This window comes from Aedoeadaptatus ivorii (assembly GCF_030815095.1).
GTDB classification, from domain to species: Bacteria; Bacillota; Clostridia; order Tissierellales; family Peptoniphilaceae; genus Aedoeadaptatus; species Aedoeadaptatus ivorii.
Window position 1 is genome coordinate 1 of record NZ_JAUSWF010000003.1, and the last position, 57,671, is coordinate 57,671.

The window sequence follows — 57,671 nt, forward strand, 5'->3', positions numbered from 1 at the left end:
TTTGCCTAACTCGGATTCACTGACTGTGTTTCCGCTTTAAGCTTAGATGTGTTATGGTTTATTCTCTTATACCATTTAATTAACTTGGTTCAATGTGCCGCTTCGGTGAAGCAGCTTATTTAGTATATCTTCTCGAAAAGACTTTGTCAAGCGCTTTTTAAAACTTTGTTAAGTTTTGTTTACGCTCGCTTTCTCTCACGAGACGACTTATATAGTTTACATCGGATGTAAACTCTTGTCAATGGAAAATTGAAATCTTCTCGATTTCTTTTTTCCTGCCGAAGGCGGATTTGCCCGCCGTTCAGATGACTTTATTATTATACTAACGGTCTTTTACAAAGTCAAGATGGTTTTTACATTTTCCATACAATCACCGCAAATCCGGGTGTCGTTCGTTTTTCTCGGTTTCTTGAATCAGCTCCCAAAGCGCCGCGTCTGCCTCTAATCGATACGCCGCTTCAAAGTCGATTCGCGCCGCCGCATAGTCTTTCTTCCTATAATAGAGGATGCCGCGGTTCATAAGTGCGGTTCGGTTCTCCGGCTCTCGTTCCAATAGCGCACTGAGGCGCATTACGGCATCTTCTTCGCGGCCGCTTGCGGCGAGTGCGATGGCGAGGTCGTTTTCTACGGCGGAATCCTCCCCGTAATGCAGGGCCTCTTCGAGATGCAATATGGCGTTTTCGTACGCGCCCATGCCGTAATAGGCCATCCCCGCGATTTTTTCCTGCCGCGCGGGATCGGTATCGCGAGAACGCACTTTTTCTACGGCGGCGAGGGCATCGGAAAACTTTCCGTAATGCAGATAGGTCTCTGCCGCCTCCAAGGCGGCGGGGTCCTCGAGCCGGAGAACCTCTTTTCGAATGCCATCCTTCCACTCTTCTGCCGCTTCGCCCCCGAGGGCCTTCTCAAAAAGCAATTTCGCTTTCAAATACTGTCCCCTCGCCTCGGAAATGCGCGCGAGTCCGGCGTTGGCAGCGGCGTCATCGGTTTTTTCGGCGAGCATGGCTTCGTATCGATCGGAGATTTCTTTGACGAGATCGGCGGCAAATTCCGCTTCCCCGTTTTCCCAATAGGCATTGTAAAGGGCCTCCATGGCATAGGTGGTCTCGAGCATATCGGCTCGATTTCCCCGCATAGCCTCTTTGGCGCGGGCGAGAAGGCATAGGAGTTCGGCATTTTCGCTTTCGAGTGCTGCGTTCATCCGCCGTTGTATGGCCGCCACGGCTTCGTCGGGATTTCTTTGCATAAATGCGAGATAGGTATCGCGATACGGGAATTTGGGGTCCAGGCCGATGACGATGCACATGGCGGTAAAAATTCGCTCGGCATCGAGTACGTCTTTTGCGTCCGGATGTAGGATTTCTCGGACGATGTCTTTTTCCAGCATCGGGATCGGCGCGCCGCTTAGGGCAGCCGCAAGGGGCGCCGTTTCGTCTTTCAGTTCTAAAAAACCGAGTTCGTCGTACCAGGAGCCGAAGTATTTTTTCGTGTCCATCGTTACCGCCTTTCGTCGAAATGTCTGATGTATTTGCCGTCTGTATAAAGATAGTAGCGCTTTGTATTCGCTAGGCGAACGCCACGCACCCGCTTCGCCGCTTTGTGTGGGTTGCGATCGGAAGCGAATTCGGGATTCCGTTTCAGAAATTCGATGACCTCATTTTTTGAAAGTTCCGGATCCTCGATGCCGAGCACATGTCCGATATAGCGGTCTTCATTGCGGTAGAAGTCTTTTTTAAGGGCATCGTAGAGTGGCGCATCTCTCCCGTATTTTTCGTTCAGATGCCTATGCAAAAATCGGTATTTGCCGTCGCGTCCCCGGAACAGACGTCGATGCGCATCGTCTTGTAATTTTTGCGCAATGCCCAAATAGAATTGAGAAGGAGGGGTTCCTTTTTTCTGTACGGCATGGTACACCTCCCGAAAACGGGCTTCGTCGAAATAATTTTCTACCGCTGTCGCAAAATTTCGGAGCAAAATTACTTCGCGCGCCGAAAAATCCGCCGTTGCTATGACTTCATAGGGCGGGGTCGATTCATATACGATGCCGAATTCTTCCGCCCGGCGCCTTAACTCCGTGCCGCGCAGGAGCTTTAAAAAACCGATCTGTATTTTTTGCGCGCCCAATTTGGCGACGCGATCAAATCCCGCGAGAAAGCTCTCCAAATCCTCATGGGGCAGGCCGACGATCAGATCCAGATGGATGTGGGTCTTTTCTGTATCGAGCATTTGTAGTGCCCGCCCCACGGCATCGATGTCCGTTTTCCGATGGATGGCGGCGTTGACGACGGGATTTACAGACTGTATTCCCGCTTCTATTTGAAATTTACCCGCAGGCGCCGCATTGATATGTTTTGCGACTTCGCGATCTAAGTGCTCCAGGTTCATTTCAAAATGAATACCCGTATCCGCCGGCGATTCCTCGGAAAAAAAGTCGATGATCTCGACGGAACGAGCGGGGTCAATGTGAAAGGAACGATCGACGAATTTGATCAGTTTGGTGCCCGTGGCAAATATTTCGCGCATATCTTCTTTTATCTTCTTTACATCCCGATACCGAATGCGACCGCCTTCGGAGGACAGGCAATAGCTGCAGTGATATGGACAGCCCCGCATGCTCTCATAGTAGAGGATGCGGTTTTTCATGGATTCCGTATAGCTTGCGGGAATGAGCGCGTTCAGATCGCTCGCGTATGCGGGGAGCGGGTTGACTCGGACTTCTTCCCCTTCCCGATAGGCGAGGCCGGCAACCTCGGATCGCCCCCGCCTCCCCTCGATACATTCTACCAGGGCGCCTATGGTGTTTTCCCCTTCCCCGCGAAGAATTCCGTCGATCCAATCTTCGTTTCTGAGCCGCTCTTCGACGTCGTAACTGACCTCGGGCCCGCCCACATATTGCGCGATATGCGGGTCTGCTTTTCGAATATATTCGCCGATTCTTTGAATGTCTGTCCAGTTCCAAATGTAGGCGGAGTAGAGGATATAGTCCGGCGCCGCGAGCAAAATTTTTCCGATTCTGCGGTGCAGGTCTTCGTTTACGGTCATCTCGAGTATCGATATGTCTTTGTGCAGCTGTTCTCGAAGCAGGCGCACGGCGAGATTGGTATGCACATAGCTCGCGTTTTGAGCGACGAGTAGTCCTTTCATGGTTCCTCCAATAAAAAAGAGGCCGCCGCCTCCTTTTTTCTACATCGCATCCGGTGCCTGTATGCCCAACAGGCCCAAGCCGATGCGGATCATGTTCTTTGTGCCATAGATCAACAGCAATCTGGTGTTGCGCAGCACCTCGTCCTCTACGAGGATCGGCGTGTTCGTATAGTACTTATTGAACGTCTTTGCACAATCGACGATATAGCGCGTAATCAAATAGGGTTCGCACTTCTCGTGGCTGTCGACGATGACTTGGCGGAATCCGTAAAGTTTCTGCAATAGCTCCCGCTCTTCCTCTTCTTTGAGCAAATCGGTGTCGACGGCGGCATCGATTTTGAAATCGCCCTTTTTCAGCAGAGAATTCATGCGGGCATGGGTGTATTGCACATAGGGCCCTGTCTCTCCCTCAAAGCTCAGGGTGCGATCCCAATCGAAGGTATAGTCTTTGATCCGTTGGTTAAACAGCTCTTGGAACTTGACGGCGCCGATCCCCACCTGCCGGGCGAGGGTTTCGCGGTTTTCCATGGGTGCACCGATCTTTTCTTCCCGCTCTTTGAGGATCTCGTCCACCTTCGAAACGGCGCGGTTCAACACGTCTTCCAAATAGACGACATTGCCCTTTCTCGTAGACAGCGTACCCTCTTTGAGCCCCACCATGCCGAAGGGAATGTGCACGCAATCTTTCGCCCAGTCTTTTCCCATCTTGTCAAGGATCGCCTTCATCTGTTGAAAGTGGAGGATCTGCTGCGAGCCGACCACATAGAGATTCTTGTAAAAGTCGTATTCTTGTTTTCGGAAAATAGCGGTGGTGATGTCGCGGGTGATATAGATCGTAGAGCCGTCGCTTTTTACGATGATTGCCGGCGGCAGACCGTACGATTCCAAATCGACGATCTTGGCGCCCTTATCTTCGACCAATACGCCGGTCTCTTCCATTTCCTTTACGGTGGCGGGCATCAGGTCGGTGTAGAAGCTTTCGCCGCGATAGGAATCGAAGTCGATGTCGAGCATTTCGTAGACGCGCTTAAATTCTTCGAGGCTGACTTCTCGGAACCACTCCCAGAGACTTACGGCTTCGGGATCGCCGTTTTCCAGCTTTCGGAACCATTCCCGAGAGCGATCCAACAGGTCCGGCTCGTCTTTTGCTTCGGCATTGATCCGCACATAGAGTTTTACCAATTCGGGGATGGGGTTTGCTTCGATGACATCTCGTTCGCCCCAGAGTTTATAGGCTTCGATCATCATGCCGAATTGTGTCCCATAATCGCCCAAGTGGTTGACCGCCTCTACGGTGTAGCCGAGATGGCGATAGATTCTCTTGATGGAATCGCCGATTACGGTCGTACGGATATGTCCGATGTGGAAGGGCTTTGCGATATTGGGCGAAGAATAGTCGATGACCACGGTCTTTCCCTTCCCAAGATCCGATTTGGAAAAGTCTTCGCCCTCTTCCCGCACCGCTTGTAGAGTGGTGGCGGCCAAGGCTTTTCCGTCGACGAAAAAGTTGAGATAGGGCCCCGCCACCTGAATCCGCTCTACGCCTTCTAAGCCTTCGAGCTTTTGTGCCAATTCCTCTGCGATCGCCTTGGGGTTTTTGCGCATCACTTTTGCCAAACTGAAGGCGGGGAAGGCGTAGTCTCCCATAGACCGATCCGGCGGGATTTCGATTTTTTGCGCCACTTCCGCCGCTCCGAGGCCGGTATTTTCGGCCAATGCGTCCACTATATTTTTCTTAAAGTCAATCATATGCTCTCCTATCTGAAATGTGCGACGGTTACACCGCTTCCGCCTTCGGCGGGATCGGCATCCTCCTCTTTGCCGATAGAGGGGTGCCTTCTAAGATATTCTTTTACTTTTTTACGGAGTTGGCCGGTGCCCTTTCCGTGGATGATGCGAATCGACGACAAAGAGGCGAGATACCCGTCGTCGATCGCCTTTTCGAGCACGGGTTTCGCTTCTTCGAAGGTCTTTCCGCGTATGTCGAATTCCGTCTTAACGTGTTTGGACTTGTTTTGAGAAAATTTTTCTCGCTTGCCGCCTATATTGGGCGTCTGTGGCTCCTCTTCCCGAAGAACCAGCGCGGCACGGGGGAGCGTCATTTTCATCAGCCCCGCCTGAATGCTCACATTGCCCTTGTCGTCGGGCCCCTCCAAGACAGTGGCGGTCACACCCAACGATTCCGCATAGACGGTGTCGCCGGGTTTTAGCTTTTTGGCAGGATTTTTCGCTTTTTTCAGTACGATGCCGCGGTCCTTGGATCGCAAACGGCGATCGCTTTCTCTAAGGATATCCTGTGCTTCCTGCACGGTCTGGGCTTCTTCGCGCTCCAGATCCCGCTTCAGCGTGCGGATTTCCGATACGGCGAGGTCCGCATCTTCTCGCGCCGATTTCACAATGCGATGCGCTTTGTCCCGCGCTTTCGAGAGGATGGCATCTCTCTCGCGTTCCAAGTTCTTTCGCATTCGCGCCGCTTTATCGGCCTCTTCCCGATACTGCGCCCTTAATTGTACCAGTTCCGCCTGTTGCTTTTCCAGTCGGGTGCGCTGCTCGTCGAGCGTGGTAAGCACGTCCTCGAAGGCGATGTCTTCTTTTTCCAGAAAATCCTTCGCCCCGGCGAGCACCTCGTCGGAAAGCCCCAAGCGCGCCGAGATTTCGAAGGCATTACTCTTTCCCGGCACGCCGACCATCAGCCTATAGGTCGGCGACAAGGTGTCGACGTCGAATTCCATCGACGCATTTTGTACGCCTTCTCGGGTCAAGGCATAGAGCTTGAGTTGGGTATAGTGGGTCGTCGCCATAAAAACCGCGCCCTTTTTCAGTACGTATTCGATAATGCTCAACGCGAGCGCCGCCCCTTCGGTGGGGTCGGTCCCCGCGCCCAACTCGTCGAAGAGGACGAGGCTTTTGTCGTTTATGGTACCCAATATATCGACGATATGGACCATATGGCTGCTAAAGGTAGAAAGGGACTGCTCGATGCTCTGCTCGTCGCCGATGTCCGCATATACGCCTTCGTAGATCCCCATCACCGTACCCGGCTCGGCGGGAATATGCAGACCGTATTGGGTCATAAGCACCATAACCCCCAACGTCTTCAAACTGACCGTCTTCCCGCCGGTGTTCGGTCCCGTAATGATCAGACCCTGATGTTGCCCGCCCACTTCCAAGCTGAGCGGAACGACGTCTTTGGGATCGATCAACGGATGGCGCGCGCCGACGAGTTTGGTATAGCGGCTTTTGGAAAGGGACGGAAATATCGCATTTTGTTCCGAGGCCAGCTTTGCCTTGGCAAAGACGAAATCCAGATCGCCGAAGATCTGCTCGTTCTGTGCAAATTCCTCGGGATACGCGCCGATTTCTGCCGATAGCTCTTCGAGAATGCGGCGAATCTCTTCGCGTTCCTTGAGTTCCAAAGCGCGGATTTCGTTATTGGCTTCGACCACCGCCATGGGTTCCACATATACCGTCTGCCCGGAGGCGCTCATATCGTGCACTAGGCCTTTGACCTTATTGCGGGCGTCGTGGCGCACGGGGACGACGTATCGACCCTCGCGCACGGTGACAATGGAGTCCTGCAGGGATTGCTGCAGATCTTGGGAATTGAGGATGTTTTGGAGTTTTTCCCGCACGGAATCTCGCTTGGCGGCGAGATTTCTGCGAATTTGTTTGAGCTGCGGCGTCGCGTAGTCGTAAATTTTATCTTCCGATTCAATGGTCGATTCGATCGCTTCGCGGAGTTCTCCCCGACTCCAAAGCGCCGAAACCATGCCGCCGATAATGGGAAAGGGCAACTCTTCCTCTTCCCCTTTGGACCCGTCCATATACTTTCGAATGCGCGATACGCCGCGCAGGGAATCGCCGATATTTAAGATTTCATCGATCCCGAGCACCCCGCCGCGAGAGGCGTAGTGGGCGGCCTTTGCCACCGAACGGGCGCCGGATAAGGGCGGCGCCGCACGCGTGATCAGAAGCGAAAGCGCCTCTTGCGTCTCTTTCTGCATATATTCGATCTCGTCGGCGTCTTGCAAGAAGCGCATCTTCAAAATGCGCGCTTTTCCGATATCGGAACTCGCGAGATCCAACAAACGCTTTACGATTTCGTGAAATTCAAGGATGGCTTCTATACTTCTCGCCATATCTCCTCCTCTAAACCTCCAATATACCTCTGTTCCAATGGCCGCGGGTAAATTCTTGCACCGCGAGATCCTTCGGGCGCTCGCCTTCGATCACGCGGCGCGCCTCTTCGATGATCGGGCGCACATCTTCTCCCAGTCGGCTGCGAATCTTTAGTGCCGAGGGTGAAAGCGTCATCAGCTGCGCGCTGCGGTCCCCGAGATAGATGGGCAGACTGTTGTAGATCTCGGTCATATCGCCCACTCTTCTAAAGGGAAAGCGGACGCGCTTTTCGTCGAGGAGCGCATAGCCCTTTCGATAGCCGCAGATCGAGCAGTTTCTGTTCGCTCCGCAGCCTTTTTTTAGGCTCATGGGGCAGTGCACGGCATTCATCGCCCGAGGATACCCGTAATACAAAATCTCGCCCGCATGGCCGAATCGCATCGTAAAGTCTTCCAGTTGCCGCCGCGTACATTCCAAAGACGGCATCAGTGCGCCGCGGGCCGCAAAATAGTCGAAGCTGTATCGATTGAAGATATTTAACCCCTCTCCCGCCACTTCTTCGCCGCGGATTCGACCGAGTTGTCCGAGATTTTGAACGACCGCACCGGAAAACAATCCGTCCCAGTCGAAAAACCCTTTCGGCGTCTCGTAGGGAAAGCTGAAATACACCGGCAACGCTATTTGCCGCAAAAAATCTGCGGCCTCTTTCGAAGGCGTAAAGTATAACTCCAGTCGATCGATTTGATCATAGGGTAGGTGATAGATCTGCGGTTCTTCGGCGATTTCTACGGTCAAAAGCGTCTTTTTCGGCCGCGGCTTGACGCGAATCTCGGGCAGCGGCGCTGTTTTTAGACCCGCAGGAAGCTCTTTTTCTTCGTAGCGCATCAGCGCCTCGCGCCGCAGGCCATTGACCAAAGAAATCGGCACAAACGCTTTTTCGTCGAGCTGCAAATCGACCGCGTCCAAATAGTAAATGGAATCGCCGAACTTCGACAGATTCTCTCGAATCCGATCCGGATCTACTGCCGCTTTTTTGGCCACTTCGATCCTATCGTCTCCGATTGCCTCGACGACTTTTTGGCCCACAAGCCGAAACACGGGCCGCTTTCCGACGGCGATATACAATTCTCCGCGAAGGGGAATCCGTCCGCTCTCTTTCTGCGTGCTCTTTGCCGCTTCTGTAAGAAGCCGCGCACTTTGTAGCCGAAGTATCTTTGTGTTCGGATCGGGGGAAAAAGAAGGCGTGACTGCACCCGATGCCGGCACCGTATAGGTCTTTTTTTCTCCATGCACCGAAAACTCCAGGAGATCGTCCGCATCGGGCTGCACCTTCCAGCGCACGGTTTTTTTGTCCGCCGAAACTTTTCCGATCTCCACGCCCCGGTGATTGGGCCGTTCTGTGCTGATCAGATCGTGACCGAATGCGCCAAACCCGATCCCTTTCGTATAGGTCCGGTTGAACATCTGCGCCATTTCTTCGGCCGCGTAATCTTCTCCGTCGAGGGCATGGCGGTAGTTTCTGCTCACCATGGCGACGTATTCGGCACTTTTCATGCGCCCTTCCAGCTTAAAGGAATAGACCCCCGCCTCTCGCAATTCGTCGACGCGATCGATGGTATTGAGATCGCGCGGGCTCAGTAAATACCCGCGATCATAGACGACCGCCCCGCTTTCGTCGACGATCTCGTAGGTCCTTCGGCAGGGCTGGGCACAACTGCCCCGATTGCCGCTCCTTCCGCCGATCAAAGAGCTCATAAGGCATTGGCCGCTTACGCTCACGCATAGGGCGCCGTGACAAAATGCTTCGATTTCGATATCGGTGTGCTTTCGAATTTTCGAGATCTCTGCGGGATCGATCTCTCTTCCCACCACGACGCGGGAAAATCCCATGGATTCGAGGAAACGGGCGCCTTCTTCCGTCATCACACTCATTTGCGTAGAGGCATGCAACTCCAGCTCCGGCACCATTTCGAACAGGGCGCGGGCAAAGCCGATATCCTGCACGATCAGCCCGTCTACGCCCATTCGATGGAGTTCCTCTGCGTAGCGCACGGCGCCTTCGAATTCTTCGTCGGCGATCAGGATATTGGCCGTGACATAGACCTTTTTTCCCCGTACATGGGCATAGGAGACGGCCTCGGCCATCTCCTCTTCTGAAAAATTCTTTGCACTTGCCCGGGCGGAAAACCGCTTGCCGCCCAAATATACCGCATCGGCGCCATTGTGGATCGCGGCGTAAAACGCGGCGAGATCGCCGGCCGGCGCCAACAATTCGGTCTTATTTTTGTTCATCTTCACCACGGAGTACGTATATCTCCTTGTTCAAATCCACGATGCGCATTTGGCTCTCGTAGTTTTTCTCTTCCAATTCTTTGATCTTTCGGTCTTTTTCCGACAAGGCGCCATCGAGATTTTCGTTCTTCCTGCGGAATTCGTCGAGCGCTTTTTTCAGCTCTTTTTCTTCGGTCTCCAGTTCCGCCACTTGTGCGACAAAGGAATCGATCTTCGCCTTCTCTGTCGCGGCATCTTCGCGAGACGTTTCGAGATCGCGCTTTAAGGCTTCGATTTCCGCCAACTTGTCCTTTAATGCACCGGCATTTTGCGACAGAGCGTCCGCTTCTTTTTGCGATTTTTCCATTTTGTGCATCGCATCCAATGCATTTAACAAGGTCAGAATATAGACCTGTACGTCGTTTAAACGATAATTGTTTCTTTCGATCTCGTCGATGCGACGATTGGCATCTTTTGCCAGACCCTTTACATAGTCGGCATCGTCGTCGCCCACTACCTGAAATGTCATTCCTGCGATTTCTACTTGTACGCGTTTGGAAACCATAATGCACTCCTTATTCCGATCGTAGCTTGGCGTCAAATGTACTTTCTATGCCCTCAATCAATGCGTCGATAATCTCCGTCACCTCGGACTCCTTGAGCGTCCGCTCTTGGTGGCGGAAGAACATCTTTAGGGCAATGCTCTTCTTTCCGTCTTCAATGCCCTTGCCGAAGTACACGTCGAAGACACGCACTTCCTCCAATAGATCCGTACCCTTTTCTTCGATATAGTCGATCAATTTTTGCGCGGGAAGCTTTTTTTCGACGACAAAGGCGAGGTCGCGTTCCACGGCGGGGAATCGGGCGATGGGCCGGTATGTGACGGCCTCTACGGCCGCATCGACGATGCGCGAAAAGTCGAGTTCCGCCATATAGATCTCTTGACGCAGCCCCATTTCGTCCGACAATTCGGGATGTACGGCGCCGAAAATGCCGATTTCCGCATCGCCGGAAAACACCCGCGCCTGTCTGCCGCGGTGGAACAAGGGAAAGTCCTCCGCCTGTACGAAGCGCAGATCTCCGATGCCCATGCGAAAAAGCAAGGTCTCTATGGTCTTTTTAAGGAAGTAGAAATCCTCTTTGCCGTAAAAGCCGATCGAAAGATTTACCGATTCCTTCGGCAGGCCTTCGCCGTCATCTTCTTTGGAGAAGACGTTGCCAAATTCAAAACCGTATGCCGCGGAATTCTTGTAGCTGATATTTTTCGCAAAAATATCGAGCATATTCGGCAGCAATGTGGTCCGCATAATCGAATACTCTTCTCCCAGCGGGTTCATAATCCGCACACTGTCGCGTAGAGGATGCCCTTCGGGAAGGCGTATCCGATCGTAGGCGGAGGGCCCCATAAACGAATAGGTCATAAATTCGTCGTAGCCGGCGGCGAGCAAAATGTCCCGCGCCTTTTTCTCCGCGCGGCGGTAGGGACTCTTTCCGCCTCGGGTCAAAGTACCAGTAAGCGGCTTGGGCTCTATATTGCCGAAGCCGTAAATGCGGCCCACCTCTTCGGCGAGATCCTGCCAAATATTTAGATCGCCGCGGAAAGTGGGGATCGTCGCCCGCAAGGTGTCCTCATTTCGTTCTACGTCGATCAATAGAGATTCGAGGATCTTCTCCATCTCTTCGCCCGAAAGCGCGGTACCCAATAAACCGTTGATGCGAGATACGGACGCCTCGAGCGTCTTGGGAGAGACGGGATGGGGATAGTGATCCAAGGCGCCCTTTGCCACCTTGGCGGCGCCGATTTCCACCGCCAGTTGTGCCACGCGGTCCACGGCTCTTTTTGCGGTTTCCGGATCCAAGCCCTTTTCAAAGCGGGTGGAGGCTTCGGAACGCAGACCCAAGCGCTTCGAGATCTTTCGAATATGTTCGCCGGAGAAGTTCGCGCCTTCGAGGATGACGGTGTGCGTAGAGGAATTGACGCTGCTCATCGCACCGCCCATTACCCCGGCAAGGCCGATAACGCCCGATCCGTCGGCGATGACGATGTCGCTCGGGGTGAGGATGCGCTCCTCCTCATCCAACGTCGTCATGCGCTCCCCTTCTTCCGCCATGCGCACGACGATGCCGTCGCCGTCCAGCGCCGCCAGGTCGTAGGCGTGGAGGGGTTGGCCCAGCTCGAGCATTACGTAATTGGTCAAGTCGACGATATTGTTCACGGGCCGCACGCCGGAGGCCATCAAGTCGTTTTGCATCCATTGGGGGGAAGGCGCCACTTGGACGTCGGTGAGCATGCGCAGGTAAAACCGCGGCGCATTTTCCGTCTGCACATCGAGCTTTGAAAATCTGTCTTTCATCGCCACTTCTCCGTCTTCGACGACCGAGATCTCGGGCAGGTGCAGTTCGCTGTCACAGGACGCGGCGGTTTCGATCGCCATGCCCGCCACGCTCAGACAGTCGGGACGGTTGGGGGTGATCTCGAGTTCGATCACTTCTTTGTCCAGCTCCAAAATCTTCGTATAATCGTCCCCGGGCTTGCAGTCGGCGGTTAGGATGTGAATCCCGTCGCGCGATTCCTTGGGCACCACCGATGCGTCAAAGCCCACTTCTTCTAAGGAGCACATCATGCCGCAGCTCTTTACGCCGCGCATTTCGGTCTCGTGGATCTCCATACCGCCGGCGAGTTTTGCGCCGTCCAGCGCGACGGGCACCAGTGCGCCTTCAAAGACATTTTTTGCACCGGTGATGATCTGCCGCGTATCTGTGCCGACATCGACCTGGCAGACGACGAGTTTGTCCGCGTCGGGATGGGCTTCGATTTTTTCGATGCGGCCGATTACGACGCCCGATATATCTTTGCCTCGATTTTCGATGGATTCCACGTGGCTTCCAGTCTCAGTGATGCGGTCGGCGAGGGCGCGGGTGGAGCCTTCGATCTCTACGTATTTTTCCAGCCATGCTTTGGGTAATAACATACTTCCTCCTAGAATTGCGTCAAGAAACGGGCGTCGTTTTCAAACATCAGCCGGATATCGGTGATGCCGTATTTCACCATGGCGATCCGATCGACCCCCATGCCGAAGGCAAATCCGCTGTATACATCCGGATCGATGCCGCAGTTTTTGAGTACATTGGGATGCACCACGCCGGCGCCCAACAGTTCCATGCTCCAGCCCGTAAAATTACAAGCCGGGCACCCCTCGCCGTGGCAGGCGTGGCAGGTGACGTCGACTTCGGTAGAGGGCTCGGTAAACGGGAAGTTGTGCGGACGATAGCGAATCTGCATATCGTCGCCGAACATTTCATGCACGAAGACATTTAAGGTGTCGATCAGATTCGCAAGGCTTACGCCCTTGTCGACGACCAGCCCTTCAAACTGGTGAAACATGGGCGAATGGGTGTCGTCCACGTCGTCGAAACGGAATACGCGTCCGGAACTTACGATGCGCAAGGGCGCGCCGTATTTTTTCATGGCGCGAATCTGCATCGGCGATGTATGTGTTCTGAGGAGGGTATCGTCGTCGATATAAAAGGTGTCGCTCTTGTCGCGGGACGGGTGGTTTTTCGGCGAATTGAGTGCGTCGAAGTTATTCGCCACGCTTTCGATTTCCGGTCCGTCCACCACGGTAAATCCCATCTCTACAAAAAGGTCTTCGAGCTCTTCTTTCGTCGCAAGAAGCGGATGGCGATGGCCGATTCTAAGATCGCCCGCATCCAAGGTCACGTCGAGATATTCCTCTTCCATGCGCGTCTCGTAGGCGGCCTTTTTCAGCGTTTCGACCTTTTCGTCCCAGATGCCCTGTACGAATTCCCGAACTTCGTTGGCATATGCGCCGATGACGGGTCGTTCGTCTTTGGGGAGCTTGCCCAATCCCTTGAGAATTTGGGTCAGCTCTCCCTTTTTGCCGAAGTACTGCAGCCGGATCTTTTCCAGTTCCTCTTCGGATGCGGCGCCCTCGATGGCTTTTAGGGCATCCGCTCGCAATGTTTGCAACAACTCTTTCATGATAACCCCCTATTTTTACCAATTTATCTAATGGTTAATTATACCATACAATGCGCCTTTTCCGAGAATTCAGCACGGCATTTTGCCATTTCGAAAATTCTCTTGTTTTACTGTAAAGATTGTGTTATACTTGTAAAGTCAAGAGGCGGGGCGGCATAGCCAAGTGGTAAGGCGCGGGTCTGCAACACCCTTATCTCCAGTTCAAATCTGGATGTCGCCTCCAAATCGTCGTGGAAATCCACGACGATTTTTTTGTGCGCAAAAACGGGATACAAAAAAAGCCCGGGAAACCCGAGCTTTGCTGGAGCGGAAGACGAGATTCGAACTCGCGACCCTCGCCTTGGCAAGGCGATGCTCTACCACTGAGCCACTTCCGCAAATGGTGCCCAGAGCCGGAATCGAACCAGCGACACGTGGATTTTCAGTCCACTGCTCTACCGACTGAGCTATCTGGGCAGGTCAACGACCTTTTTCCATTTTACAGAACTATAACATGTCTGTCAAGAATTTTATAATCTACGAGAGAAAAGTTTTCAGTTCCTTCCCGTCGAAGTGGTATGAGCGGTTGCAGAAATGGCATCGCGCCTCGGCCCCGTCGTCCTCTTCGATCATTTCTCGGATGTCCGAATCGGGGAGCGCGGCCAAAGATTCCGCCACCTTTTCTCTGGAACATTCACATACATAGGCGATTTCCTTGCGCTCCAATTCCCGCAAGTTGTAGTTCGGGAGCAACGCATGCAGAATGCCCTCGGCGTCCAGCCCCTGTTCGATAAACTCCGTCACCGAACGCACGTCTTTAAGCGTGGTCTCGAGTTCTCGGATCTGCGATGCCGATGCGCCCGGCAGCACTTCGACGATAAACCCGCCCGCCGCACGCACGGACAAATCTTCGTTGACGGATACGCCCAGGCCCACCGCCGAGGGAATCTGTTCGGACTGGTACAAATACTGCGCCACATCTTCGCCGATCTCTCCGCTTACCAGAGCGACTTTTCCCGTGTAGGCTTCCCTCAGCCCCAAATCCATCGTCACCGTAAGGGTTCCCGCGGTGCCTACGATTCCGCGCACGTCGAGCTTGCCGTCGGATGCGCGGGTCGGAAGATCCGCCGAGGGATTGTCGATATATCCCTTCACATATCCGTTATTTCTGCCGGTGACGACGATCTTTCCACCCGGCCCATCGCCGTCAATGATCAGCGTAAGCGATTCGTCTTCGCCCTTGAGTTTGTTGCGCAACAAAACGCCCGCCAGCAAACTGCGGCCCAGCGCCGCCGTCGCCGTCGCAGAGGTCTGATGGGTTATCCGCGCCGTCTCCACCAGTTCGGTGCCCACGGCGACGTGCACTTTGAACAGGCCGCTCTCTTCGATGGCCCGAATACAAATATCGTTCATACTTACTCCTTTATCACCACATACGATACCCGCCCCGACGTCTCCGTGGCGGGCTTATGGGTATAACCGTCCAATGTCTCCATACGATGCAGGCCGTTTTCTCGCAGCAGGTTTTCGATCTCCTCGCGGGTATAGGCGTACTCCTTGTGCACCTCCCGGGCGCGTTCGTATAGGCCGTCTCGGGTCTCGAAAAAGATATTTACGTCGTAGCGATTTACGCGCCGCACTTCGTCGTATTCGTTCTCCCACGTCAGAAAATAGTCGTCCCCTTCCCGAATTTCTCGGTATGCGCCGTATTCTTCCGAAAAACGGTAGGCTGTGTTCATGTCGAATACAAAGAGCCCGCCCGGACGCAGATGGGCATACACGCGTTCGAAGGAATTCGAGAGATCTTTTTTCGTGGGAAGGTAATTATACCCGTCGCAAAGACAGACAATCAAATCAAAGTTACGGCGAAGATCGAAGTCCCGCAGATCCGCCCTACGCATCGTCACCATGGGATCGCCGTAGAGCGCGCCGTAGGCGATCGAAAGCATTTCAGGAGAACGGTCGAAGCCCGTCACTTCCCCCAAGGCCGTCAAGCGCTCAGTGAGCTTTCCCGTCCCCATTGCCATTTCCAAGATCGTCCGCACTTCGACTTTGTGGCGACGGAGCAAGTCCTCGAGCCAACGAAATACGAGGTCATAGTCGTAATTGTCCATGACCTCGTCGTAGATGCGGCTGAATACCTCGTAATCAGCCAAGGATCCTACGCTCCAATTCGACAAGCACATCGCTTGCCGCACCCTTAAACACGACATCCGCCTGATAGTCGTAGGGCGTGGTTCCCTTGTTGACCAAAATCAGATGCTCCGCCATGCGCGGCAAGTACGCCACCGGCATCACCTGCAGGGAACTTCCCACCACGATCATCACATCGGCGCGTTCCGCCGCCTGCATCGCCGCATCGAAGGCGGGCGGCATGGCGTCGCCAAACAGCACCACATTGGTCCGCATGGTGTGGCCGCAGTTCGGGCATTTGGGCGGAATGTCGCCTTGTTGTACCAGTTCGTCGAAGGCGGCAAAATCCATCTCCCTCCCGCAGACCGTGCAGCGGGCGCTGGACGCGTCGCCGTGCACCTGCAATACATTCTCGGCACCTGCCTGTTGGTGCAGATCGTCGATATTTTGGGTGACGATTTCGTGAATAATCCCCGCTTTTTGCAAATGTGCCAGAGCAATATGGGCGGGATTGGGCTTTTTGCCCTCGAGATCTTGAATGATCCGATAGCCTTCGGAATAGAAGCGCTCGGGATCGGATTCGAGTACGCCCACAGAGAGAGCCTCCTCGGGAATCATCGTATTGTAGTACCCCCTGTCGCTTCGAAAATCGGGAATGCCGGATTCGGTCGAAATGCCGGCGCCGGTCAGACAGATCGCATAGTTCGCGTTCTCTAAGAGCGCTTTGGCTTTGTCAAAATTGTCCATATACATAACCTCCTATAAAAAGATCGCAATCAAATACAGAATCGTCAGCAAGAGGACGGGAATCGGCTCTTTGTTTCGAAGGAGCTTTTCGCCCCCGCTCGGGGGCCGCTGGCGCGACCGGCGCAAAATCAGGATCAGGCTCAAAACGCAACACAGAATCAGGATCAGGGTAATGCCGTTTTCCGCCCCGCCCAGGCGTGCGGCACGGGTTAGCTCCGAAAACGCGGTGATCCACTCTTCGTTAAAGAGGCGGATCAAGAGCACGGACGCGACATTGTAGACAAAGTGAGATAGGATTGAGGGCAACAGACCACCGTGCAGATAGATATGACCCAGCACCAGGCCGAAGAGAAAGGGCGCCAGGCTGTTTTGCAAACTGAAGTGAAAGAGTGCAAATAGCGCCGCCGAAAATACCACCCCGCCCAGCGGGTTTCGCCGGGAAAACACCTCGCATACCACGCCGCGAAACAACAACTCCTCGAACACGGCGGGAAAAGCCGCCAGCGTCAATAGCTGCACCCATAAGGGCTCCTGTTCCCGCAAGATCTCTAGGTTTCGGTTTTGCAAAACCACATACTCCGAAAGAAAATCCAGAAAGAGGCCGTTGATCAGAAGTATGATCGGAAAGACCGCGAGCGTAAGAACCGCGACCTCGCCGTAGCCGATTCTCTTCGGCCGATATAAGGGCAGGCGCGTGCGTAGAACAAAGGCCGGAACGGCGATGGCGATGCATTCCGTCGCCACAATGCCCCAGAGGGGGTGGAGCCTGCCCAGCACCGGCCCGGTGGCGAGAAAAACGACGGCACAGGCTACGAGGACATACAGCAGGGGAAGATATTTAATCTTCTTCGTACGTATAGATGTAGGGTTTGTTTCTGTAATAGGGTCCATAATTCAGCCCATATCCTACGATAAATACATCGTCGATGGTAAATCCGGTCCAATCGGCGGAAAAATCCACTTCCCGACGGGAGGGTTTGTCCAACATGACGACGCTTTTTACCGATCGCGGTCCCATGGTTTCGATGGCGCGGGTCACCGTCATCAATGTCCTTCCCGTGTCGATAATATCGTCGACGATCAACACGTCGCGGTCTTTCACATCGGCCCGTAAACCGCCCAATATTTGAACGTCGCCCGAACTCACCTCGTCGTTTCCGTAGCTGGATGTGGACATAAAATCGACCTCGACTTTGCTCTGCATCTCCCGCACGAGATCCGCACAAAATACGAACGCGCCCCGCAGCAAGCCGACGACGAGGATCTCTCGCCCTTCGTAATGTGCGTCGAGTTGCGCGGCCAACTCCCGGATTCGCTCGGTAATCGTCTCTCTGTCATATAGTATCCGTTCACGTTTTTCCATTGGATCCTCCTTCATTGTATTGAACCTATTATATCAGATGGAAAGACGCTTGTTCACGATCAATGGTATAATCAGAGAAGGTGATGAAATGAATCGTGAAAATCTACGGAACTTGGCGTCCGACAAATTATATATTTTGGCCTATATCATGCGGCGACCGGCGCCGGTGGAAAGAGCGGCACTGACCGCCGATATCTTGCGAGAAGGCAGAATCAATTATTTTTTCCTTTGTCAATATATCGCGGAACTTTCGGAATCCGGCCTACTGGCAGAAAGCCAAGGCCTGCTCTATTTAACCGAAGAAGGCGAACGCATCCTCACCATGTTCTCTCAAGATCTGGACGCAGAAGATTTGGCGCAGATCGAAAAACCGCGCATTGCCTACGACCTGCGCGAAGAAAACGGCTATGTGACGGTATCCAAAACGGAAGATGGCGCGCTAAAAATCGCCCTTACGCTCCCGGAATCGGAATTTTATGCCCAAAGCGCGGGTGTATCGGAAGAAATTTTGATCGAGGCGGTACTTGCGGCCATCGAAAAAGCGGACAGCTGAGCTGTCCGCTTTTTCTTGCCTATCTTCCACTTACCAACGCGGGGTATTCGGTGCGTAGGTGGGGTATTCGGTCCTTACATTTTGCGGGGGATTGTTTGCAAATTGGTTGTTGATTTGATTGCCGATATTGTTCTTCTTCTTTTCTTCGAAGTCTTTGCGGGTCATCACGTCGACCACTTCGACATTGAGTTCGACCAAATTCAGGCCGGTCATCAATTCCAATTGCTTGGTAGCGTATTGCTTTAATTCTTCGAAGATGCGGGGCGCGGATTGGCCGAATTCGAGAATCATCTTTACATCGAGTACGGCGTCCTTGTCGTCAATGGTCGCATCGACGCCTTTGGTTTCGTCGTCTCCAAAGTTAAAGCTTTCTTGAATGCCGGAGATAAATCCGCCCTTCAGATCCAACACGCCTTTGATTTCACGGGCTGCCAGGGCAACGATCTTTTCTACGACGGCATCGTTGAATACCAACGAGTCCTTGTAATCTTGATCTCTGGCTTCTTCACCGCCGACGTTGGGGGCATTTTTTACCGCATTGTCGTTGACTTGATTGTTCATTTTTTCGTTGTTAGCCATTCTTTACACCCTTTCTGTTAACCCAAATTGTTGATAAATCGCATGACGACGGGATTTCTATCGAAGAAACCGCCGATGAGAAAGCCGATCGCCATCAGAATCGCCAGGAGCAGGGTTTGGAAAAACCCGATCGCCAAAAACAAGATTCCGATGATAAGGCCGATCAGCATTCCCCAAATCGTCTTTCCGTATCTTCTCAGGTAAAAGCGATTTCGTTCGTTGTCGAGCAGGCCGCGCTTTGCTGCCTGTCCGCCCCGGTTTGCATTCTGTCCGTTTCCGGAGGGCACGATGTCGTAGTCCCCCAGATAGCTGAATTGATTGTTCGGATCTCGTGTATACAGTCTCATAGTATCACCCCGCGACCGTTTCCGTCGAAGGCGCATCGGGATCCGCGAATGTCACTTCGACATCCCCTACGGAAAAACCTACATACTGTTCAAGATCTTCTCGTACCTGTTCCTGGATTTGTCTCGCCAGGAGTTTCAGATCGTGTTGACCTTTCACCTTGCACGCAATTTTCGAGCGTACCGTAGGATTGCTTCCGCCGCGGATATTGACCGCGACTCGGGGCACGGACACTTGATGAAATCTGCGTACAGATGCCTCGACCACGGATTCTACGGACGATTCGGTCAAATAGACCTCCCCGTCCTTTTGGCGAATGCGCACGCTATGCTCCCGGGTCGCCGTAAACAGTGCACGGAGCAGGAGAAACAGCGCATAGGCGCCGGTGATCGCGGCGAGGATCGCCAGTACATAGAATCCCCAATCCCGTCCTAAATAGGAAAGAAGATTCTGCTGTACCGCGTCGGCTCCAATCAAATTGCCGTAAATCGAAAAGAAGCAAACATAGGCGAAGACGAGAAGTATAAGGGCAATGACGATGTCCAATGCCTTTTTACCTTTTCTCATTTAAGCCTCCCCTCAGCACAGTGTGTTGAATCATTTATTTACACATGTCTTTTACCCGATATATCGGCCGCTTACACAAGGGATTCGTCAGAAAGGGCTTATATTTCTATAAAATTATAAACGTTCCTTTACAAAGTGCAGGCGCTCGTTCAGATTGGCGAGATTTTCGGTATAGGTGGCGAGCTTTTCCCGTTCCGCTTCTACCACCTCCGCCTTCGCCTTGTTGACGAAGTTTTCATTGGCGAGTTTCTTCTCTGCCCGCTCGATTTCCGATTGCGTCTTTTCCACTTCCCGCTCCAGGCGCTCCGCCTCTTTGGCGTAGTCCACCAAATCCTTCATGGGAAGGAAGAGTTCCGCTTTTTCCACGACGACAGAGATGACGTCTTCTTCCACTTCGTCGCGATTTTCGGCAAACGAGACGTCGGTGATGTTCGCGAGGTTGGCGAGATGTCCCCGGGATTCGTCGTAGAGCGCCCGGCGGTCGGCGTCCGAAGAGAGGACAAAGAGCTTGCTCTTTCGATGGGGTTCAATGTCCATTTCGGCCTTGGCGTTTCGAATGCCGCGAATGGCTTCTCGAAGGGCGGAGATCTTTTCGACATCCTCTTTGAAGGCGTATACGCCCGATTGCGGCCAGTCGCTTGCGACCAATTTCCCTTTTTCCCCGGGCAGGAAGGAATAGATTTCCTCGGTGATAAAGGGCATAAAGGGATGGAGCATCTTGAGGATCTTTTCCAATACATCGAGGAGTACGGCATAGACCGTTTCTCGATCGCGGACGTCCTCTCCGTAAAGGCGCGGCTTTACCATTTCGATATACCAGTCGCAGTATTCATCCCACACGAAGTCGTGGATCGCCTCGGCGGCAAGGCCGATGTCGTATTTTTCGATCTTTCGCGCCACATCGCTTACGGTCTTGTCGCCGCGGGTGAGAATCCACCGGTCCTCGGAGCGGAGCTTGGCGCTGTCGATCGAAGCGTTTTGGAAGTCTTCGGGCAGATTCATCAACACAAAGCGGGATGCGTTCCAGAGCTTATTGCAGAAGTTGCGGTTGTTCTCCACGCGCTTGTCGCTAAAACGGGTGTCGTTTCCGGGAGAAGTGCCCGTCACCAGGGTAAAGCGCAGGGCATCGGCGCCGTATTGGTCGATGACTTCCAAAGGATCGATGCCGTTTCCGAGACTCTTGGACATCTTTCTTCCCTGTTCGTCGCGCACGAGGCCGGTAAGATAGACGTCGGTAAAAGGCAGCTCGCCGGTGAGCTCCAGGGCGGAAAAAACCATACGAATCACCCAGAAAAAGATGATGTCGTAGCCCGTTACCAGTACGTCGGTGGGATAGTAATACTCGAGATCTTCGGTCTGATGCGGCCAACCCATGGTAGAGAAGGGCCAAAGTGCCGAGGAGAACCAAGTATCGAGGGTGTCTTCGTCTTGGCGCAATGCGGTGTTATTACATTTTTTGCACGCGGTCGGCTTCTCTTTGGAGACAATGATTTCGCCGCATTCGTCGCAGTAATAGACGGGTATGCGGTGTCCCCACCACAGTTGACGGGAGATACACCAATCGCGGATATTTTCCAGCCAGTGGGTGTAGATTTTTCCGAAGCGCTCGGGCACAAAGTGCAGTTCGCCCTTTTGATACGCTTCGAGGGCGGGTTTTGCCAAAGATTCCATGGCGACAAACCACTGTAGCGACAGCATGGGCTCGATGACGGTCTTACAGCGCTCGCAATGGCCGACGGCGTTGTGGTGGTCTTCGATTTTTACCAAATAGCCCGCCTCGTCGAAATCGGCGACGATTGCCTTGCGCGCTTCATAGCGATCCATGCCTTCGTATTTGCCCGCATTGGCGTTCAAATGCGCGGTCTCGTCCATAATCAAAAGTTGGCCCAAATCATGCCGTTCCCCGACCTGAAAGTCGTTGGGGTCGTGGGAAGGCGTAATCTTTACCGCACCGGTCCCGAATTCGGTCTCGACATAGGGATCGGCGATAATCGGAATTTTACGGCCCAAAATCGGCAACACGACCTGTTTTCCGATATATTCGGTGTATCGTTCGTCGTCGGGATTAACCGCCACCGCCAAGTCCCCGGGAATGGTCTCGGGTCGGGTGGTGGAAATTTCGATACAATCGTCCTCCCCGTCGATGGGATAGCGGAAGGTCCAAATCTTGCCGTCCTGCTCGTCATGTTCGACTTCCGCATCGGAAAGGGCAGTTTTGTCGTGGGGACACCAGTTGATGATGCGATTGCCCCGGTAAATCAGCCCCTTTTCGTACAAGCGGATAAAGACTTCCTGCACCGCCTCCGAAAGATTTTCGTCGAGGGTGAATCGATCTCTGGACCAGTCACAGGATACGCCGAGTTTTTTGAGCTGATTTTTGATATTGCCGCCGTATTCCTCGGTCCAGTCCCAGGCGGCGTCGAGAAATTTCTCGCGGCCCAGGCTCTCCTTCGACTTTCCTTCTTGGCGCAATTTTTCCACGACCTTGACTTCGGTGGAAATCGACGCGTGGTCGGTCCCCGGAATCCACAACGCGCTATAGCCTTGTAAGCGCTTAAAACGGGTCAGGATATCCTGTAAGGTGTTGTTCATGGCGTGTCCCATATGGAGATTGCCCGTTACATTCGGCGGCGGCATGACGATGGTAAAGGGCTGTTTGCCCGCCGCCCGATCGGCGTCCCGATCCGGCGTGAAATCTCCCGCCTCCATCCAATCCCGATAGATCCTCTCCTCGAAGTCCTTCGGATTGTAAACCTTTTGCATATTCTTCATCTCTTCCTCCTACTCAAAAAAAGATCTCGCCCTAAAAAGGACGAGATCTCGCGGTACCACCTTTGTTCCGTATCGCTACGGCACTCTTCTCGATAACGGCGAGGACCGTTTCGCTCTCGCGAAAAATTCGACGGGCGACCTTCGATCCTTTCCTCTGGCCGCTCGCACCGAACGCGGCTTCTCTGAATCGGCTCCAGATCTACTCCTCCCGTCACATCAACTATGGGTTTGCTTCGATTATAAAAAACTCCCGTGCCGTCGTCAAGGAAAAACCCCTACTTCTGCACAAATCCGACCTTGCGGTATACCTTTCGGAGCGTCTTTTGTGCAAGATACGAGGCGCGCTGTGCCCCCTCTTTGCAGACGGATTCGAGCAGCGCCTTGTCCTCGCGGATTTCCTTATAGCGCGTTTGCACCGGTTCGAGCCCTTCGACCACCGCTTCGGCGACGCCTTCTTTTAGCGCACCGTAGCCGCTCGATGCGAATTCGCGCTCCGCCGCCTCGGGGCTGATCCCCCGAAAAGAGGCGTAAATATCCAAGAGGTTTTTGACGCCGGGTTGCGAATCGCTGTATACGACCTTGCCTTCGGAATCCGTCACCGCCCGCTTGATCTTTCTGCGTATCGCATCGGGTTCGTCCAGGATCAAAATATACGCGTTCTCGTCGGCATCGGATTTGCTCATCTTCGCCTTGGGATTTTGCAGACTCATAATCCGCGCGCCCACTTTGGGCGCCATAATCTCGGGAATCTTGAATGTCGGCGAATAGCGCGTGTTAAAGCGCTCGGCGATGTCGCGCGTAAGCTCGATATGTTGTCTTTGGTCTTCGCCCACCGGCACAAGTTCGGTTTGGTACAAGAGGATGTCCGCCGCCATCAGGACGGGGTAGTTTAAGAGTCCCGCATAGATCTCTTTTTGTTTTTGCGACTTGTCCTTAAATTGGGTCATGCGATTCAGCTGCCCCACAGAGGTGATGGTATTCAATACCCACGCCAACTCTACGTGTTCCGGCACGTGGGATTGTACGTAGAGAATGGCGTTTTCGGGGTCGACGCCGCAAGCCATATAGAGGGCGATCAGATCCAAAGTCCGCTTTCTGAGCTGCGCCGGATGCTGGGCCACGGTAATGGCGTGCATATCCACCACGCAGTAGATACACTGATAGGCTTCCTGCAGCGCCGGAAAGTTTCGAAGGGCGCCGAGATAGTTTCCGATCGTCAGGGCGCCGGAGGGTTGAATGCCGGAGTATACGATTTTTCTGTCCATAAGCGATTCCTTCCTATCTTTATGATTCGCGTTCTTCCATGGCGGCGCGCATCTCTTCGTCCAGTTCCTTGCGCGCGAGGAGTGCCTCGAACTTATTTGCCACCGATTCTCGTACTTCTTCGATGTCGATCCGGGTGAGCACCCGGTCCTTCATAACGAAATTGCCGTCGATCAAGACGTGGCGGATATCGGCACTCTGGGCGGAATAGCAAAGCGCGCTGATCAGATTGTTTTTCGGCGTAAAGTTCACCGAATTCAGATCGAAACAGCTGATATCGGCGCGCTTGCCCGTCTCGATAGAGCCGATCTCCGATTCCCTGCCGAGGGCCTTTGCCCCGTTGATGGTCGCCATGCGAAGCACGTCGGCGGCGCTTACGGCCTCGGGATTTTTTTCTACGGCTTTGTTCACGATGGCCGCAAGATGGATCTCTTCCATCATATTCTGGTTGTTATTGGAACTGCTGCCGTCGGTACCCAGCGCCACGGTAAAGCCCTTTTCGAGCAGCTGCTGTACAGGCGTAAAGCCGCTGGCGAGCTTCAAATTGCTGGTGGGATTGTAGACGGGGAAAAATTTCTTCGGATTCACGAGATCCATTTCCGCCTCGGTCATATGCACGCAGTGAGCGGCGATGGTGTGCACATCGCCCAATCCCAAATCGTGCATATAGGCGATGGGGGTCTTGCCGTAAGATGCCAGCGAATCCTCCACTTCCTTTACGGTCTCCGAAGCGTGGGTGTGTAAAATCCCGTCCATTTCCTGTGCCAAGGCGATGGCCTGCTGAATATACAGACCGCTACAGGTGTAGATGGCGTGGGGCGCCGGCGCGACTTCGAGTCTTCCCTCACAGCGGCCGTGATAGCTTACATACAGCATACGGGTTTCTTCGAGTTTTTCGTCCCCGCCGCCGTCGATGTCGGTCAATCCCCGCGTCAAAAGGCCGCGCATGCCGATCTTCGCTGCGGCTTCGCCCACCATATCCAAATGGTAGTACATATCGCAAAAGGTCGTCGTGCCGCTCATAATCCCTTCTGCCATTGAAAGCAGCGACGCCAAATAGATGTCATCGCGCGTCAAATGCGCTTCCAGAGGCCAAATCGCCGTCGTAAGCCAGGTGTTTAAGTCCATATCGTCGGCATAGTTTCTGAAATAGCTCATGCCCAAATGCGTATGGGCGTTTACAAAGCCCGGCACCAAAAGCAGGTCCCTGCCGTCGATCACCTCGCCGCCGGAAAGGCTGCCCCCTTCGGCGATGGCATCGATCTTTCCGTCTGCAAGGCGGATGTCCTTATGCGTCTCTACCGCACCCCGCACGACGTCTATGTAGTTTGTATCTCGAAACAGGTAGTCCATCGATTCCTCCTTTATAATTCTATTTAAGTATAGCACAAGAACGGGTGCGAAAAATAATCGATATAACAGGGTTTTTACCTTTACAAAACAACCCGCTTACTGTATAATACCAGTCGGTTCTAAATTATCGCGGCAAAAATATAATTTAGGAGTGAAGAATATTGGCAAAAATGATGGGACCTAGATTCAAGGAATCGAGAAGATTAGGTCTAAATGTATGTGGACACCCGAAAGCCATGAACCGTGCCGGCAGAGGTACCGCCCGTTCGGACAAGAAACTCACCGAATACGGTAAACAGCTTTTGGAAAAACAAAGACTCAGAGCTTACTACGGCGTCATGGAAAAGCAATTCGTCCGTTTGGTCGAAGAAGCACAAAAATCCGAAGAAGAGACCGGTCCCGCATTGGTAAAGCTCTTAGAAGTACGCTTAGATAATTTGACATATCGTATGGGATTCGCAAGCTCCATTCGTCAAGCGAGACAAATGGTCACCCACGGTCACATGTTCGTAAACGGCAAGAAGGTCAACATCCCCTCTTACCGCGTACAGGTCGGCGATGTCGTATCCTTAAGCGACAGAGGTCGCAAAGTGGATCTGTTCAAGGAAAACTTCGAAACCAACTATGTGAACGCGTATCCTTATATCACGAAAGAAGAGAACAACCGAGCAACCTTAAGCTCCGTTCCCGCTCGTGAAGACATTCCCGTAGAAATCGAAGATCAACTGATCGTCGAATTCTATTCCGGAAAATAAGAAAATTGCGGACACGTCCGCAATTTTTTTGTTTTCGCGGACCTAATACCGAATCCGAGATCCGGTATCTACCCCGAACAGGAAGCGAGGCAATTATGTTTCAATTTACCTTTGGAGCAAACGGCTACCATCATATACACTTTATCGGCATCGGCGGCATCAGTATGTCCGGCCTGGCCGCGCTGATGCTCTCCAAGGGCTATCGCATCTCCGGCAGCGACACAAAACCTTCGGCCATTACCGAACACTTAAAGGCGCTGGGGATCACCGTATACGAAGGGCACCGACCCGAGCAGATCGAAAATGCGGATCTGGTGGTCTATACCGACGCCATTCAAATGGACAATCCGGAGTTTCGCGCCGCCATCGCCCGCAAGGTCGATGTGGTGGACCGCGCCTCTTTTTTGGGCGCTGTGATGCGAAACTTCGGCGTTTCCGTCGCCGTCTCCGGCACCCACGGCAAGACGACCACCACGTCGATGATCGCCACCGCCATTAAGGACGAGCCCTTCTCCCCCACGATTATGGTGGGCGGCAATCTCGGCGAACTCCACGGCAATGTGCGCATCGGCGAGGGCGACTTCTTCCTCACCGAGGCCTGCGAATACCGGGCCAATGTGTTAAAGTACTTCCCCTCTACGGCGATCATCTTGAACATCGACGAAGACCATTTGGACTTCTTCGACAATATCGACCATATTATGGACACCTTCCGCGGCTACGCAAAGAACTTGGGCGAAGGGGATATTTTGATCGTAAACAGCGACGATCCCCGCGCCGATTCCATGCGCCATGCTACGAAGGCGCGGGTGGTCTCGGTCTCCATCGATCGGGATGCCGACTACCGGGCGAAGAACGTCGAGATCGACAAAGACGGCCTGGCTTCCTACGATCTATACGTCGGCGGAGAGCGGATCGATCGCATTGCGCTCCAAGTGATGGGACTGCACAATATCACCAATTCCCTCGCCGCCATCGCCGCCTGCGCGGAAAACGGCATCGATCTTCGCCGTGCGGCGAAGGGCGTCGCCCGCTACCACGGCGTGGGCAGAAGGCTGGAATATAAGGGCGAGACAAACGGCGTGCGCGTGATCGACGATTACGCCCACCACCCGACCGAGATCGCCTCTACCCTGCAGGCGATCCGCCCGACGGTGAAAAACCGCCTGCTCTGCGTCTTCCAACCCCACACCTATACGCGGACAAAACTCTTGTTGGACAATTTCTCCAAGAGCTTTACTCCGGCGGATATTACGATTATCGCCGACATCTATGCCGCGCGGGAAAAAGATTACGGCGACATTCATTCCAAGACTTTGGTCGAGGCGATTCGCGCCAATAACGACCACGCCGTCTATATCGGCGAGCACGACGAGATCCTCGCGTATCTCTTGGAACGCGCCAAACCCGGCGATGTGGTACTCACCATGGGCGCCGGCGACATCTATCTCGTGGGCGAAAAGTTTTTAGAAGCTTACGACGCAAAAAAGGTCGAAGAGTAAAATCTCTTCGACCTTTTTTAATTTACAGAACTTTTTCTAAAAACGCACGGGTTCGCGCTTCCTTGGGATTCCCGAAGACCGATTCGGGGGGACCCTCTTCCACCAATAGGCCGTCGTCCATAAAGAGGATGCGGTCCCCCACGCGACGGGCAAAGCCCATTTCGTGGGTGACGACCACCATGGTCATCCCCTCGGCCGCCAAAGACTGCATGACGTCGAGCACCTCCCCGACCATCTCGGGGTCCAGTGCCGAGGTGGGCTCGTCGAAGAGCATGACCTTGGGCTCCATGGCGAGGGCGCGTACGATGGCGATCCGCTGCTTTTGCCCGCCCGACAGCTGCGAAGGATAGCTGTCCTTCTTCTCTTTCAGCCCGACGCGCTCGAGGAGCCGAAGCGCCTTCGCCTCGGCCTCCCCTTTTTCCAATCCCTTCACGAGAATCGGCGCCAGGGTGATATTTTCGAGCACCGTCTTGTGGGGAAAGAGATTAAAGGACTGAAACACCATGCCCATTTCCTCGCGAATTTTTTCGATAGAGGTCTCGGGTTTGTTGATGTCCACACCTTCGAAGCGCACCTCGCCGGAGGTTGCTTCTTCCAATCGATTCAGACAGCGCAAAAAGGTAGACTTCCCGGAACCCGAAGGTCCGATCACGACGACCACTTCGCCCTCTTGGATCTCTGCATCGATCCCCTTTAAGACCTCGTGGTCGCCGAAACTTTTCTTCAAATTATGCACGTGAATCACTGTTCGCCATCCTCCTTTCTGCGATGCCCAAGAGCTTAGACAAGCTGAATACCAATACGAAATAGATCAGCGCGGCGGTGATATAGGGCATAAAGGGCAAATAGGTCGCCCCCGCTACCACCTTCGCTTCGAACATAATGTCTTCGATGCCGACAAAGGCGACAATGGCAGATTCCTTGATCAGGGTGACGAATTCGTTGCCCAGTGCCGGAAGTACGGTCTTTACCGCCTGGGGCAGAATAATATGCCGCATGGTCTGTTTCTTCGTCATGCCGAGAGACGCTGCCGCTTCGCCTTGGCCGCGGTCGACGGCGTTGATGCCGCCTCGAATAATCTCCGATACATAGGCCGAGGAGTTCATGCAGATGGCGAACATCGACAGCACAAAGGGATTTTTCAGCGACCCGTAGGTTTCGGGAATGATGGCCGCAAAGCCGTAATAGGCGATCAACACCTGTACCAATAGCGGCGTGCCGCGAAAAACTTCCACATAGGCCTTGGCGAGCCATTCGAGGGGTTTGATGCGCGACCGGCGCATTAAGGCGATCAAGAGTCCCAGTACGAAGCCGATCAGTACCCCAAAAAACGAAATCTTCAGCGTGACGAGCATCCCGCTCAAATACGTCGGTCCCCACTTTCCGAGGAAAGCGAACCACGACTGCAATACATTCATAAATCCTCCTTCGCGATCTTCCGCGATCGAAAAAACTGTTTCCCGAGGAAACAGTTTTTTTACTTATTCCGCCGCGGGCGCCTCTTCCCCTGCCCCTTCGGCTTCTGCCCCTTCCGCTCCGGCGGATTCGGAGGCGAGTTGTTCGTATTCCACGATCCATTTTTCGATCTGTCCGTCGTCGATCAGTTTTTTCAACTCTTGGTTAAAATATGCCGTAAGCGCCTTGTTGTCTTTGTTCAGGGCGATACATACGCCGGGTTCGTCGGGGATGTCGATCTTTTTGCTGACGAGTTCGGGATTTTGCTGTGCATACTGTGCGCCGGAGCTTCTGGAGATGACCAGGCCGTCTGCGGTGCCGTTTTTCACTTCCAATACGAGATTGTTCAAGCGAGAGAGGCTGAGCAGTTCCACGTCTTTGGGGAAGTTTTCCTTGATGGTGGTCTCTTGCACGGAGCCGGTTTGGGCGCCGACTTTCTTTCCGGCAAAATCTTCCATGCCGTTGTATTGATCGGCGACGTCTTTTTTGACGAGGATGACCTGATTGTTTTCGTAGTAGGGAATGGTAAAGCTGACGGCATTTCTACGCTCCGGCGTCGCGGAAAGACCGGCAATTCCGATGTCCGCCTGCCCGGTGGAAATACTGGGAATGATGCCTTCAAAGTCTAAGTCCTTGACGGTGAGCTTTACGCCCATGGAATCGGCGAGCGCCTTGGCGATTTCGATGTCGAATCCGACGATTTCATCCTTGCCGTCTTTCAACAAATGCCATTCGTAGGGAGGATAGTCGGCGCTGGTGGCGAGGACCAACTCGCCTTTTTCCTTGATTTTTTCTACCGCCGCATCCATTTCTTCCTGCGTGGCTTCTGCCGGGGCGTCGTCATTGGCCGCGGGCGTGTCGCCGCCGCCGGAACATCCTGCCAGTACAAAGGTAAGTAGCAATGCCAAAATCGTAAATAAAGATGTCTTTTTCATAATAATCCTTTCTTGAATACCCGAATTTTCTATGTGATCGCTATGCCGATCGTCGTCTCTTGGAGCCGGAATTCGCCGGTCGATCCGAACGACGGTAAAATTTCCGTTTGCTCTCTATTATACTGAAAGTATTCAAGATTAAGGCCTCCCTTCCGTTTATCTTTTTTGAGATTATACTATACCGCGCTACAATCCTCAAGAAAGGACAAACAAAAATGAGAAACGTCGTTTCCGACGTTTCTCATTTTTTATTCCAATACGGGTTTCAAAAACTGTCCCGTATAGCTTTCTTTGACTTGAACGATCTCCTCGGGACGACCCGTGGCGACGATGCGCCCGCCCCCGTCTCCGCCGTCGGGACCCAGGTCGATAATGTGGTCTGCGACTTTGATGACGTCGAGATTGTGCTCGATCACCACCACGGTATTGCCCTTGTCCGCAAGGCGCGACAGGACGTCTACGAGCTTGCGGATGTCCTCGGTATGCAAACCCGTCGTGGGTTCGTCGAGGATATAGAGGGTTCTGCCGGTGCCCCGCTTCGAGAGTTCGGTGGCGAGCTTGATCCGCTGCGCCTCCCCACCCGAAAGCTGGGTGGAGGGCTGGCCCAGGGTGATGTATCCGAGCCCCACATCGCGAAGTGTCTCGATCTTTCTTAGAATGCGCGGATGGTTGGCGAAGAAATCCACCGCCTCCTCTACGGTCATATCGAGAATATCGGCGATGTTTTTGCCCTTAAAGCGCACCTGCAGCGTCTCCCGATTGTATCGCTTTCCGCCGCAGACTTCGCAGGGCACGTATACGTCGGGCAGAAAGTGCATCTCTACCTTGAGAATCCCGTCGCCCTTACACGCCTCGCAGCGACCGCCCTTTACATTAAAGGAAAAGCGGCCCTTCTCGTAGCCGCGCACCTTGGCCTCGTTGGTCGAGGCGAAGACGTCGCGAATATGATCGAATACGCCGGTATAGGTCGCCGGGTTGGAGCGGGGCGTCCTGCCGATGGGGCTCTGGTCGATGGAGACGATTTTGTCCACGTATTCGAGCCCTTCCACCTTCTTGTATTTGCCGGGACGCACCTTGCTCTTGTTCACCTGTTGGGCGACGACCTTTTTTAGGATCTCGTTGACGAGCGAACTCTTGCCCGAGCCGGATACCCCGGTGACGCAGATAAACTGCCCCAGGGGAAATTCCACATCGATCCCCTTTAGATTGTTCTCCGCCGCGCCGTAAATGCGGATGCGCTCATCGGTATAGGGCCGGCGGGAAGGCGGCACGGGAATCTTCTTTCTGCCCGAAAGATACTGCCCGGTGATGGAATCTTCCACCTGCATAATCTCTTCGACATTGCCCTGGGCGACGATATATCCGCCGTGCACCCCGGCGCCGGGCCCGATGTCCAAGATTTCGTCGGCTTCGCGCATGGTGTCCTCGTCGTGTTCGACGACGATCAGGGTATTGCCGATATCCGTCAGATTGCGCAGGGAACGCAGCAACATGGCATTGTCCTTCTGGTGCAAGCCGATGGACGGTTCGTCTAAGACATAGGTTACCCCCACCAGGGCGGAGCCGATTTGGGTGGCAAGCCGGATTCGCTGCGATTCGCCGCCGGACAGCGTTCCCGCCATCCGCGCGAGCGTCAAATATCCCAGCCCCACCTGAATCAAAAAGGACAGCCGCTCCCGAATTTCTTTGAGCACCTGATCCGCGATCTTCTTTTCCGTTTCAGAAAACTCCAGATTGTCGAAAAAGTCGATGGCATCCGACACCGGAAGAAGCGTCGCCTCGTAGATGTTTTTGCCGCCGAGCTTAAAGACCAAAGATTCCATCTTGAGCCGCGCGCCGTGACATTCGGGGCAGGGAATGTCCGAGAGGAAGGGTTCGATCCGCTCCATGGCGCTGTCGCTGTGGCTCTCGCGATAGCGGCGGTCCAGATTGGCGAGAATGCCCTCAAAGTGGCCGGAATACTTCTTCTTTCCGCTAAAGTACGAATCGAATGTAAAGTTCAGCGGTTTTTTTGTGCCGTATAACAGCTCGTCGAGGAACGCTTTCGGCGCTTCTTTGATCGGCGCCTTGGTCGAAAAATCATAGCGCTTCGCCAGTTGATTGATGATTTCCTTATAGTAGGTGCCGTCGGTGGTGGAATAGGCGGAAATCGCACCTTCGTCGATGGAAAGATCCTTGTTGGGGATCACAAAATCCGGATCCGCCCGGCGGCTGCTGCCCAATCCGTTGCAGACGGGGCAGGCGCCCATGGGCGTATTAAAGGAAAAGGAGCGCGGCGTCGCCGGTTCAATGGCGATGTCGTGGTCGGGACAGGTGTAGTCGGTGGAATACAGCTTGTAATTGCCGTCCAATGTGTCGACGATCACCGTAGAACCCGATACTTCGAGCGCCGTCTCTATGCTGTCGGCGAGGCGGCTCTCGATGCCCTCGCGGACGATGATTCGGTCTACGACCACCAAAATATCGTGGATTTTGTTTTTCTCGAGCTCGATCTCTTCGTCGGCCTCGTGCATTTCGTCGTCGATCAATACGCGCAGAAATCCTTCTTTTCGGATGCGCTCCAGCACCTTTTTGTGCTGCCCCTTCTTCTGCCGAATGACGGGAGCGAGGAGCTGAAAGCGGCTCCCCTCTTCCATTTCCATAATGCGGTCTACGATTTGGTCCTCCGCATACGCCTCGATCTTTTTGCCACAGATCGGGCAGTACGGCTTCGCCACGCGAGCGTAAAGCAAGCGGATATAGTCGTAGATTTCGGTGACCGTCCCCACGGTAGAACGCGGGTTTCGGGAGGTGGTTTTCTGGTCGATGGCGATGGCCGGGCTCATGCCCTCTATAAATTCCACATCGGGCTTGTCCATCTGCCCCAAAAACTGGCGGGCATAGGACGAAAGGCTCTCCACATAGCGACGCTGTCCTTCGGCATAAATGGTATCGAAGGCGAGGGAGCTCTTCCCCGATCCCGATAGACCCGTAATGACGGTCATTTTGTTTCTCGGAATCCGAACGTCGAGATTCTTCAAATTGTGTTGGCGCGCGCCGTGTATATGAATGGCTTGTTCCAGGGTTTTATTCATTCGTTTCCTTTCCCAAATACTGTGCTTGTAGCGAACGTATCTGATCGCGAATATCCGCCGCCCGCTCGAAATCCAAAGATTCCGCCGCCTTAAACATTTCCGTCTCGAGGTTTTTCAACATGACTTCGACTTCTTCGGCGCTGAATTCCTCTTCAAAGGCGACGGTTTCTTCGGCCGCCACGGTGTTTTCGATAATATCGCGTATGCCCTTTTCGACGGATTTGGGGGTAATGTGATGGGCTTTATTATACGCCATCTGAATGCCCCGCCGCCGCTCTGTCTCATCGATGGTCCGCTGCATAGAGCCGGTGATCGTATCGGCATACATAATAACGTGGCCGTCGACATTTCGCGCGGCCCGCCCTGCCGTCTGAATCAAGGAGGTGTCGGAGCGGAGGAAGCCCTCTTTGTCCGCATCCAAAATCGCCACCAAGCCCACCTCGGGAATGTCCAAACCTTCCCGCAGGAGGTTGATGCCGACCAGCACGTCGTAGACGCCCAGACGCAGATCGCGGATGATTTCCATGCGCTCGATAGTCTTCACATCGGAGTGGAGATAGGCGACCTTCAGCCCGATCTCCTTAAAATAGGCGGACAGATCCTCCGCCATCCGCTTGGTGAGCGTCGTCACCAAAACCCGCATGCCCTTTTCGATCCGCTTGTAGATCTGATCGGTAAGGTGGTCGATTTGGTTTTTCGTCGGCACGACTTCGATGGCGGGATCCACTAGGCCCGTGGGGCGGATGATCTGTTCCACCCGCTGCTCTTCGTGCTCCTCTTCGTAGGGACCGGGAGTGGCAGAGACATAGATCACCTGATTCTGAAGCGCCTCGAACTCCTCGAAGCGCAGGGGCCGGTTGTCCAGGGCGGAGGGCAGGCGGAACCCGTACTCCACCAGGGTCTCTTTGCGTGCCCTGTCGCCGTTGAACATGCCGCGGATTTGTGGCACCGTGGCGTGGGATTCGTCGATGATAGTAAGAAAATCGTCAGGGAAGTAGTCGATCAAGGTATAGGGACGGCTGCCCGCTTCTCTGCCGCTCAAGTGGCGGGTATAGTTTTCGATGCCGGAGCAGAATCCCATCTCCTCCAGCATCTCGATGTCGTAATTGGTGCGCTGCTCCAGGCGCTGCGCCTCGAGCAACTTTTCCTGATCGCGCAGGACATAGAGGCGCTCCTCTAATTCCTCGCGAATGGTCTGTACCGCCCGCTGTACCTTTTCCGGTCGAGTGGCAAAGTGCGACGCCGGAAAAATCGACACGTGATTTCGATAGCTCTCCACATGGCCGGTTACGGCGTCGATCTCGGCAATGCGGTCGATCTCGTCGCCGAAAAACTCGACCCGAATCGTCTTTTCGGCACTCCCCGCGGGGAAGATCTCGAGCACATCGCCCCGTGCGCGGAAGGTGCCGCGGCTAAAGTCGATGTCGTTTCTGACGTATTGGATGTCGACGAGCTTGCTCATCAGCTCGTTGCGGTCCCAAACCATGCCGGGCCGCAGGCTGACCACCAGATTCTTGTAGTCGATGGGGTCTCCCAAGCCGTAGATACAGCTGACCGAAGCGACGATAATAACGTCCTTGCGCTCGAACAACGCCATGGTGGCGGAGTGGCGGAGCTTGTCGATCTCGTCGTTGATGCTGGCGTCTTTTGCGATAAAGGTATCGGTGCCCGGCACATAGGCCTCGGGTTGGTAATAGTCGTAGTAGCTGACAAAGTATTCGACGGCGTTTTCGGGAAAAAATTCCCGAAATTCCGATGCCAGCTGGTAGGCGAGGGTTTTGTTGTGGGCAATGACCAGCGTGGGCTTTTGCACCTTTTCGATCACATTTGCCATCGTAAAGGTCTTCCCGCTTCCCGTTACCCCCAAGAGGGTCTGGTGTTTCATATTCTCGTCGAGACCCTTCGCCAATGCGTCGATCGCCTCCGGCTGGTCGCCCGTAGGCCGGTACTTCGAATGTATTTTAAAATCCATTGCGACCTCCTGCGTTCAAAAAAGCGATCTTAACGATCGCTTTTTTCTATGATTTCTATCGCCTTTTGTAATTGCGTATCTTGCTCTTTATATTCCGGACCGATGCCGGTCACCTCTTTCGGCAACGCGACTTTTACGTCCGGTTCGATTCCCTTGTCCTGTATATTTACCCCCGAAGGCGTAAAATATTCACTCGTGGTCAGCTTGAGGCCGCCCCCGCCCGGCAAGGGCAATAGGGACTGCACGACCCCCTTGCCGAAGGTCTTCTCGCCGACCAACGTCCCCGCCTTGTGGTCCTTGATCGCACCCGATACGATCTCCGATGCGGAAGCACTGCCGCCGTTTGCGAGCACCGCCAGGGGCTTTTCCCATCTGTCGGCGTCGGAGGCGTAGTGAAAGACTTCTTTTCCCCGGTTGTCCTTGGCGCTTACGATGTCGCCCTCTCCCAAGAGCAGATCGCTAACGCCCACGGCTGCTTCCAATATGCCGCCCGGATTGCCCCGAAGGTCGAGAATCAGTCCCTTCTTTCCGTCTGTCTTCGCCCGATTCAGCGCGGCTTCAAAATCCGCCAGGGTGTCGTCTTCGAATTGGGTGAGTCCGATATAGGCGATGTCGCCCAAATCGGCGGTGATCACCGATTCCATGCGGATCTCGTCGCGCTTCACCTCGACTTCTTTGAGCTCACCACCGTCTTTGGGGAGGATGCCCAGTTTTACCGTGGTGCCCTTATCCCCCTTGATGTGCTTTACCGCCTCTTCCAAGTCCTCCGCCGTATAGTCGATGCCGTTGACCGATACGATTTTATCTCCCGACTGGATGCCCGCGGCTTCTGCCGGGGAGCCCTTGATGGGAGCGATGACAGTGATCATCTTGGAATTGGCGTCGGCGCCGATTTGTACGCCGATGCCGAAGAATTCGCCGGTGGTCGCTTCGACGAAACTGTTGTATTCTTCTTCGGTAAAATACTCGCTATACGGATCGTTCAGCGCCTCTACGGTTCCCTTTCGGCGTCCGATTTCGAAGTCTTCGTCGGAAATCTCCTTGGCCCGGAGGTAGTTTTTTTTCAAAAAACGCTCCAGCGCCCGCGTGGTCATCACTTCTTTTACATCGCCCGTGACGAACTGAACGGAGGCGAAAGCGGTGGCGATATTGCTCACCGCCAGCAACAGGACAAACAGGATGACAGTTCTCTTCTTCATTTTTGCTCCTATGGAAATAAGGAACCTCCGCGCGAAGGTTCCTTATCGATTCAACTCGTTATTTATAGATAGTTAAGGGGATCGCGGACCACGCCGCCGACGCGCACTTCGAAGTGCAGGTGGGGACCGGTGCTCATGCCGGTGCTGCCCACATAGGCGATGGTTTCGCCGCCGGATACGGTCTGTCCGACATGGACGGCACGGGAGGAGAGGTGGGCGTAGACGGTCACTTTGGAGCCGTGGTCCACCATCACGCAGTTGCCGTAGCCGCTCATAAAGCGGGAGGCGATGACGGTGCCGGATGCCGCGCTCACCACCGGGGTGCCGGAAGGCGCGGGGATATCGATGCCGGTGTGCATCTTTTTATACCCGAGAATCGGGTGGGTCCGATAGCCGAACGGCGAGCTGACGCGGTGATGTCCCGGTACGGGCCAGTACAGATCGCCCTTCGGCGCTTCGGGTTCGGCGACGATGCCGTTGGATACGACCGCGTCTTCCGCCGGGGCGACGGGCCGGGGCGTGTAGGTCTTTTTCACCGGCGCCGGCGTACGAACCGTCTCGGCTTCGGTTTTCGATCCTGTAGTCGCAACGGATTCGCTGCGTACGGGCGCTTCGGCTTCTACGGAAGCAGAAGGCGTCTGCTCACTTTGTGCCGTTTGCTCACTTTGTGCCGTCGCGTTCTGTTGGTTCTTTGCCTTTTGGCGCTCCGCCTTCGCCGCTTCTTTCGCAGCGTTTTGCCGCGCTACGCGGGCCGCTTCTTCTTCTCTCGCCTTTTGGATCGAATACTCCAGATTGGCGATCTTCGATTCAATGGCATCGGATTCGCGCAGCATTTGGTCGTACTGTGCTTCGTAGGCGGAGAGGTTTCCGATCAGGCCGTTCATATAAGTAGTCTTTTGCGCATTCGCACTTTCGAGGCTGGCACGTTGTTGTTGCACTTGCTGCTGTTTTGCGGCGAGTTCTTGTTCCTGTTGTGCCAGAATAGCCTGCTTTTCTTCGATTTCCTGGACCTTAGCGGTGATTTCATCGACCAGTTCGCGGTCGCTCTTCGCGATGGAACGGATCATGCGCGCATTGCCGATCAGCGATTCCGCATCGGCGGAGTCCAGCAAAATATCTAAGTATCCTCGATCGTTGGCGATATACATGGCGCGGAGCCGTTTTGCGTAGAACTCTTTTTTCTCTGCCAATTCTTGTTTGGCGGCTTCGAGCTCTTCCTTCGTCTTTTGAATCTCGGCCTTGAGTTGTGCCATCTCGCCGTTGAGTCGGTCCAATTCCACATTGGCCTGACTGATGCGGGCGTCGATGGCGCGAATCTCGGCTTCTACACTGCTGACAGCGCCTCGGGTCGATTGAATCTTCGAGCGAGCATCGGACATTTCCGATTGGATGGCATTTTTTTGCTGAATGGCTTCCGACTTTTGTGCTTCCAGACCGGCGGCAAAAGCCGGTTCCGATGCCAAGAGCAAGAGTGCCAGAGTCGCTGAAAGCTTCTTTCTGTGATTCGCGTCCAAATTCATCCTCCTCATTCGTTCCTATACGTCCAAATAGCGCTTTAGGGAAATGGAACTGCCCAAGAGCCCAATGCCCACGCCAATACAAGCGAAAATGATGCCCATATCCCGAATCATCAGCTTCGGGGGGATCAGTCGCATACCCAACAAAACATTTAATTTATCGTTAAACAGGCCGTACAACGCATCGTAGCCGAAGTAGACCACCGCCAGGGCGATGGCGCCGGCGATCACGCCGAAAATCAGTCCTTCCAAAAGGAGAGGCCGGCGGATATATCCGTTGCTGGCACCGATATATTTCATAATCTGAATCTCGTGGCTGCGGATCGAAAGCGTCGACTTTACCGTATTGTGGATCAATACGATGGCGACGACGAGCAAAATGCCGACGATCACAAATCCGACGACGCGGACCCAATCGTTCATCTGCACGATCTTTCCGATCAGCTCGTTTAAGTAATCAACCTGGTATACACCGGGCATATCCTGTAGGCTGGCCGAGACGGCCTTTGCCTCTTTGATGTCGCTGATCCGAAGAGTGAGCGACGCCGGCAGCGGGTTTTCTTCCATGCCGTCGAGGAAATACGAGTCGTTTTCCAATTCCATATTCTTGGAAAACTTCTTCCACGCCTCTTCCTTCGATACGTACTCGATATCGCGAACGTATCCGGTGGATTCCGCCTGGGCGACGATGTTTTGCACATCCTCTTCCGTGGCGTTGGTATTTAAGTAGACCACGACTTTGTCGACCTTTTTCTCCGTTTCATTGACGAGGCCCGTCATATTCAGGATCAAAAGCGCCACCACGCCGAACAGGACCAACACCGCGGTAATGGAGATCACCGACAACAGGCTCATGCCCTTGTTGCGAAAGATGCTTTGAAAGGCTTCCTTGACATTGTTCAACAGTTGCCTAATAAATCGCATCGTAACCTCCTACATTCACGTCGCTGATAATGCGTCCGTTTTCGAGGGTGATCACGCGCCGTCGCAGGTGATTTACGATGTTTCTGGCGTGTGTCGCCATAATCACCGTGGCGCCGTCTTCGTTGATCCGCTGCAGCGTCTGCATTACGGTCATCGCCGTCTGAAAGTCCAGATTCCCGGTGGGCTCGTCGCAGACGAGGACCGGCGGCTTGTTGACGATAGCGCGCGCAATCGCAAGGCGCTGCCCTTCCCCGCCGGAAAGCTCCCGCGGGTAGCTGTTGCGCTTATCGGAGAGACCTACGAGTTCCAATACTTCGGGCACCCGCTTTTTAATCGTCCGTCCGCTTTCTCCTACGATCTCTAGGGCATAAGCCACATTTTCATAGGCGGTCTTTTTCGGCAAAAGGCGAAAGTCCTGGAAGACCACGCCCACCTGCCGCCGCAATTTGGGTATATACCATGGAGCGAGATTCGTGATGTCTCTGTTGTTTATATAGATCTTTCCCCGCGTGACGTCTTCTTCGCAGATGAGCAGCTTAATCAGCGTGCTCTTGCCGGCGCCCGAAGGGCCGACGAAAAAGACGAATTCACCGTAGGGGATTTCTAAATTGATGTCCATTAAGGCCTGTACGCCGTTTTTGTACTCCTTATAGACATTTCGAAACGTGATCAACGGTACACCTCATTCCATACAAGATCTAATTTATTATAGTATAAGTTACAAAGATATGAAAGCGCGGGAGGCAATTGCAATGAAAAAGACATATTTTCGTAATACATTCAAAGAAATTCGTAAGAACATTCCCGAAAACGAACGCAAACGGCGTTCCGAAACCATTTTTAATCGGCTCTGCGCCTTGAAACGGTATCGGAACGCCGAACGCATTTTCTTGTTCGTCTCTTTTGGCACCGAAGTGGAGACCCTTTCGTGGATCCCCGCCCTATTAAAGGAAAAGAAAGTCTATATCCCCTACACCGATGCCGCCAATCACACCATGCAAATGACCGAAATCTACGATGCCTGCGAATTGGAGAAGGACGCCATGGGCATCTACGCCTTACCGCCGGTTCTCGCATCGGCGCGATTGCGCGATGCAGCGGACCTTATCTTGACGCCGGGCCTCGCCTTCGACCGCGAAGGGCATCGCCTGGGGTACGGCGGCGGCTACTATGATCGCTTTTTTCAAAGCCATGGCGGTTTTCGGCTGGGCATCGGCTTTTCGGAGCAGCTGACGGACGCGCTGCCCGCCGATCCCCATGATCTGCCCCTCCATGCATTTTTGTCGGAGTCGGACTATTTGCGCTTTTCATAGATCGCTTTTACGATCTGGGCCGCCATATAGGCCGCGCCGAAGCCATTGTCGATATTGACCGCGGCGATTCCTTCGGCGCAACTGTTTAACATGCTAAGGAGTGCCGCCATGCCCTGAAAGGAAGCGCCGTAGCCCACCGAGGTAGGCACCGCGATCACGGGAATGTCGACCAATCCCGCCGTAACGGAGGGAAGCGCCCCGTCCATGCCGGCACAGACGACGGCGCAGTCGGCGGCGCGGATCGCCTCGAGTACGTCGAACAAACGGTGAATCCCCGCCACGCCGACGTCGTAATAGGATTTTGCGCCGATCCCGAAGTAGGCGAGGATGCGCATACATTCCTCCGCCACGGCGACATCGGCCGTGCCTGCCGTAATCACCGCCACTTCCCCTACGACATCGCGCTTTCCCCCGGCCATCGCCGTACGCGAGACGGGATCGTAGTCGAGTGCGATGCCCATATCGTGTAAGGCCGAAAAGCGATCGGCGCTTAAGCGCGTGATCAGTACTTCTTTTTCTTCCGCATATATTTTTTGCACGACCTCCCGCAGATGTGCGATTTCCTTTCCTTCCCCGAAGACCACTTCCGGGAAGCACCGCCGTTTTTTTCGTTGTAGATCGGGGCGGCTGTAAATTCTCTCGGGTTTTTTTTCCATTCCCATAGATTCCCTTCTGTTTTGTTACATTTTCTTACAATTGTTAAGATCTCTTTAACAACCGAGAAGGGCTCGAAGGCAACCGTTGCCTGTGATATAATGGCGCGGAGGATGTGATGCTTTGGAACCCTTTATTAAAATTCGAAATTTATATCGAGTCTACCATATGGGAACGGAAAAAGTCTACGCACTCCGCGGCGTAGATTTGGACATCGAGCGCGAAGAGATTCTGTGTCTGTTGGGCACATCCGGCAGCGGAAAGTCGACCCTTCTCAATATGATGGCCGGACTCGACCGCCCGTCCAAAGGCGAAATCGTGATCAATTCCAAAATACATATGGAAAAGCTCTCCGAAGAAAAACTGACGCGGTTTCGCCAACTAAATATAGGCTTTGTATTTCAGGCCTACAATCTTATTCCCACCTTGACCGCCGTAGAAAACGTCAGCCTGGGACTGATCTTTAAGGGCGTTCCTAAAAAGGAGCGGGAAGAAAAGGCAATCGCCATCCTCGAACGGGTGGGGCTGGGCGATCGCATTCACCACAAGCCCAAGGAGATGAGCGGCGGGCAGCAACAGAGGGTTTCCATCGCCCGCGCCTTTGTGGATACCCCGCCGATTCTCTTTGCCGACGAGCCCACGGGCAATCTGGATACAAAGACGTCGATGGAGATCATGGAGATGATGCGGGATCTGGCGCGGGAGCACAAGCAGACTCTGATTATCGTCACCCACGACTTGGAGACAGCGGTCTATGCCAATCGCGTGGTGGAACTGAGAGACGGCCGCATCGTACGAGATGAAACCCAATCGGTAATGGAAAAGGCGAAAGAGTTGGATCTGTTGCCGGAACATTTGGTCAACCAAGAGGAGCAATTATGAAAAAACGATACATACTGGCGCTGGCTTCGGCCATAGTGTTTACGCAGACAATACCTCCCGTCGCCTTTGCATCGGAGACGACGGGAGAAATTCCGCCGCCGAAGGTGGAATCCGAAAGCCACGCACCGATTTCGATCCTCGACTTTACCGATGTCCGCTGGCCGGAATCCGTTCCCAAAAACAAAGACATCCCCGTCAATTTTTCGATCAAAAACAGCGGAAACGGCGCCGCAAAAAATATCGTCATCCGGGCGATCTCACAGGATCTCGAACATCTCGTCCCGAAATCCGTAAGCCAGGTGAATGCGAAGCACTACGAGCCGGGACAAAAAGAAAGTTATTCCTTCTCGTTCCGCCTAAACGCCGATGCGCCGCAGAAAAACTATGCGGTAAAGCTCTCCCTCGCCTATGTCGACATTAACACCAATGAGGTGCACGAAAGCAGCCAAGTCATCACCTTGCGTCCCGACGGCGGCGCATCCTCTGCCAATGGCGGTAGCGCCCCCGGCGCGGCACCCGGCGGCGGAATGGAGATGCCCGGAGACGTGCCCTCCGTCCCCTCCTTCTCCGGCGGAGGCGGCGGCGCCATGCCCGACTTCTCGGGCGCCGATTTGGGTCCGTCGCTTCCCGTCACGGGAACGGGCGATACGCCCCAGGGACAGGCACCCACCGGCGCCAATACGCCAAAGATCATTATCGACGATTATTCCTATGACCCCGTTCACGTCAAGGCGGGCGTGCCCTTCTCCCTCCACTTCCGGGTATTCAACACAAATCGCAAAAAGACCGTACGCAATATTCGCGTATCCCTTTCCGCCGATGCGGCAGAGCCCATGTCCCTGCCCGGTGCGGAGGGCGGTGCGGCCGCGGCGGCCCAGACGCCACCGGTCGAGGCAGCCGGCGGCGGCAGCGCCTTTATCCCCGTCGGCAGCAGCAATACCTTCCATATCGAAAAGATTTCGCCGAGAAAACACGCCGCCAAGGAAATCACCCTCACCACCGCGCCCAATACGGCGGCGCGCACCTACACCATCACCGCCACCTTTGAGTACGAAGACGGCGACGGCAATCCCTACACCTCCTCCGAGGTGATCGGGATTCCGGTCGAGCAGAGTTCTGAAATCACCCCGGGCGATGTAACCGTCGACAAGGACGGATTTGTCGACGAAGCGATGCCCCTTTCCATGGAATTTTACAATACGGGCAAATCTCCCGTGTCCAATGTGATGGTGAAAATGCGCGGCAATTTCGAGGCGGACACCAATACCTATTTTGCCGGCACCGTAGCCGCCGGCGCGAGCGAAACCTACGACGTCAACATCACCCCCACCGCAGAAGGCGAACAAAAGGGCGAGATCGTCCTCACCTTCGACGACGCGTCCGGCCAAAAGCAGGAGATCGTAAAGCCCTTCACCGTAAACGTACAGGGACCCGATTCGGCGGCAGAAGACGACGAAGCGAACGGCCAAGATGACCGCCCCGCCTGGGCGGTGCCTGCAGCGCTCCTCGCCGTCGCCGCCATCGCCGGCGGGGTCGGGGTCTATGTCGTCAAAAAGCGCAAATCCAAAAACGACGATGAAGGGGATCTGAGCATATAATGAGCCTCCGCGACCTCTTATCCATGGCGAAGAAAAACCTCCTGGCGAGAAAGCTTCGCACCGGCCTCACCTTATTAGGCGTGGTGATCGGCTGCGTATCCATTATTATTATGATGAGCTTCGGCTACGGCATGGAGGACAACAACCGCCGCATGATCGAAGGATTCGGCGACGTGAAGAATATCGACGTCCTGCCCGGCGAAGAGAGCACCGGCGGTGCCAAGCGCTTGACCGCGGCATCGATCAAAGAACTGGAGAAGATCTCCCACGTCACGGACGTCAGCCCCGTATACCAGAATTCCTTCAAGATGCAGTACAAGAAATTCCAGAACGACTTCGGGCAAATTACCGCCCTCGATAAAAAGACCATGGAGCTCTACGGCTGGAAGATCGATACCGGCTCCAAATTCTCCGGCGACGGCAAGGGACAAATCCTCTTCGGCAAGGACGCCGCACGACAATTCTATAACCCCGACAAGATCCAAGAACCGGAGTTCGACGAAGAGGGCAAGCCCATCGAATTGCCGCCTCCCTTCGACGCGGCGGGAAAAGAGTTGGAAATCGCCGCCATGGATCCTTCGAGTATGGGCGGCGAAGCCCTGCCCGGCACGCCCGTCGCCAACTACAAAGTCGTCGGCGTCCTCGAAGAAACCAAAAAGATGGACTACGACATGGGCATTTTTATGACCATCGAGGGGTATAGCGAACTCATGAGCAAGCTGGCGATGGAAAAGCCCTCCAAGACCAATTTCGATAATCTGCGGGTGCGGATCGACGATATGAAAAACGCCGAAAGCGTATCCAACGAAATCAAACAGCTGGGGTATAAGCCCCAGGGCATGATCGAGATCATTAAGGATCTAAACCAGAGCATGGCGGTGGTCAACGGCATTTTCGCCGGCATCGGCTCCATCTCCTTTATCGTCGCGGCCATCGGGATCGCCAATACCATGATTATGTCCATCTACGAGCGCACCCGCGAAATCGGCGTAATGAAAGTCATCGGTGCCTCCATTCGCGACATCCAAAAGCTCTTTTTGGTCGAAGCGGGGATGATCGGGCTGATCGGCGGCGTCTTCGGCGTCCTCACCAGCCTATTGCTGAGCCTTATATTTAACGCTCTGGGCAACCAATTCGCCGCATCCCAAGGCGCCACCGAGACGATCACCTTCTCCCGCATTCCCTTTTGGCTGGTCCTCGTCGGCCTGGGATTCTCTACCCTGGTCGGCGTACTCGCCGGCTACTTCCCCGCCAAGCGCGCCATGAATCTTTCAGCGCTGGATGCCATCCGTTCTGAGTAAGATATAGATGGGGATCGCAAGTTTGTGTTTCTATATAGGAATTTTCGATGACAGATATTCGATTTTTCGATCTTTTTCTATTTAGATCTGTTACAATATTGTAAGTGTAAAGATTTCTAAGGAGGAAATACTTATGAATAAGAAAATCAATGTAGCTGCCCTCGCCCTGGTACTCGCCATGGGCCTCACCGCTTGCGGCCAAGGCAACGCACCGGCAAACAACGCCGCCAACACCGCTAACAACACGGCAACCACCAACCAAGCTGTCAACACCGCAGCAGAAGGCGACAAGGCCGATGGAGCTACCGAAACCGCCGAAGTCAAGGAAATGAAGGGCGAAGAACTCGACAAGATCGAAGAAGACGCCAAAGAAAAAGACAAGTATCTCGTCATCGACGTACGCAGTGAAGACGAATACAACGAAGGCCACGTAAAACACGCCATCAACATGCCCATCGACGAATTTGAAAGCCATATCTCCGAACTCGAAGATATGAAAGACAGCGACATCGTCACTATCTGCAACTCCGGCAAGAAGAGCGGAGAAGCCGCCAAGATGCTCGTAGAAAAGGGCTTCACCAAAGTCCACAACGCACAAGGCGTAAAGGACTTTGAATACACCACCATGAGCAAAGTAGAAAACGTACGCGGTGCCGAATTCCAAAAGCTGGTCGACTCCGATAAGTACACCGTCATCGACGCGCGCGACGCCAAGGACTTCGAAAAATCTACCTTCGAAGGCGCAATCAATGTGACTCCCGACGAATTCGACGCGAAATATGCAGAACTCCCGACGGACAAACCTTTCGCAGTATTCTGCAACACCGGTAACCGCTCCTACGAAATCGCAGAAAAGCTCGTGGAAAAGAACCACGAAGCCATCAACGCGATCGAAGGTACCAAAGAATACGACGGCTTCAACTTGAAGTAAAAAAATTGCCATGTCGGAAGCGACAAGGCTTTTTTTATGAGCGCATTTATGAAAAAAACCATTATATTTTTTGCCCGCACCCCCGCCCTGGGCTGTGGCAAAAAGCGATTGCGCAGGGACATTAGCGACGAGGCGGCGTGTGCGATCAGTCGCGTCTTATACGACGACATCTTAAACGTCCTCGCCGCCTATCCTGCCGAACTCGTCCTCTATTACGACGGGCCCGCGCCGGAGGTGGCCCATCGAAGCACACCGCAAACGGGTACGGACCTCGGGACGCGTATGGGCGCTGCACTCAAACAGGAGACACAAGACGGACCTGCCATCCTCTTGGGTTCGGATCTGATCGGTATCGACGCCTCCTTGCTCGACGCCGCCTTTGATGCCCTCAAGACCCACGACTGCGTCCTCGCCCCTTCGGAAGACGGAGGCTACGGCATCATCGGCATGCGCAAATACATCGACCTCTTTTCCGGCATCGCCTATAGCCGGTCCGACGTATTCGACAATACCGTAAAAAAAGCGCGACGGCAGGATGCCACTGTGGGCGTGGTCGATACGATTCGCGACATCGACGACATCTATGATCTGGTGCGGGAATATACCGGCGCCCCCGTCATTCGCGAACAGCGCCAAGGCGACGTACGTACTTTTATTACAGGCGATGGACGCGCGCTTCGCATCGCCACGGATCCCGGCGCTCTCGAGGGATCGATCCTCCCCCCTCAGACGATGATGCCCTTTTATCACGTCCTCGAACCCATTCCTAAGGAGATGAAATGAAAAAACCGAGTAAAAAACTAATCACCGTGGGCGTAATTCTCGCCTGCCTGCTCGCCTATCTCTTGATTCCCTCCGTAAACGCGGGCATCAACCGCGCAGTGAAAGTCCTCACCACCGAGGGCATTGAAGGCATTGCCGCCTATATTCGCAGCTTCGGCGTCTATGCCGTCATCGTATCTTTCCTCTTGATGATCTTGCAATCGCTGATTTCGCCGATCCCCGCCTTTTTTATCACCTTGGCAAACTCCGCCATCTTCGGCTGGGTAAACGGCGCCATTTTGTCCTGGACCTCCTCGATGGCCGGGGCCGCCATGTGCTTTTATATCTCCCGCATCCTGGGTCGCGACGTGGCGGAACGCTTTACCGGCAGCGGCATGCTGGAGACCGTCGATAAATTCTTCGAAGACTATGGCAAATTCGCCATCTTGATCGCGCGCCTATTGCCCTTCATGTCCTTCGACCTAGTGAGCTACGCCGCCGGCCTGACCTCTATGTCCTTTGTGCACTTCTTTATCGCCACGGGGCTCGGACAGCTTCCCGCCACCATCGTATACTCCTATGTGGGCGGATCGCTGACCGGCGGCGCACAAAAGTTGATGACCGGTCTTTTGATTCTGTTTGCGGCCTCCATCGCCATCTATGTCATTAAAAGGATCTATAATGAAAAGCACGGAAAACAAGACGCTTAAATCCATAGGAAAACTGGCCCTGATCGCACTTATCGTCGGCGGGGCTTTTTTCCTATTCCGCGATTATTTTACCGAAGAACGCATATCCGCCATGCTCCGACAAGGCGGCGTGTGGGCGCCGGTGATCTACGTGACGCTGTGGGCGGTGCTGCCGGTGTTTTTGTTCCCGGTGCCGCTACTGGTGATGCCGGCGGGCTATCTGTTCGGCCTCGCTCACGGCGTCGTCTACACACTGATCGGTTGCTGCTTAAACATTACGCTGATGTACTTTCTCGCCGCAAAGCTCGCCCGCGAGCCGATTCTCGACATCGTCGAGAGAAAGAGCTCCGAGAAGGTCAAGAAGGTTTTCTTCAGCCCCGGCGGTAAGAGCCAAACGGTGTTTTTTATCTTTCGGCTGATCCCTTTGATCTCATACAATCTGATCAACTATATGGCGGGCATCTTGGAGATCGCCTTTCTCCCGTATCTTTTCTTTAGTCTGATCGGCATCACGCCGGGCATCTTCGCCTTTATCTATTTGGGCGAATCGATCCACGACCCGACGTCGCCGGAATTTCTGCGTGCCATGCTCTTTATGCTGCTTTTGACCGCCGCCTCTCTCGTCCTCTTAAAACTCTACCAGAAGAGACGAGGCGAATCATGATCTCGATCGTCATTCCCGTGTATAACGAGCTGACGCGTATCGATGCCTTTCAGGCGCGCTTAGAGGCGCTCGCGGGCGAAAAGGAGATCCTCTTTTCCGACGGCTTCAGCACCGACGGCAGCTATGAAAAAATTCGACTGCCGAAGATTCAAAAAGCGAAGGGCCGCGGCGCGCAGCTGAAGGCGGCCGCTGAGGAGGTGCACGGCGAGTACCTGTGGTTTCTCCACGCCGACTCCATTCCCCATCCGGACAGCCCAGAGGCGATCGCATCTTCCGGTGCGGACTGGGGCTGCTTTCGCCTCGCTTTTTTAAGCAATCGCCCGATGATGAAGGTCGTCGCGTTCCAATCGGATCAACGGGTGCGCTTTCGCCGCATCGTCTTCGGCGACCAGGGCATGTTTATCAAGCGCTCGCTGTATACGGCCATCGGCGGTTTTCGACCCATCCCCTTAATGGAAGACTATGACATCTCCATGCGCCTGAAAGCGGCGGGCCACAAACCCCATCTGCTTTCTCAAAAAATCCATACCGATGCGCGCATGTTCGAACGAAACGGCATTTGGCCCACGATTTTTCTGATGCAGAAACTGCAGCGCGCCTTCCGCCGCGGCGCGTCTGCCAAAGAACTCAACCGAATCTACAGGAGGCAATCATAATGATCGAGTACGCAAAGCGCGAATGCATTCACTGCAAGCGCTGCACAAAACTATGTCCTTTCCTGTCCCATTACGAGATCGATTTATCGGAATTTGCAGGACGCGAGGAGCTGGCGGGGGAATGTTATCTCTGCGACAACTGTAAGCGCGCCTGCCCCAAGGATATCTCGGGCCGGGAGATTTCGATGGAATTTCGTAAGGCATCTCCCCTGCCCCATCGGCTGGTGCGCTTTCAAAAAGATCCCTATCTCTTCCGAAATCTGCAGAAGAACAATACAAAAGATCTCCTCTTTCTGGGTTGCAATTATCCCGGCGTATTTCCGATGACAGTGCGCAAACTCGTGGAGATCTGTGCCGAACGGGGCGTGGATTTTTCCGTCGACTGCTGCAGAAAACCCATCGCCGATACCGGCTATCCGCTTTCTACAGATTCCATGTTTCAAAATCTCCGCGACCGGGGGATCGAACGGCTTATCTGTTGCTGCCCGAACTGCTATAATACCTTACAAGGCCGCTCGGAAATCGAGGTGATCTCGATTTATCGCTATCTCGACGAAGAAGGGCTTTTAACGCCCATTGGCCGCGAAGGTCTGCCCGTCTATATCCCCTGCGGCGATCGGGAGCACAGGGACTTCTATGCGGCGATCGAACCCTATCTGACGGCGCCGCGCTTTCCCTACGAATCCCTCCACTGCTGCGGATTGGGCGGCGGCGCGGCAAAGCGCAATGCGGCCGTGGCCAACGCGGTGCGGGAGAATTTTATCGCTCGGAATCGCGAAGTCGAAGAGATCTGGACCTACTGCGCCAGCTGCGCCATCGCGTTTCAAGGGTACGGCCTCGAACATATCGTAAACTTTCTTTCGGTATTTTTGGGCGTCGACGAATCCCCCTCCCCCCGTTACTTCAAGAATGTCATTTCCATGAAAGGAGTATCCCATGCATCCTTACGTTGAATCCGAATTGCAAAAAGGCAAAAACTGCGCCCAAATCGTACTGGGCCGCTTCTCCGAAACCTACGGACTCGACCGCGAGACGGCCCTGCGTATCGCCTCCCCCTTCGGGAGCGGCCGCTTTCAAGGCGATACCTGCGGCTGCATCGCCGGCGGCACGCTGGTATTGGGCCTCGCCTTCGGAACAAAGGACGATGCCTTTCAAGCAAAAAAGCAGCTGGAATTCGAGCGTCGCTTTGCCGATCGCTGCGGCGCCACGGTCTGCCGCGACTTGTTGGGCCACGACCTCTCTCAAGACGTCGCCCTGGAAGCGGCAATGGCGGACGGAAGCATTCAGCGCATCTGTCCCGGCTGTATGAGCGCGGCGATCGAGATTTTGGAAGAAATGCTGTAATTTTATCATTGCATACAAAAAAGCGGATGCCGTGCATCCGCTTTTTATATGCCTGCTTATTTTGCTTCCGAAAGGGCCGCGTCGACCGCCGACTTGATGCCGCCCGAGGTCTTGGTGGCGCCGGAGACGCCGTCGATATCGGTAGATCCCTTTTTGACGATGGCGCCGGGTAAGGTGTCCAACGCATCTTGTGCCTGGGGAATCTTATCCACAGATTCGCCGTGGTTTAAGATCTGAATATCGGAGAGCTTGCCGTCGGCGACGGTCACTTCGACCTTTATGGGGTTTTCGGGGTCGTAGCCGGGCGCTTCTCCCGTATAGGTGCCGTCCTTGTAGGTGGCGCCGTTTCCACATGCCGCCAGGGTGAAAGCCAAAAGCGCCGTAGCGCCGAGGGCTGCCATTTTTTTCATAGATATGTCCTTTCGATATATGTTTCCATAAAGTCCTTACACCATTTTATTATAGAGAAGGAAAAAGACATATTCAAGCTGTTCGATATACTTATTTTCTGCCGTCGAGATACTGGCGCACGGCGGCATAGATCTTTTCTTCGGTCAATCCGAACAGGTCGAATACCGCATCCGCCTTGCCGGAGGCGCCGAATTCGTCGATGCCGATGGCGAGGCCGTCTCTACCCACATAGCGATACCAGCTCATGCGCGAGCCGGCTTCCACCGAAACGCGGGCATTCGCCTCTTCGGGCAGGACGCTTTGCCGGTATTCCGCCGATTGGGCCTCAAAAAGCTCTTGCGAAGGCATACTGACGACGCGCACGCCGCAACCTTCTTCGGCGAGCTTCTCGGCCACCGATACCGCCGGCGCGAGTTCGCTTCCCGATGCGATCAGAATCAGGTCTAGGGATCCCGATTCTTTTTTCACCACATAGCCGCCCTTTAAGGCCTCTTTCGAAGTGCCCTCCAGCTCGGGTACACCCTGGCGTGTAAGTGCCAGGGCCACCGGGGTTTCCTTGGAGTGCATGGCCACATACCATGCCGCCGCCACCTCGGTGGAATCCGCCGGGCGATAGGCGATCATATTGGGAATGCTCCGGAGCATCGTAAGGTGTTCGATGGGCTGGTGCGTGGGGCCGTCTTCCCCGACGCCGATGCTGTCGTGGGTGAAGAGGAAGGTCACCGGCAAATGCATCAAGGCCGCAAGGCGCAGCTGCGGCTTCATATAGTCGGAAAACACGAGGAATGTCGCCCCGTAGGAGCGGAAGCCCCCGTGGAGATAGATGCCGTTAACGATGGCGGCCATGGCGTGTTCGCGCACGCCGAAGTTTACATTGCCGCCGGCGCGATTGTCGACGGAATACTGTCCTTCTTCTTTCATATCGCTCTTATTGGAAGGCGCGAGGTCGGCACTGCCGCCGAAGAGATTGCCCATGCCGCGGGCGACCTTTTGCAGATATACGTGGGAGCTCGCCCGGGTCGCCATATCCTTTTCGACCGGCTGCCAGTATTCGTCTTCGTCCATAAAGGAAAGGTCTTTTTTCTCGGCGTCAAATCCCGCGACAAATGCTTCGTATTCCGCGGGGAAGTTTTCCCGATACCCCGCCTCCAGTTCCTTCCAGGCGCGGTAATTCTTTTCCTTTTCGGCGAGGATCTCCGCCACCTGCTCTTTTACGGCGGCGGAGACGACAAATTCCGCCTCCCCGTAACCGAGCTTTTTCTTGGTCGCTTCGTTGTCGTCGGCGCCCAAGGGGGATCCGTGGCATTGTGCCGAACCTTCCAGCGGGGAGCCGAAGCCGATTTTCGTCTTGATTTCGATCAGACTGGGCTTGATCTTTTCCTGTTTGGCGGCATCGATCGCGCCCACAATGGCGCGGATGTCTTCGCCGTCTTCGACGGTAAGTACATGCCAACCCAAAGAACGGTAGCGCCCCGCCACGTCTTCCTTAAAGGACAAATCCGTATCGCCTTCGATGGTGATATTGTTGGAGTCGTAGAGCACGATCAGCTTGCCCAGCTCCAAAGTACCCGCCAAAGAGGACGCCTCGTTGCTGATACCTTCCATTAAATCGCCGTCGCCGGCGAGCACATAGGTATGGTGATCGATGAGATCGTAGCCCGGCTTATTGAATTGAGCCGCTAGACGGCTTTCCGCCATGGCAAAGCCCACCGCCGTAGAAATGCCCGCGCCCAAGGGACCCGTGGTGGTCTCTACGCCTTCTGTATGCCCGTATTCCGGGTGTCCCGGCGTCTTGGAGTGGAGCGTCCGAAACCCCCTTAGATCGTCTGCCGTCGTGGGGTATCCGAATAGGTGGAGCAGCGAATACAACAGCGCGCTGCCGTGGCCCGCACTCAGGATAAAGCGGTCTCTATTCGGCCAGCTTCGGTCTTCAGGCCAAAAGTCCATCTCATGCGCCCACAGAGACCACGCCATGGGGGCTGCGCCCAGGGGAAGTCCGGGATGTCCGGAATTTGCCGTATCCACCTGGTCGATGGAGAGGGCTCTTAATGTATTAATCGCTTCTTTATATTTATTCTGCATCGTTTCCTCCTTTTTCGGATGCTACGCGGGCTACGGCGTCTTTGTCTCGTCGGATCCGCCACAAAAACGCCGGGATCGCCAGCTGTCTGGACAATCGGGACGGATTCTTCATCAGACGATACAACCACTCTAGATTGTATCGTATAAACCACGCCGGTGCACGCTTGGCTTCGCCGGCGAGCACGTCGAGGACGCCGCCGTTACCGATGGCGATGCGCACCTTCGAAAGCGCGTCCTGGTTTTCCAGGATAAAGCTCTCCTGTTTGGGAAATCCCAGGCCGACAAATAAAATCTCGGCGCCGCTGTTGTCGATCTCTCGAAGAATCTCTCGTTCTTCTTCGGTCTCTACGCCGCAGTTGTGCTTGCCCTGAAAATACCCGTGGTGTACGCCCGCTACGATATCGCCCCAGCGGTCTTGTACGTTCTTTCTCGCCGTTTCGGCGATTCCTTCTCTTCCGCCGAGAAAAAAGACCTTCTTTCCCGTCCGCTGCGCCAAATCCAAAAGGTCGATGGAAAGATCGTAACCCGTCACGCGTTCCGATAAGGGATACCCGCGCATCTTCGAGCCGATGACCAGGCCGATGCCGTCGGCGACGATTAGATCGGAATCGTTCATCGCCTCGGCAAAGACGGGGTCTTTTCGGCACGCCATCACGATTTCCGTATTGGGCGTAAAGATCCGGTGAAAGCGGTCCTCCTCGAGCATCTCCGCCAGAATTTCCACGCGCTCTTCGTTTCGAATGTCGTCGACGACGGTGTTGAAGATGCGTATTTTATCTCTTTGTTTCCAAGAGATCGAAGACATAATCGACATTCCTCCTGCTCTTATCCAACAGCGTTTCGTGTTTTCTCTTTAGCCTACGCCGCAACAGATCCCGATTCCTGTACGAAAATATAATATCGTTTAAGAGCTTTCGCTCGTCCAACCCTTCGGCCTCCACATATTCGCCGATGGCGAGCGCCTCCAGCTGCGAGCGCACCTTGGGATCGTAGACGATGCCCACCATGGGAATATTGGCGGTCACGCCGTAGATCAACGCGTGCAGCCGCATGGCGACGAGTTCCGTACATAAGCCCACCAGGGCCTGGATCTCTTCGACGCCGTAGTTGCCGTTTACGACATAGGCGTTTTCTTTATGCACCATATAATTGCGCACGCCGTCGGCAAAATGCTTGTCCTCCGGGTAGTGGAGCGGAATAAAGAGCACCGAAAGGCCCAGCTCCTCTTGTACGCGGTCGAGGACATAGGCGAGTTTTCTCGCGAGCGCCGGCGCCTTGTTCCATTTGCGCACGGCGACGCCGAGATAGCGCTTTTCGGCGGGAATCCGCTCGTAGCGCAGGAGATCCCGCGCCCGTTGGCCGTCGATCCCCTTCAGTCCGTATACGGGATCCGCTGTTACGCGGATCGGCGGATGCACCACGCCGATCTCTTCAAGCACCCGCGCGGAGTCCTCGTCTCGCAGGGTGATGAGATCCGTACGGTTTAAGATCTTTGCCGTAAGTTTGCGGTTCAGATTGCCGTGGATGGGCCCTACCCCATTGGCGTAGACGTAGATCTTCTTTTTCATGCGCTGCGCCAGCGCCATAACGCCTAAGTAGTAGTACAAAGAGCGGGAAGAGGTTTCATCTTGCAACAGAGACCCCCCGCCGCTGATCAAAAGATCCGTCTCTTGGATCGCCTTTTTGACCGAGGCGAAGTGAAACCGCTGCGTCGCCGATACCCCGTAGAGAAAGCGCGTGCGGGGCGGGTCGTAGGAGAGCACGTTTATATAGACGGCGGGATCGATCCTGCGGATATCTTCCACAATGGCATGCAAAATCGCGTCGTCGCCGCTGTTGTCGAAGCCGTAATAGCCGCTAAATAAAACTTTGTTCCCCATGGGAAATCATCCTTTTCTCGCTATGCGCCGAAGCACGCCTCTGTTTACAGATCCTGACCAGGCAATAGGTAAACGCCAAGAGAAGCCAAAACGTCGTCGTAATCTTCGTCATATAGAAAATATTTTCAAACATGCCGTGGAGCAACATACCGCAGAAGGAAGCGGTGAGTGCCGCTCCGAAAATGCGGATATAGGGATCTTCGCTCCGGAGCGGATACCGAATCAGATTTACGAAGATGCTCCCCATAAAGAGGAGAAACAGCACAAATCCCACCACGCCCAGTTCGGCAAAGATCTCGATATACGAGTTGTGAGCGTGAAAGATCGGCATGGTGCGGATATACTGCTCGAAAATCAGCTTAAAGGGCTGATGCCCGAGTCCCACCCCCACCAAAAAGTGGTCGCGGATCAATTCTTCGGTGATCTCCCAGATCTTAAAGCGATAGGAAGTGGAAGAGTCCCGGAAGTTAAAAATCGTCAAAAACCGCGATACGAAGGTCTCCGGTATAAAAAACATCCCGATTCCCGAGAGGGGAATCGCAAGCAGCAAAAGTTCTTTTCGCACGATCCACACAAATACCAGCGCCGCAAAGGCGAGGCCGACCCAACCGCCGCGGGACATGGTCATAAAGAGCGCCGCGAGCTGTACGAGAAACATCGCCACAAAGAGTAGCCGCACGCCGTCCCGTTTCGTGGTCCAAAACGTCGCCACCGTAAGGGGCATCACCATCACCAGATACTCGGCGAAGATATTGGGGTTTCCGAAGAGCGAATACGCCCGCGCCCGAATCTCCGCATTGGAGCTGGTGTCTACCCACTCCGCCTGTATGTCGACGCCGATCACGTATTGGGCGATCCCGATCAATGCGAGCAGGGTCGCCGCCACGGTAACGGCGCTAAAGAGCTTGTGTAAAGATTCTGCCTCCGTCGCCTCGTTGATGACGAGGATCATAAGAAACATGCCCCCGGTATGAATGGCGAGGTCTCGTAGGGAGCCGAACAAGAGCAGCGAGGTTACGGTCTGTATAATCATAAAGAGAAAATACACATAGGCGATCGCCTCGTGCCCGGCTGCCACAAAGGGCGTCGACGGTCGAAAGAAGCGACGGAATACATACAGGCCGAAGGTGCCGTATAAGAGGAGCAGGGTCAAAATATCCGGCAGGAATATATAGCCGAAGACGCCGCAGAGGACGCTTACATAGGGACTTTCGAAGAACACCGCGAGGGCGACGAGCCCCAAAAACAGAACCGTCGCATAGGGAATCTTCAAATACAGCCCCACGCCCCCCAGCAAGAAGCCCAAGGCAAAGAGGAGCAGCGGATTGTGTCTTATTTTTTCTGCCATGCTTCCGCCTCCTCATCGTGCACAAACAGCGCGGCGATCTTTTTCAGAATGCGCAAAGAGATCGCGGTATCTGCCTTCTCGTCGGTTTTCTCGGAAAAGAAGAGGGAAAACAGGCCCAATGCCAAAAACCCGATCCCGATCAGCGCCATCGGCCGCGCAAACATCATGGCGATCACCGTCAGCGCGAGTCCGAAACCGGCGGACAGGGGTCCGAAGGTCGAAAGCGCCGTGCGGGGGCTCTTAAAATCCGCCACATAGGAAAACACTTTTGCGCCTTCCCCCGCCCCGCGAAGGCGCATGCGCAGCCAGACGATCACGGTGTTTAGGACGCGCACGATGCCGCGGAGCACCGCGAAGGCAATCGATCGCTCTACGACCGCCTCGGCGTGTTCTGCCGCATACAGGGCGACGCTTCCCTTTGCGCTCCGGCTGAAAAACCGCCCGATCGCCGCAAAAAAACGGTGCAAAGCGCTGTCTTCGTACCAGTTTTCCAACGTCTTGAGTACGGCGAGAATGCCGCGTATCAGCAAACTGGATTGGATCATCGTCTATTCCCCGTCGACGCGGATGCCGACGCAGACGCCGGTGAAGGAGCTCTGTTTCGACTTTACGCGGTATTCGTTGCCGACCCGAATTTCTTCGCCACCGACCCGATACGATTTGTCCGATTCGGTGACATTCACATCGAGGTCGATATAGACCGTATAGCGATCGGGCACTTCCGCCTTGACCCATGTGCCCTCGTAATCCACTTCCTTTTCGAAGGGGACGACGCGCTTGCCGACGATCTTTCCGAGAAATACGCCCTTGTCGTAGTGGTAGAGATCTTGGCCTTCTTGTATGTTTTCTACCGTCGGCGTACGCACATTGTCGATCAACATCGTCATCTTACCCGGCGCGGTCTTTTCTACGGAGACCGCGGAATTGCGAAAACGGAAAAAGCCGCCGATCAACGCCACCAGCAAAATCAATAAAAACAGCAAATCGATGATATTGATTTTGCCGAAAATTCTTCCTTTATTATCGATCATTTTCATACCTCTTCAAAATGGTTTCATAAATGTGTATATGGCTCTCGGCCATGGCTTTCTGACTGAATCGCGCGCGGACAAAATCGTACAGGGCCTCGCCGCGCGTTTGCATTTGCGCTCTGTGATTGGCCGCATACACCAGCTGAGAACGCAGCGCTTCTACGTCCTTTGCCGGAAAGAGCAGCCCCGCCTCCCCTGCCATCTCGGGAATGCCGCCCACCGCCGATGCGATAAACGGCACCTTTGCCTTCGCCCCTTCGAGCAGTGCGTAGGGAAAACTTTCGGAAACGGAGGTGAGCAGATTCACATCTGCGGCGTGAAATAGGCTATACGGGTCGTTCACCTGTCCCAAAAACGAGACCAGATCTTCCAATTCGTGCCTCCGTACGAATTCCCGCAGCCCTTCGCCGTCGACGCCTTCGCCGGCGATCAGAAAATGCGTATCCCCAAGGGCATCTTGCCCCGTACGAATCGCCTCGAGAAGCGTTCGGTGGTCTTTTACCGCGTCCAGACGCGCCGCGATGACAAATAGCAAGCGGTCTTTGTATCGACTTAAGCCGTAGCGCGCCAAAAACTCGTCTTTTTCGACATAGTCTTCGCGCCTTTCCATGTCGATGCCGTTATAGACCACAAAAATGCGATCGCCCGGAAATCCCCGCTCGATCATCATTTCCTTAAACCGCTCGGTGACGGCGATATAAAAGGGGAAGCGCTTTAGGGCAAAGACATTTAAGGGCGTAAAGATCATATCTTTTATAAGATTGTCCTTAAAGTCCAGCCGCCAGTCGCTGTGGAGAGTGGTCACCATAGGCACGCGAATGCGCCGGCGCAAAAACATGGCGTTAAAATTTGCCCGGGCGCCGTGGCAGTGGATCAGATCGAATTGTTCTCGCGCACAGAGTTCGGCGACTTTCGAGAGCGCGCCCATATCGAAGCGATTTTTCTGTTCCGCAAGGCGGGCGTCGATCCCGATCGCGCGGGCGCCGTCGAGAAAGGGACCGGGGCGAAAACAGACCATCGTCGCCGATGCCTCTTCTTCCAGTCCCTTTAACAGCGAATAGATATGCGTCTTGGCGCCGCCGGTATCCCCGCCGCTGATCAAGTGCAGAATCTTCATCGTCATCGCTACTCACCGTCGGCAATGCGATAGCTGCCGCGCACCAACACGATGGAGTCGCGCGTCGCAGAAAGTCCTCTGCCGTCGCTGCGCGGCGCGATCAGCATATGGTTCTTCGGCGCCGCTTTTCCATGCGACAAATCCGTACCGCCGGTGACATCGCTCAAGCCGCCGAGGGACGATGCGATCACGCTCGCCTCTCCGCTCCGTAGAATCATTTCGCTACCTTGTGCGACGATCAGCCGCTGATTGTGCGCAAGCTCCACGACTTCGAGCACATTTTCCACATTCCCGGCGGGCGCTTGCTCCTTGGGACTCTCTTGGGTGATATTCTTTTCCAGCGCCGCCAGCCGTTGGTTCAAATAGCTTAAGGACACCAGGGGGTCGTCCTGCTGTGCAAACGCGGGCACGGCCACGGCGATCAGCCCCAAAGCGGCCAGGATCGCCGCCATTGTTTTTTTACTTCGGCCTCTCACATACTCAT

At 54.3% G+C, this 57,671-nt stretch carries 52 protein-coding genes, 3 tRNA genes and 1 other annotated feature; of the genes, 15 read left to right on the top strand and 40 right to left on the bottom strand.

The features are described from left to right. Window positions 1–370: 370 nt before the first annotated feature. Genes QO008_RS02635 through pheS form a run of 8 tightly spaced genes read right to left on the bottom strand, consistent with a single transcriptional unit; the run spans window position 371 to window position 13,537 of the window. On the bottom strand, window positions 371–1,495 hold the full coding sequence (locus tag QO008_RS02635; protein WP_126465565.1) for a tetratricopeptide repeat protein: 1,125 nt from the start codon (window positions 1,493–1,495) through the stop codon (window positions 371–373). Between the two features lie 2 nt (window positions 1,496–1,497). Further along, window positions 1,498–3,144: a B12-binding domain-containing radical SAM protein gene (locus QO008_RS02640; protein WP_307384112.1), complete on the bottom strand. Its 1,647-nt coding sequence runs from the start codon at window positions 3,142–3,144 to the stop codon at window positions 1,498–1,500. A 39-nt stretch (window positions 3,145–3,183) separates the two neighbouring features. Further along, window positions 3,184–4,893, bottom strand: a complete 1,710-nt coding sequence (gene argS, locus QO008_RS02645; RefSeq protein ID WP_307384114.1) for an arginine--tRNA ligase — start codon at window positions 4,891–4,893, stop codon at window positions 3,184–3,186. Between the two features lie 8 nt (window positions 4,894–4,901). Continuing rightward, entirely contained in the window at window positions 4,902–7,283 is a 2,382-nt protein-coding gene (locus tag QO008_RS02650) for an endonuclease MutS2 (protein ID WP_307384116.1), read from the bottom strand. Window positions 7,284–7,293: 10 nt separating this feature from the next. Then, on the bottom strand, window positions 7,294–9,555 hold the full coding sequence (locus QO008_RS02655) for a peptidase U32 family protein (RefSeq protein ID WP_307384117.1): 2,262 nt from the start codon (window positions 9,553–9,555) through the stop codon (window positions 7,294–7,296). Continuing rightward, window positions 9,542–10,099, bottom strand: a complete 558-nt coding sequence (locus QO008_RS02660) for a cell division protein ZapA (RefSeq protein WP_307384120.1) — start codon at window positions 10,097–10,099, stop codon at window positions 9,542–9,544. Before QO008_RS02660 ends, QO008_RS02655 begins: the two co-directional genes overlap by 14 nt. 10 nt (window positions 10,100–10,109) lie before the next feature. Beyond that, complete coding sequence (pheT, locus tag QO008_RS02665) at window positions 10,110–12,506, bottom strand: phenylalanine--tRNA ligase subunit beta (protein ID WP_307384122.1); 2,397 nt, start codon at window positions 12,504–12,506, stop codon at window positions 10,110–10,112. A gap of 8 nt (window positions 12,507–12,514) precedes the next feature. Then, complete coding sequence (gene pheS / locus QO008_RS02670) at window positions 12,515–13,537, bottom strand: phenylalanine--tRNA ligase subunit alpha (RefSeq protein WP_126465572.1); 1,023 nt, start codon at window positions 13,535–13,537, stop codon at window positions 12,515–12,517. A 149-nt stretch (window positions 13,538–13,686) separates the two neighbouring features. On the opposite strand from pheS, the gene QO008_RS02675 reads away from it, so the two are divergent. Next, window positions 13,687–13,760 (top strand) — tRNA-Cys (locus QO008_RS02675). A gap of 79 nt (window positions 13,761–13,839) precedes the next feature. On the opposite strand, the gene QO008_RS02680 is transcribed toward QO008_RS02675, so the two are convergent. The 7 genes from QO008_RS02680 to hpt form a co-directional block, all read right to left on the bottom strand. Continuing rightward, window positions 13,840–13,914 (bottom strand) — tRNA-Gly (locus tag QO008_RS02680). Window positions 13,915–13,917: 3 nt separating this feature from the next. After that, window positions 13,918–13,993, bottom strand: a tRNA-Phe gene (locus tag QO008_RS02685). Between the two features lie 60 nt (window positions 13,994–14,053). Next, window positions 14,054–14,929 carry an Hsp33 family molecular chaperone HslO gene (gene hslO / locus QO008_RS02690; RefSeq protein ID WP_126465573.1) on the bottom strand — a complete coding sequence of 292 codons (876 nt, stop codon included), beginning with the start codon at window positions 14,927–14,929 and terminating at the stop codon, window positions 14,054–14,056. Between the two features lie 2 nt (window positions 14,930–14,931). Beyond that, window positions 14,932–15,672 (bottom strand): class I SAM-dependent DNA methyltransferase, encoded by a 741-nt coding sequence (locus QO008_RS02695; RefSeq protein WP_307384127.1) that lies wholly within the window; start codon window positions 15,670–15,672, stop codon window positions 14,932–14,934. Then, entirely contained in the window at window positions 15,665–16,396 is a 732-nt protein-coding gene (locus QO008_RS02700; RefSeq protein ID WP_126465575.1) for an SIR2 family NAD-dependent protein deacylase, read from the bottom strand. Before QO008_RS02700 ends, QO008_RS02695 begins: the two co-directional genes overlap by 8 nt. Before the next feature lie 12 nt (window positions 16,397–16,408). Further along, window positions 16,409–17,287, bottom strand: coding sequence for a CPBP family intramembrane glutamic endopeptidase (locus QO008_RS02705; RefSeq protein ID WP_307384130.1), 879 nt, complete (start codon window positions 17,285–17,287; stop codon window positions 16,409–16,411). Continuing rightward, a complete protein-coding gene (gene hpt, locus QO008_RS02710) occupies window positions 17,235–17,759 on the bottom strand; it encodes a hypoxanthine phosphoribosyltransferase (protein ID WP_126465577.1) in 525 nt (174 codons plus the stop codon). Before hpt ends, QO008_RS02705 begins: the two co-directional genes overlap by 53 nt. A gap of 88 nt (window positions 17,760–17,847) precedes the next feature. On the opposite strand from hpt, the gene QO008_RS02715 reads away from it, so the two are divergent. Continuing rightward, window positions 17,848–18,312, top strand: a complete 465-nt coding sequence (locus QO008_RS02715) for a DUF4364 family protein (RefSeq protein WP_307384133.1) — start codon at window positions 17,848–17,850, stop codon at window positions 18,310–18,312. Between the two features lie 30 nt (window positions 18,313–18,342). On the opposite strand, the gene QO008_RS02720 is transcribed toward QO008_RS02715, so the two are convergent. The 6 genes from QO008_RS02720 to QO008_RS02745 all read right to left on the bottom strand — a co-directional run bounded on the left by QO008_RS02720 (window position 18,343) and on the right by QO008_RS02745 (window position 25,191). Continuing rightward, window positions 18,343–18,891 (bottom strand): Asp23/Gls24 family envelope stress response protein, encoded by a 549-nt coding sequence (locus QO008_RS02720; protein WP_126465579.1) that lies wholly within the window; start codon window positions 18,889–18,891, stop codon window positions 18,343–18,345. Between the two features lie 17 nt (window positions 18,892–18,908). Next, on the bottom strand, window positions 18,909–19,238 hold the full coding sequence (locus QO008_RS02725; protein WP_126465580.1) for a DUF2273 domain-containing protein: 330 nt from the start codon (window positions 19,236–19,238) through the stop codon (window positions 18,909–18,911). 4 nt (window positions 19,239–19,242) lie between these two features. Then, window positions 19,243–19,803: an alkaline shock response membrane anchor protein AmaP gene (amaP, locus tag QO008_RS02730; RefSeq protein ID WP_126465581.1), complete on the bottom strand. Its 561-nt coding sequence runs from the start codon at window positions 19,801–19,803 to the stop codon at window positions 19,243–19,245. 114 nt (window positions 19,804–19,917) lie between these two features. Next, on the bottom strand, window positions 19,918–22,575 hold the full coding sequence (locus tag QO008_RS02735; protein ID WP_307384139.1) for a valine--tRNA ligase: 2,658 nt from the start codon (window positions 22,573–22,575) through the stop codon (window positions 19,918–19,920). A 33-nt stretch (window positions 22,576–22,608) separates the two neighbouring features. Continuing rightward, window positions 22,609–22,801: a binding site (T-box leader), on the bottom strand. A gap of 49 nt (window positions 22,802–22,850) precedes the next feature. Next, a complete protein-coding gene (trpS, locus tag QO008_RS02740) occupies window positions 22,851–23,840 on the bottom strand; it encodes a tryptophan--tRNA ligase (RefSeq protein WP_126465583.1) in 990 nt (329 codons plus the stop codon). Window positions 23,841–23,859: 19 nt separating this feature from the next. Beyond that, on the bottom strand, window positions 23,860–25,191 hold the full coding sequence (locus tag QO008_RS02745; protein WP_307384142.1) for an amidohydrolase: 1,332 nt from the start codon (window positions 25,189–25,191) through the stop codon (window positions 23,860–23,862). A gap of 161 nt (window positions 25,192–25,352) precedes the next feature. Here QO008_RS02745 and rpsD point away from each other — a divergent pair, with 161 nt between their 5' ends. Together rpsD and murC are read left to right on the top strand one after the other, a co-directional pair. Further along, window positions 25,353–25,946, top strand: a complete 594-nt coding sequence (gene rpsD, locus QO008_RS02750) for a 30S ribosomal protein S4 (RefSeq protein WP_126465585.1) — start codon at window positions 25,353–25,355, stop codon at window positions 25,944–25,946. Between the two features lie 95 nt (window positions 25,947–26,041). Continuing rightward, a complete protein-coding gene (gene murC / locus QO008_RS02755) occupies window positions 26,042–27,448 on the top strand; it encodes a UDP-N-acetylmuramate--L-alanine ligase (RefSeq protein WP_126465586.1) in 1,407 nt (468 codons plus the stop codon). Between the two features lie 22 nt (window positions 27,449–27,470). Here the strand turns inward: murC and QO008_RS02760 are convergent, their stop codons facing one another. The 9 genes from QO008_RS02760 to ftsE all read right to left on the bottom strand — a co-directional run bounded on the left by QO008_RS02760 (window position 27,471) and on the right by ftsE (window position 39,197). Further along, a complete protein-coding gene (locus QO008_RS02760; RefSeq protein WP_307384145.1) occupies window positions 27,471–28,193 on the bottom strand; it encodes an amino acid ABC transporter ATP-binding protein in 723 nt (240 codons plus the stop codon). After that, on the bottom strand, window positions 28,177–28,866 hold the full coding sequence (locus QO008_RS02765; RefSeq protein ID WP_126465588.1) for an amino acid ABC transporter permease: 690 nt from the start codon (window positions 28,864–28,866) through the stop codon (window positions 28,177–28,179). The genes QO008_RS02760 and QO008_RS02765 overlap by 17 nt, the downstream gene beginning before the upstream one ends. Before the next feature lie 63 nt (window positions 28,867–28,929). Continuing rightward, window positions 28,930–29,838 (bottom strand): transporter substrate-binding domain-containing protein, encoded by a 909-nt coding sequence (locus QO008_RS02770; protein ID WP_307384150.1) that lies wholly within the window; start codon window positions 29,836–29,838, stop codon window positions 28,930–28,932. A gap of 248 nt (window positions 29,839–30,086) precedes the next feature. Then, window positions 30,087–32,912, bottom strand: coding sequence for an excinuclease ABC subunit UvrA (gene uvrA / locus QO008_RS02775; protein ID WP_307384152.1), 2,826 nt, complete (start codon window positions 32,910–32,912; stop codon window positions 30,087–30,089). After that, a complete protein-coding gene (gene uvrB, locus QO008_RS02780; protein WP_307384155.1) occupies window positions 32,905–34,884 on the bottom strand; it encodes an excinuclease ABC subunit UvrB in 1,980 nt (659 codons plus the stop codon). Before uvrB ends, uvrA begins: the two co-directional genes overlap by 8 nt. A gap of 29 nt (window positions 34,885–34,913) precedes the next feature. Next, window positions 34,914–36,083: a S41 family peptidase gene (locus QO008_RS02785; RefSeq protein WP_307384158.1), complete on the bottom strand. Its 1,170-nt coding sequence runs from the start codon at window positions 36,081–36,083 to the stop codon at window positions 34,914–34,916. 62 nt (window positions 36,084–36,145) lie between these two features. Beyond that, a complete protein-coding gene (locus QO008_RS02790; protein WP_232006453.1) occupies window positions 36,146–37,597 on the bottom strand; it encodes a M23 family metallopeptidase in 1,452 nt (483 codons plus the stop codon). A 21-nt stretch (window positions 37,598–37,618) separates the two neighbouring features. After that, on the bottom strand, window positions 37,619–38,524 hold the full coding sequence (ftsX, locus tag QO008_RS02795; protein WP_307384161.1) for a permease-like cell division protein FtsX: 906 nt from the start codon (window positions 38,522–38,524) through the stop codon (window positions 37,619–37,621). Further along, window positions 38,511–39,197, bottom strand: a complete 687-nt coding sequence (gene ftsE, locus QO008_RS02800; protein ID WP_126465593.1) for a cell division ATP-binding protein FtsE — start codon at window positions 39,195–39,197, stop codon at window positions 38,511–38,513. Before ftsE ends, ftsX begins: the two co-directional genes overlap by 14 nt. Before the next feature lie 79 nt (window positions 39,198–39,276). On the opposite strand from ftsE, the gene QO008_RS02805 reads away from it, so the two are divergent. Further along, entirely contained in the window at window positions 39,277–39,837 is a 561-nt protein-coding gene (locus tag QO008_RS02805) for a 5-formyltetrahydrofolate cyclo-ligase (RefSeq protein ID WP_164715234.1), read from the top strand. Here the strand turns inward: QO008_RS02805 and larB are convergent. After that, the gene (larB, locus tag QO008_RS02810) at window positions 39,819–40,499 is read right to left on the bottom strand and encodes a nickel pincer cofactor biosynthesis protein LarB (RefSeq protein WP_307384166.1); all 681 of its coding nucleotides are present in this window, start codon (window positions 40,497–40,499) and stop codon (window positions 39,819–39,821) included. The genes QO008_RS02805 and larB overlap by 19 nt on opposite strands. Before the next feature lie 160 nt (window positions 40,500–40,659). Here larB and QO008_RS02815 point away from each other — a divergent pair, with 160 nt between their 5' ends. From QO008_RS02815 to QO008_RS02860, 10 genes are all read left to right on the top strand, one after another. Beyond that, window positions 40,660–41,373 (top strand): ABC transporter ATP-binding protein, encoded by a 714-nt coding sequence (locus tag QO008_RS02815; protein ID WP_307384169.1) that lies wholly within the window; start codon window positions 40,660–40,662, stop codon window positions 41,371–41,373. After that, window positions 41,370–42,971: a COG1361 S-layer family protein gene (locus QO008_RS02820; RefSeq protein ID WP_307384172.1), complete on the top strand. Its 1,602-nt coding sequence runs from the start codon at window positions 41,370–41,372 to the stop codon at window positions 42,969–42,971. The genes QO008_RS02815 and QO008_RS02820 overlap by 4 nt, the downstream gene beginning before the upstream one ends. Beyond that, the gene (locus tag QO008_RS02825; protein WP_126465597.1) at window positions 42,971–44,272 is read left to right on the top strand and encodes an ABC transporter permease; all 1,302 of its coding nucleotides are present in this window, start codon (window positions 42,971–42,973) and stop codon (window positions 44,270–44,272) included. Before QO008_RS02820 ends, QO008_RS02825 begins: the two co-directional genes overlap by 1 nt. A 133-nt stretch (window positions 44,273–44,405) precedes the next feature. After that, window positions 44,406–45,203 carry a rhodanese-like domain-containing protein gene (locus QO008_RS02830; RefSeq protein ID WP_307384177.1) on the top strand — a complete coding sequence of 266 codons (798 nt, stop codon included), beginning with the start codon at window positions 44,406–44,408 and terminating at the stop codon, window positions 45,201–45,203. A gap of 48 nt (window positions 45,204–45,251) precedes the next feature. Continuing rightward, window positions 45,252–45,986: a TIGR04282 family arsenosugar biosynthesis glycosyltransferase gene (locus tag QO008_RS02835; RefSeq protein ID WP_307384180.1), complete on the top strand. Its 735-nt coding sequence runs from the start codon at window positions 45,252–45,254 to the stop codon at window positions 45,984–45,986. Next, window positions 45,983–46,675 carry a TVP38/TMEM64 family protein gene (locus QO008_RS02840; RefSeq protein WP_307384183.1) on the top strand — a complete coding sequence of 231 codons (693 nt, stop codon included), beginning with the start codon at window positions 45,983–45,985 and terminating at the stop codon, window positions 46,673–46,675. Before QO008_RS02835 ends, QO008_RS02840 begins: the two co-directional genes overlap by 4 nt. Beyond that, a complete protein-coding gene (locus tag QO008_RS02845; protein WP_164715236.1) occupies window positions 46,647–47,318 on the top strand; it encodes a TVP38/TMEM64 family protein in 672 nt (223 codons plus the stop codon). Before QO008_RS02840 ends, QO008_RS02845 begins: the two co-directional genes overlap by 29 nt. Next, window positions 47,315–47,974 (top strand): TIGR04283 family arsenosugar biosynthesis glycosyltransferase, encoded by a 660-nt coding sequence (locus tag QO008_RS02850; protein ID WP_307384188.1) that lies wholly within the window; start codon window positions 47,315–47,317, stop codon window positions 47,972–47,974. Before QO008_RS02845 ends, QO008_RS02850 begins: the two co-directional genes overlap by 4 nt. Next, entirely contained in the window at window positions 47,974–48,927 is a 954-nt protein-coding gene (locus QO008_RS02855) for a (Fe-S)-binding protein (protein WP_126465603.1), read from the top strand. The genes QO008_RS02850 and QO008_RS02855 overlap by 1 nt, the downstream gene beginning before the upstream one ends. Further along, window positions 48,911–49,318 (top strand): C-GCAxxG-C-C family protein, encoded by a 408-nt coding sequence (locus QO008_RS02860; RefSeq protein ID WP_126465604.1) that lies wholly within the window; start codon window positions 48,911–48,913, stop codon window positions 49,316–49,318. The genes QO008_RS02855 and QO008_RS02860 overlap by 17 nt, the downstream gene beginning before the upstream one ends. 56 nt (window positions 49,319–49,374) lie before the next feature. Here the strand turns inward: QO008_RS02860 and QO008_RS02865 are convergent, their stop codons facing one another. The 9 genes from QO008_RS02865 to QO008_RS02905 form a co-directional block, all read right to left on the bottom strand. Beyond that, entirely contained in the window at window positions 49,375–49,728 is a 354-nt protein-coding gene (locus tag QO008_RS02865) for an FMN-binding protein (RefSeq protein ID WP_307384195.1), read from the bottom strand. A 91-nt stretch (window positions 49,729–49,819) separates the two neighbouring features. Continuing rightward, on the bottom strand, window positions 49,820–51,811 hold the full coding sequence (tkt, locus tag QO008_RS02870) for a transketolase (RefSeq protein ID WP_126465606.1): 1,992 nt from the start codon (window positions 51,809–51,811) through the stop codon (window positions 49,820–49,822). Further along, window positions 51,801–52,616, bottom strand: a complete 816-nt coding sequence (locus QO008_RS02875; protein WP_307384197.1) for a WecB/TagA/CpsF family glycosyltransferase — start codon at window positions 52,614–52,616, stop codon at window positions 51,801–51,803. Before QO008_RS02875 ends, tkt begins: the two co-directional genes overlap by 11 nt. Next, window positions 52,585–53,691 carry a polysaccharide pyruvyl transferase CsaB gene (gene csaB / locus QO008_RS02880; RefSeq protein WP_307384200.1) on the bottom strand — a complete coding sequence of 369 codons (1,107 nt, stop codon included), beginning with the start codon at window positions 53,689–53,691 and terminating at the stop codon, window positions 52,585–52,587. The genes QO008_RS02875 and csaB overlap by 32 nt, the downstream gene beginning before the upstream one ends. After that, window positions 53,669–55,039, bottom strand: a complete 1,371-nt coding sequence (locus QO008_RS02885; protein WP_307384204.1) for an O-antigen ligase family protein — start codon at window positions 55,037–55,039, stop codon at window positions 53,669–53,671. The genes csaB and QO008_RS02885 overlap by 23 nt, the downstream gene beginning before the upstream one ends. Then, complete coding sequence (locus QO008_RS02890) at window positions 55,024–55,584, bottom strand: hypothetical protein (protein ID WP_307384207.1); 561 nt, start codon at window positions 55,582–55,584, stop codon at window positions 55,024–55,026. Before QO008_RS02890 ends, QO008_RS02885 begins: the two co-directional genes overlap by 16 nt. Window positions 55,585–55,587: 3 nt before the next feature. Further along, window positions 55,588–56,070, bottom strand: a complete 483-nt coding sequence (locus QO008_RS02895) for a DUF4330 domain-containing protein (protein ID WP_164715237.1) — start codon at window positions 56,068–56,070, stop codon at window positions 55,588–55,590. Beyond that, complete coding sequence (locus QO008_RS02900; RefSeq protein WP_307384210.1) at window positions 56,060–57,193, bottom strand: glycosyltransferase; 1,134 nt, start codon at window positions 57,191–57,193, stop codon at window positions 56,060–56,062. The genes QO008_RS02895 and QO008_RS02900 overlap by 11 nt, the downstream gene beginning before the upstream one ends. Before the next feature lie 2 nt (window positions 57,194–57,195). Continuing rightward, window positions 57,196–57,663 carry a hypothetical protein gene (locus QO008_RS02905; RefSeq protein ID WP_307384213.1) on the bottom strand — a complete coding sequence of 156 codons (468 nt, stop codon included), beginning with the start codon at window positions 57,661–57,663 and terminating at the stop codon, window positions 57,196–57,198. Between the last annotated feature and the right edge of the window lie 8 nt (window positions 57,664–57,671).

Excerpts from the sequence above, each read along its gene's own strand:
- QO008_RS02635 (WP_126465565.1), bottom strand. The coding sequence starts at position 1,495 with ATGGACACGAAAAAATACTTCGGCTCCTGGTACGACGAACTCGGTTTT.
- QO008_RS02640 (WP_307384112.1), bottom strand. The coding sequence starts at position 3,144 with ATGAAAGGACTACTCGTCGCTCAAAACGCGAGCTATGTGCATACCAAT.
- argS (WP_307384114.1), bottom strand. The coding sequence starts at position 4,893 with ATGATTGACTTTAAGAAAAATATAGTGGACGCATTGGCCGAAAATACC.
- QO008_RS02650 (WP_307384116.1), bottom strand. The coding sequence starts at position 7,283 with ATGGCGAGAAGTATAGAAGCCATCCTTGAATTTCACGAAATCGTAAAG.
- QO008_RS02655 (WP_307384117.1), bottom strand. The coding sequence starts at position 9,555 with ATGAACAAAAATAAGACCGAATTGTTGGCGCCGGCCGGCGATCTCGCC.
- QO008_RS02660 (WP_307384120.1), bottom strand. The coding sequence starts at position 10,099 with ATGGTTTCCAAACGCGTACAAGTAGAAATCGCAGGAATGACATTTCAG.
- pheT (WP_307384122.1), bottom strand. The coding sequence starts at position 12,506 with ATGTTATTACCCAAAGCATGGCTGGAAAAATACGTAGAGATCGAAGGC.
- pheS (WP_126465572.1), bottom strand. The coding sequence starts at position 13,537 with ATGAAAGAGTTGTTGCAAACATTGCGAGCGGATGCCCTAAAAGCCATC.
- hslO (WP_126465573.1), bottom strand. The coding sequence starts at position 14,929 with ATGAACGATATTTGTATTCGGGCCATCGAAGAGAGCGGCCTGTTCAAA.
- QO008_RS02700 (WP_126465575.1), bottom strand. The coding sequence starts at position 16,396 with ATGGACAATTTTGACAAAGCCAAAGCGCTCTTAGAGAACGCGAACTAT.
- QO008_RS02705 (WP_307384130.1), bottom strand. The coding sequence starts at position 17,287 with ATGGACCCTATTACAGAAACAAACCCTACATCTATACGTACGAAGAAG.
- hpt (WP_126465577.1), bottom strand. The coding sequence starts at position 17,759 with ATGGAAAAACGTGAACGGATACTATATGACAGAGAGACGATTACCGAG.
- QO008_RS02715 (WP_307384133.1), top strand. The coding sequence starts at position 17,848 with ATGAATCGTGAAAATCTACGGAACTTGGCGTCCGACAAATTATATATT.
- QO008_RS02720 (WP_126465579.1), bottom strand. The coding sequence starts at position 18,891 with ATGGCTAACAACGAAAAAATGAACAATCAAGTCAACGACAATGCGGTA.
- QO008_RS02725 (WP_126465580.1), bottom strand. The coding sequence starts at position 19,238 with ATGAGACTGTATACACGAGATCCGAACAATCAATTCAGCTATCTGGGG.
- amaP (WP_126465581.1), bottom strand. The coding sequence starts at position 19,803 with ATGAGAAAAGGTAAAAAGGCATTGGACATCGTCATTGCCCTTATACTT.
- QO008_RS02735 (WP_307384139.1), bottom strand. The coding sequence starts at position 22,575 with ATGAAGAATATGCAAAAGGTTTACAATCCGAAGGACTTCGAGGAGAGG.
- trpS (WP_126465583.1), bottom strand. The coding sequence starts at position 23,840 with ATGGACAGAAAAATCGTATACTCCGGCATTCAACCCTCCGGCGCCCTG.
- QO008_RS02745 (WP_307384142.1), bottom strand. The coding sequence starts at position 25,191 with ATGGACTACCTGTTTCGAGATACAAACTACATAGACGTCGTGCGGGGT.
- murC (WP_126465586.1), top strand. The coding sequence starts at position 26,042 with ATGTTTCAATTTACCTTTGGAGCAAACGGCTACCATCATATACACTTT.
- QO008_RS02765 (WP_126465588.1), bottom strand. The coding sequence starts at position 28,866 with ATGAATGTATTGCAGTCGTGGTTCGCTTTCCTCGGAAAGTGGGGACCG.
- QO008_RS02770 (WP_307384150.1), bottom strand. The coding sequence starts at position 29,838 with ATGAAAAAGACATCTTTATTTACGATTTTGGCATTGCTACTTACCTTT.
- uvrA (WP_307384152.1), bottom strand. The coding sequence starts at position 32,912 with ATGAATAAAACCCTGGAACAAGCCATTCATATACACGGCGCGCGCCAA.
- uvrB (WP_307384155.1), bottom strand. The coding sequence starts at position 34,884 with ATGGATTTTAAAATACATTCGAAGTACCGGCCTACGGGCGACCAGCCG.
- QO008_RS02785 (WP_307384158.1), bottom strand. The coding sequence starts at position 36,083 with ATGAAGAAGAGAACTGTCATCCTGTTTGTCCTGTTGCTGGCGGTGAGC.
- ftsX (WP_307384161.1), bottom strand. The coding sequence starts at position 38,524 with ATGCGATTTATTAGGCAACTGTTGAACAATGTCAAGGAAGCCTTTCAA.
- QO008_RS02805 (WP_164715234.1), top strand. The coding sequence starts at position 39,277 with ATGAAAAAGACATATTTTCGTAATACATTCAAAGAAATTCGTAAGAAC.
- larB (WP_307384166.1), bottom strand. The coding sequence starts at position 40,499 with ATGGGAATGGAAAAAAAACCCGAGAGAATTTACAGCCGCCCCGATCTA.
- QO008_RS02815 (WP_307384169.1), top strand. The coding sequence starts at position 40,660 with ATGGGAACGGAAAAAGTCTACGCACTCCGCGGCGTAGATTTGGACATC.
- QO008_RS02820 (WP_307384172.1), top strand. The coding sequence starts at position 41,370 with ATGAAAAAACGATACATACTGGCGCTGGCTTCGGCCATAGTGTTTACG.
- QO008_RS02825 (WP_126465597.1), top strand. The coding sequence starts at position 42,971 with ATGAGCCTCCGCGACCTCTTATCCATGGCGAAGAAAAACCTCCTGGCG.
- QO008_RS02830 (WP_307384177.1), top strand. The coding sequence starts at position 44,406 with ATGAATAAGAAAATCAATGTAGCTGCCCTCGCCCTGGTACTCGCCATG.
- QO008_RS02835 (WP_307384180.1), top strand. The coding sequence starts at position 45,252 with ATGAAAAAAACCATTATATTTTTTGCCCGCACCCCCGCCCTGGGCTGT.
- QO008_RS02840 (WP_307384183.1), top strand. The coding sequence starts at position 45,983 with ATGAAAAAACCGAGTAAAAAACTAATCACCGTGGGCGTAATTCTCGCC.
- QO008_RS02845 (WP_164715236.1), top strand. The coding sequence starts at position 46,647 with ATGAAAAGCACGGAAAACAAGACGCTTAAATCCATAGGAAAACTGGCC.
- QO008_RS02850 (WP_307384188.1), top strand. The coding sequence starts at position 47,315 with ATGATCTCGATCGTCATTCCCGTGTATAACGAGCTGACGCGTATCGAT.
- QO008_RS02855 (WP_126465603.1), top strand. The coding sequence starts at position 47,974 with ATGATCGAGTACGCAAAGCGCGAATGCATTCACTGCAAGCGCTGCACA.
- QO008_RS02860 (WP_126465604.1), top strand. The coding sequence starts at position 48,911 with ATGCATCCTTACGTTGAATCCGAATTGCAAAAAGGCAAAAACTGCGCC.
- QO008_RS02865 (WP_307384195.1), bottom strand. The coding sequence starts at position 49,728 with ATGAAAAAAATGGCAGCCCTCGGCGCTACGGCGCTTTTGGCTTTCACC.
- tkt (WP_126465606.1), bottom strand. The coding sequence starts at position 51,811 with ATGCAGAATAAATATAAAGAAGCGATTAATACATTAAGAGCCCTCTCC.
- QO008_RS02875 (WP_307384197.1), bottom strand. The coding sequence starts at position 52,616 with ATGTCTTCGATCTCTTGGAAACAAAGAGATAAAATACGCATCTTCAAC.
- csaB (WP_307384200.1), bottom strand. The coding sequence starts at position 53,691 with ATGGGGAACAAAGTTTTATTTAGCGGCTATTACGGCTTCGACAACAGC.
- QO008_RS02885 (WP_307384204.1), bottom strand. The coding sequence starts at position 55,039 with ATGGCAGAAAAAATAAGACACAATCCGCTGCTCCTCTTTGCCTTGGGC.
- QO008_RS02890 (WP_307384207.1), bottom strand. The coding sequence starts at position 55,584 with ATGATCCAATCCAGTTTGCTGATACGCGGCATTCTCGCCGTACTCAAG.
- QO008_RS02895 (WP_164715237.1), bottom strand. The coding sequence starts at position 56,070 with ATGATCGATAATAAAGGAAGAATTTTCGGCAAAATCAATATCATCGAT.
- QO008_RS02900 (WP_307384210.1), bottom strand. The coding sequence starts at position 57,193 with ATGACGATGAAGATTCTGCACTTGATCAGCGGCGGGGATACCGGCGGC.